A 57,063-nucleotide genomic window follows, 5' to 3' on the forward strand; every position below is an offset into this window, starting at 1 on the left:
GCGCGGCCAGGCCGGGCCGAAGGTGTTCTCCAGGGCCCGGCGGAGCTGGTAACCGTGCGCGGGGCCCATGGCGAGCAGTGCGAGCAGGGGTAGCCGCACGCGGGTGCCTCCTTGAACTTCAGGGGGGTGCGCCGGGCGGTCGGACCGTGTTCGGCCGCGCGCCGGGCGGCGCTCCTGGGCGTGCCCTACCCCCGAGCGCGCCCGGTTATTCGTCCGGAACCCGATCCGAAACGGCCCAAGTGGTGGCACCCTGTGGCGCAGAAGGTGACAGACGTCCCCCCAGTCTCCTGGACACACTCTTTGGCGTATACCTAACATGCAGGTATCCCCGAGGAACTGACGGCCTGTCAGCCGGTTCCCACGCCTGCCAGCGCGACCTCCCTCGCGCGCTCCCGTGAAGGTGACGCATGATCACGCCCGTCGTCCCCGGCGATCCGCCGCGCCCCGCCCAGCTCCCCGGCCAGTCCGCCGAAGCCCCCGCGGAACGCCGACTCCCGGCCGAACAGACGGCTCCGGGCGCGCCCGACGAGCTCTGGTGGCGGTCCGCGGTGATCTACCAGGTGTACGTCCGCAGCTTCCAGGACTCCAACGGCGACGGCATCGGCGACCTGCCGGGCGTGCGGGCCCAGCTGCCCTACCTGAAGCGCCTGGGCGTGGACGGCGTCTGGCTGAACCCGTTCTACCCGTCACCGCAGCACGACCACGGCTACGACGTCGCCGACTACAAGGGCGTCGACCCGATGTTCGGCACCCTGGAGGACTTCGACCTGCTGGTCGAGGACTGCCGCAAGCTCGGCCTGCGCCTCGTCCTCGACACCGTGCCCAACCACTGCTCCACCGAACACCCGTGGTTCCAGGATGCGTTGCTCGCCGCCCCCGACAGCCCCGAGCGGGCGCGCTTCCACTTCGCGGACGGCCGCGGCACGGACGGCGAACTGCCGCCCAACAACTGGCGGGCCATGTTCGGCGGCCCCGCGTGGAGCCGGATCACCGAACCGGACGGCACCGCCGGCCAGTGGTACCTGCACATGTTCACCCCCGAACAGCCGGACCTGAACTGGCGCAACCCCGAGGTGCCGGCCGAGTTCGAGAAGGTCCTGCGCTTCTGGCTGGACCGCGGCGTGGACGGCTTCCGCATCGACGTCGCCGCCGGCCTCTTCAAGCACCCCGAACTCCCCGACTCCCCCGACCCGGAGGCCGACGAGCGCACCCGCGACTCCGTCAATCCGCTGGCCTGGAACCAGCCCGAGGTGCACGACATCTGGCGCGCCTGGCGGGCGATCTGCGAGGAGTACACCGCGCTCGACGGACGGCAGCGGCTGCTGGTCGGCGAGGCCTCCGTGCCGACCCCCGCCGAACAGGCCATGTACGTCCGGGCGGACGAGCTCCACCAGGCGTTCTTCTTCCACCTGCTGCACGCGCCGTGGGACAGCGAGCACTTCCACCAGGTCATCGACGCCGCCGTGCGCGACATCACCGCCACCGGATCCACCGTCACCTGGGTGCTCAACAACCACGACCAGGTCCGCACCACCACCCGCTTCGGCAGCCCCGAACGGGCGCGCGCCGCCGCCCTGTTGATGCTGGCACTGCCCGGCGCGGCCTATCTGTACCAGGGCGAGGAACTCGGCCTGCCCGAGGTCGACGACCTGCCGGACGATGTGATCACCGACCCGATCTTCCACCGCACCGGCAGCCGCAAGGGCATCCGCGACGGCTGCCGCGTCCCGCTCCCCTGGGCCGGCACCGAGGCCCCGTTCGGCTTCAGCCCCGACGGCTCCGCCCCCACCTGGCTGCCGCAGCCCCCGTCCTTCGCCGCCCACACCGCCGAGCGCGCCCTCACCGACCACACCTCCCCCTACCACCTCTACCGCGAGGCCCTCCACCTGCGCCGTCTGCTCCCGCAACTCGGCGAAGGCACCCTCCGCTGGCTGGAGACCCCGCCCAACGTCCTCGCCTTCACCCGCGGCGACGGCATCCTGGTCGCCACCAACTTCGGCACCACCCCCGCCCCCGCCCCCGTCACCGGCACCCCCCTCCTCTCCTCCGCCCCCTGCCCCCCGGGCATCCTCCCCCCGGCCACCACCGCCTGGTGGCTCCAGCCCCGCATGTGACGGGCCCCGCCAGGTACCCTGCCCCGAACACGACGAAGGGGGCAGGGACTTGGCGGGTCACAGCATCGGCGGGGAACTGATCGGCGACGAGCACGACGACTCCTGGGGACACGTCCAGGAGTTCGCCGGCCTGTTCGCGGGGTACGACTACTCAACCCCGGAGGAGGACCAGTACCTCTGGGACGTGCAGTTGCTCGGCTGCACACCCGCGGGTTCGCTGCTCGCCGCCCTCGACCGCATCGGTACCCGCAGGGCCGCGCTCGAAGGCTGGGCCGACCTGTATCTGCACGACGCGAAGGACCGCCGCATGGGCCGGCTGTCGGTCTACGGGGTCACCGTGCTGGCCGCGCAGCCGTCCGAGCGCGGCGCGGGGCTGTGGGACATCACCGTCGAACTGTGCGGAGACAGTCTCTCCCCGGCCTGCGAACTGCCCTGGCGCCTGCGCCAATCGGGAACCCTCGACCGCCCCGGCCTCTGGCACGGCCTGGACCGGGCGGGCCGGAAGGCATGGGCGGGGGCCGCACTGTTCTCCCACCGGCCGCCCGCACCCGAGAAGCAGTGGCCGCCGCACGGCCATTACCGGCTCGACGGGCGGCACATCGTGGACGAGTACGCGTTCTACTGCGCACTGGGCGAGGCCGTGAACGGCCCCGGCGGCTACTTCGGCTGGAACCTCGACGCCCTGAACGACTGCCTCTGCCTGCCCAGTTGGGGCGGCGCGGCCTCCGTCACGCTGGAGTGGGAGCACTCCGGCCCGAGCCGGGCGGCGCTCGACGCGGAGCTGCTGGATCCGGCCGAGCCCGGGCGCGGATCCGTGCTCCGCATCATCGACGAGATCTTCGAGAGAAACGGCGTCGCAGTCCTCCTGCGCTGAGCACCGAAACGTCACCGGATCCGCACGATTCTTTGAGTTTGGGCATTGAGGGGGGCCGAGCGGCCGAATTCACCCGATCGGGTGTTCACATGCTGGACACGCTGTCGATGAATACAGGTCAGCACTGTGACAATGGTGTGGACCATAGGTCCCACCCCGTCGCGCGGCGCGTGTCAGGCATGCCGGCGGCGATCCTCAACGGCGAGGAGGACCAAGGGCGGCCCCCTCGCGGGGCGCCCTCGTGCACCATCCGATTCACGGAAGGTTGTGCCTTGATGCCGGCCACCCACAGCTCTGCCGCGTCCACCGACGCCGGCGCCCGCCTGATCGAGCCGCTGTACCAGGAAGTCCTGCGGCGGAACCAGGGCGAGAACGAGTTCCACCAGGCGGTCCGTGAGGTCCTCGAAACGCTCGGCCCGGTCCTGCTGCAGCGCCCCGAACTCGTCGACGCGCGGATCATCGAGCGGGTCTGCGAGCCCGAGCGGCAGCTGATCTTCCGCGTGCCGTGGTCCGACGACAAGGGCGGTATCCACGTCAACCGGGGCTTCCGGGTGGAGTTCTCCAGCGCACTTGGCCCGTACAAGGGCGGACTGCGCTTCCACCCCTCCGTCAACCTCGGAATCGTCAAGTTCCTCGGCTTCGAGCAGATCTTCAAGAACGCCCTGACCGGCATGCCGATCGGCGGCGGCAAGGGCGGCTCCGACTTCGACCCCAAGGGCCGTTCGGACGCCGAGATCATGCGGTTCTGCCAGTCGTTCATGACCGAACTCCACCGCCACCTGGGCGAGTACACCGACGTCCCGGCCGGTGACATCGGCGTCGGCGGCCGCGAGATCGGCTACCTGTTCGGCCAGTACAAGCGCATCACCAACCGCTACGAGTCGGGCGTCCTGACCGGGAAGGGCCTGGGCTGGGGCGGCGCGCAGGCGCGCACCGAGGCCACCGGCTACGGCTGCGTGATGTTCACCGAGGAGATGCTGCGGGTCCGCGGCGAGAGCCTGGCCGGGCAGCGCGTGGTGGTCTCCGGCTCCGGCAACGTGGCGATCTACGCGATCGAGAAGGCCCAGCAGCTGGGCGCGACCGTGCTGACCTGCTCCGACTCGACCGGCTACGTGGTCGACGAGAAGGGCATCGACCTGGCGCTGCTCAAGGAGGTCAAGGAGACCCGTCGCGGCCGGGTCTCCGACTACGCCGAGGCGCGCGGCGAGCACGTCAAGTACGTGCCGGGCACCGGCGTCTGGAACGTCCCCTGCGACGTGGCGCTGCCCTGCGCCACCCAGAACGAGCTGCACGAGGCGGACGCGCTCGCGCTGGTCCGCGGCGGCGTGAAGGCCGTCGCCGAGGGCGCCAACATGCCGACCACCCCGGAGGCGGTGCGGGTGTTCCAGGAGGCGGGCGTGGCGTTCGCGCCCGGCAAGGCCGCCAACGCGGGCGGTGTCGCCACCTCCGCGCTGGAGATGCAGCAGAACGCCTCCCGCGACTCGTGGACCTTCGAGCACACCGAGCACCGGCTCGGCGAGATCATGAAGCACATCCACGACTCCTGCTTCACCACGGCGGAGAAGTACGGCAGCCCGGGCAACTACGTGGTCGGCGCGAACATCGCCGGCTTCGAGCTGGTCGCCGACGCGATGCTCGCCCAGGGCCTGATCTGACGCCCTGCCACTGAGGAGGCCCGGACCGCGGCGGCGGTCCGGGCCTTCCTCATCCGCGCAGCAGCGTGCGCAGCGCCCGCCGGAACACCACCCGGCCGCACCACGCCGTCGGCCGGTCGAACAGGCCGGGCAGCACCCCGATCCGCAGCTCCTCCCGCCACCGGACGGCGCTGCCGCCCCGGTACGGCCGCACCTCGATCTCGGCCCACCCCGTCACCACCGGCCCACGCTTGACCAGCCGGCACCGCCCGGCCCCGAAACTCCCCTGCGGCGGCTCCCACCGTTCGACGTCCATCACGTCCGCGAACCCGAACCGCCCGATCCCGGTCCGCCCCACCACCGTCCGGCCGTCACCGGTGACCACGGTGAACGGCACCGCCTCCCCGTGCCGGGGCCAGTCGGTGACGCGCCGCCAGGTCTCCTCGGGCGACAGCGCCACTGCTTCCACGATGCGGAACTCGGTCATTCGATGATCCTATCCGCGACCCGCTCACGGGAGTAACTTGTGCGCCCCGCGGCCTCGTACGACAAGGAACAGGTGAGGGCCCGTCATGGCCACCAAGAAGCACCACAAGAAGCGCAACCGGACGAAGCACGGGCTCACCCCGAAACGCCGCGATCTGTCGCCGGCCCCCAAGCGGACGCCGCCGCCTGCGTGGCTGCTGCAACTGATCGGGGCGGTGATCGGACCCCTGTTTCTGTTCGGCGGCGCGCTGCAGACGCTGGCCCTCGCCGACGTGCACAGCAGGCCGGAGCTGCGGATGACTGTCGGAGCGTGCGAGACCCACCACGGGAGCAAGGACTCCGTCACCAGCTGCTACGGCACCGGCGACCCTGGCGCACCCGTCACCGGCGCAGGCTTGCTGTTGCGCCAAGCGCCGGAGGAATACCCGGCCGGCACCGTGGTGAAGGTCCGCTGCGCCCAGGACGGCATCTGTGACGTCATCACCGCGGGCAGGCTCTTCATCACGCTCCTCACCACCGTCGCCGGACTCCTGATCGTGGGCGCCACCCTGGTCGCCCTCACCCTCCGCGCCGTCGACCGGTTCGCCCCGCACCGCTCCGAACTCCTGCGCACCCGCCGAGTCCGCCGCGGCCTCGCCCGGACAGGCATCGGCACCGTCCTGCTCGCCGTCACCGGATCCCTGTTGTTCATATTCCTCTGACAACCACACCACAACGGTGCTGCGGCGCGAGTAACTTGTGGGCCGCACGGTCACGTGCACCAGGGGGCTGGGGGAACCGTCATGTCAAGACGCGGACAGGAAGCGCACGCCTACCGGGCTGCCGCGCGGCGCGAGCAGGAGAAGAAGCGGCCGCGGATGTGGAACGGCTCGGACCGGTTCGATCCCGACAGACCGGGCCTCGGCATCGCGATCAGCCTGATCGGGCTGGGCCTCGGCACCGTCGCGCTCGTCCTCGGAACGGGCAACCTCCGGGCCATGAACGACGCCGACTCCCTCCCCCAGCTGCGAATGACCGTCAGCTCCTGCGAGAGCGTCACGCCTCCCCCGAGCTCACGCAATCGCCAGCCGGAGATCACCTGCTACGGCCGGGGCACCGACGGACCGTCCGGCGTCACCACCGAGCAGTGGCACCTCGACGAGGCTCCGGACGTCCTGCGGAGCGGCCAAGTGGTGAACGTCCGCTGCACTCCGGGCGGCTCGTGCCGGACCGACCTCGACGATTGGGGCCTCCCCGGCGTCTTCCAGATCACCCTGGGCGTGCTGCTCCTCTCCGCCGGCGTCTACACCGGCAGCCGCGTCCTGACCCACCGCTACGCGCCCTGGCACGACGACTTCTTCCGCCGCCGATCCACCGTGGTGGCGACGCTCGCGTTCTTCGCGACGGTCCTCGTGCTCGGCATCGTCGCGGGCGTCCTCATCTGAACCGGCCTGCGCGGTTTCCTGGACCGACCCGGTACCGCGGCCATCGCCGCCGTACTGCTCAGCCTCGTCGGGTCCCTGGTCTACGTGTTCACCTGACGCCCCGTCGGCAGAAGGGCCCGGACCGCGTCGGCGGTCCGGGCCCGTTCTGTGCAGTGGCGCTTCACGCGGCCTTGACCAGGTTCTCCGGGGTGTGCCGGGCGGCTGCCACCGTCGTACTGGTGGTCTCCGGCCCGTCGTGGCGCGGCCACAGGACGAGGGCGCCGGTGGCTCCCGCCGCGGCGAGGCCCGCCAGAACGGTCCAGGTGACCGGGTAGCCGGCGGTCGTGCCGAGCCAGCCCGCGATCGGGTAGGTGATCAGCCAGGCCAGGTGCGAGAGCGAGAACTGGGCGGCGAACACCTCGGGGATCGCGCTGCGTCCGACGGAGGCGCGCAGGACCTTGCCGGTCGGGGTGATGATCAGCGCCATGCCGATCCCGGTCGCGATCCAGATGACGGCCGTACCGGCCCAGGTGGCGATCCCGGCCGCGATGACGGTCGCCGCGGCGGCGGTCGCGGCCACCAGGACGGCGGCGCCGGCCATCATCACGGTGCGGGCGGCGATCCGGTCGAGGACCCGGGGCAGCGCGAGCGCGGCCAGCAGCGTTCCGGTGCCGGAGGCGGCGAGCATCCAGGCGACGTCCGACTGCGAGCCCCCGAGCTCGTCACGCACGTAGTTGACGGTGTTCACCACGACGATCGAACCGGCCGCGGCGACCGTCAGGTTCAGCGCCATGATGCCGCGCAGCCGCGGTGTGGTGAGGAAGGTCCTGATCCCTGCCGCCGCCTTGTCCCAGGCCTTGCTGTGGGCGCTCGGGCGGGCGTTCGGGATGCGGGTCGACAGAACGAGGAGCGCGGAGAGCAGGAACCCGACGGAGGTGCCGAGGAACAGCCGGTCGAAACTCAGGAACGTCAGGGCCAGGCCGGCCAGCACGGGACTGAGCAGGCTCTCCATGGTGGAGGCCACCTGGGAGGCGGACAGCGCACGGGTGTAGGCGGCGTCGTCGGTGACGATGTCGGGGATGACGGCCTGGAACGTCGGCGTGAACGCCGCGGAACCGGCCTGGAGCAGCCCGATCAGGACGTAGACGTGCCAGATCTCGCTGACGAACGGCAGCAGCAGGACGACCGAGCCGCGGATCACGTCGAGCGCGACGAGCATGGCTCGTCTGGGGAGCCGGTCGATGTACGCGGCGGCCAGCGGCGCGATGACCACGTACATCACCATCTTGATGGTCAGTGCGGTGCCCAGCACCGTGCCGGCGCGGGGCCCGGCGAGGTCGTAGGCGAGGAGGCCGAGGGCCACGGTGGTCAGTCCGGTGCCGAAGAGGGCGATGACCTGGGCGGCGAAGAGGTGGCGGTAGTCACGGATCGCGAACAGTCGCATGACGGGTTCCTTCCGGGTCCATGCGGCCGGGCACGGCCCCCGGGGTGGCGGCCGTGCCCCGCACATACAGGCAGGGGTGTTGTCGCTACTCATCGGTGTCGCCCTCGTTTCCCGGCGTGAGGCCGGCCAGGAGGTTGAAGGCACCGGTGAGGATGTTCAGCGCGACGACGCCGACCACATCCGCGATCGCGCGGTCGCTGTAGCCGTGCGCGCGCAGCGCGGTGACCTGTTCGTCGGTGATCGACGTCGGTTCGCGGTAGACCTGGAGGGCGAGGGCGATGATCGCCGCGATCGCGGGATCGGCCGAGGTGCCCTTGCGGGCCCGCTCGATCTCGTCCTCGTCCACTCCGAGCGCGCGGGCGGCGCCGACGTGGGCGTCGAGACAGCGGCCGCACCCCTGTTGCACCTGGATGGCGACGGAGATCCGTTCGCTGATCCTGCGGTCGAGCTTGGCGCGGCCCATGGCCCGGCTGAGCTGGAGGTATCCGCCCAGGACGGCCGGTGAGTGGGCCATGGTGGAGACCATGTCGCCGATGGTGCCGTGCCGGGAGACCAGGTCGGCGAGGAGGTCGCGCGAGGCGCCCACTGCCGTGTCGGGCGTGAGGGCGGTGAGGCGGGGCATGTGCGTACTCCTTTCTTCGGAGCGGACGGGGGTCGCGCTTTCAGTGGTGACCGTGGTGCCCGTGGTGGGCGTGGTGCTCGTGCTCCGGCGCGGCGGTGGCGGTGGCGGTCTTCGTGGTGGTGCGCACCGTGAACTCGGCGGTCCGCACGGTGCCCTCGTGCTGGAAGTCCAGGAACAGGCGGTAAGTGCCGGCCGAGGGCGCGACGGCCATGAAGGAGATCTCCGGGCCGGGCGCGGTGACGCCGTCGCCGGGGGCGCCCTCCGGGTGGACGTGGAGGTAGCCGAGGTCGCCGACGCGCAGCGCCACCAGGTGTCCGTAGGCGGCCAGGTAGGGCTCGAGGTCGGTCACGGGGTGTCCGTCGCGGCTGACGGTGAGGGTCAGCTCGCTCGCCTCGCCGGCCAGCAGCTCGCCGTCGAGCGTGACCGCGTAGTCGCCGATCCGGGCGATCCCGGTGGTCTCCGGGAGCGGGCGCGGGTCGTAGGCACCGGCGACGGCGACGTCGGCGCCGAGCGTCAGGGTTCCGGTGTGCGCGGCCGGGTGGATGTCGGTGAAGAACTTCCAGTCGCCCGGCGTCAGGGTCAGCTCGGTGGTCCAGACGCCCTTGCCGTCCCGCACCGGGTGCACGTGCTGGAAGCCGGTGGTGTCGCGCCGCACGGCGATGAAGTGCAGCTCCTTCTCGTGCTCGGGGACGTACTCGGTCACCGGTTGCCCGTCGGGGCCGGCCACCCGGAAGGTGATCGTCTGCGGACCGGCGCCGAGGATCGTCGCATCGAGCTCCAGGGTGTAGCCGCTCTCCGACACCGAAAGTCCCCCGGCCTGGGCGCCGCCGTGGCCCGCGTGACTGTGTGCGGCGTGCTCGTGTCCGGCGTGGCTGTTCATGGCATCTCCTCGAGTGAGTACTGCGTCTCCGGGGGGCTCGTCGCCCTCTCGATGACTGGAAGATATACCCCCCAGGGGTATCAGGGGAAGCCCTCCCGGCCTCAGGCTTGCCTCCGGAATCCGGATTCGCACGGAGTCGTCCGACACCGCGGCTCGCACCCGGCGCACCCGAACGAAAAGAAGGTGATGGCCCGTCATGGCCCAGGAACGGAACCCGAATACCGGCGGGCGCCTCTCGGTCCGGGCGAACGCGGTCGGCCTGCTGATGACGCTGCTGCTCACCGCCGTCGGCGTCGGCATCCTGGTGACCGGCGCGGCCCGGCTCACGGAGCTGTCGGACGCCCGCCGCCGGCCCGTGGTGCCGATGACCGTCTCCTCGTGCAGCACCGTCCGCACCCTCCGCCTCGCCACCACCACCTGCCACGGCACCGTCCCCGCCGGTCCCGCGCAACTGACCGACGCGCCAAGGAGATTCGCGGAGGGCGCCGTGGTGAACGTGCACTGCGCGGACGACGGCACCTGCACCACCGCCGCCTTCCGCGACTGGGCGGGGCGCGCCGCGCTGGTCGGCCTCGGCCTGCTGGCCTGCGGCGCCGGCCTCACCGGCCTGCTGCGTCGCGGCATCCGCCTGTTCGCGCCCACCCACGACGCGTTCCTCCTCCGCGACCCCCGGCTGACCCGCTTCGCCCAGGTGTACTGCCTCGTCACCGGGCTGATCGCCGCCGGTGGCTACCTCGGCCATCTGCTGGCCTGACGGCGGGTCACCTCACGCCGCCGCCGGGCCGCCGCCGATAGTGGGCGGATGAGCACACCTGGTCTCCCCCGCCGGGCCGCCCTGCTGGCCGGACTCGGCTGCGCCGCGCTGACGGCCTGTTCCGCCTCCCACCCGATCGCCCGGTCCTTTGGCTCGCCGTCCCCGTCCCCGGCCGGGTCCGCGTTCCCCTCCCCCGCCGCCTGGCAGCCCGGGCCGGGCGAACTCCAGCCGGACGTCAAACTCCGGGCGGTGCAGGTGGTGGAGGCGATCGGCAGCTGGCCGCCGGGCGGGCAGGGCGCGGCGGCGGCCGGGCAGCGGGTGGCGGCGCTCGGGCTGCCGGCCGGGCTCGCCCAACAGGGCGGAGCGCTGCTGGCGGACGCCCCGCAGGCCGCGGTGGAGGTGATCGACGCCCAGTACGGCGGGCTGCTGAGCGACTCGGCGAGCGTCCTGGTGGTATGCCGCCAGTGGCTGGCCGGGCCGAACGGCGCCCCGCAGTCCGCGGGCACCACGGTCGACGTGCGGCTGTCCCGGGCCGACCCCCGGTGGGACGTCACCGCCCTACACCCCGCCGACCCCGGCCCGCCGGCGGCCACCCTCTCCGACCCGGCGACCCGGGTGCTCGCCCAGCCCCGGATCGTGCTGCCGCCCGCCGCCGCGGCCGACGTGCGCAGCGGGCAGGTCCACGACTCGGTGCTGAGCGCGATGCTGACGCTGGCCGGTCCGTACAGTTTCCAGGTCAGCGTGGTGCGTTCCGGCCATCCGCTGCTGGTGTTCGGCACCGACCGGCCGAGCGACCACCCGCTGGGGAAGGCCTTCGACACCTGGCAGATCGACGGCCACCCGGTGGTGGACCCGGCCACCCCCACCGACCTGGTCGACTCCTTCATGCGCGCCGCCGCGGCCGCCGGCTCGTACAACGTGGGCGGCCCGCGCCTGCTGTCCGGCGGACAGGCGGCGAGCCAGTTCTTCAGCGACCCGACCCACCACGACCACGTTCACGCCGGTTTCACCTCCTGAGAACTTTCTCGATCCACCGGCCGAAATCCCTTGCGCTCCACCCCTGACCTGCGACAACGTGTCGGCCGCTGATCAAGTCGAGGGTTGCGGTGGGGGTTGGGGTCCGTGGTGACGCACAGGGGCGGCGTGGCGGTCACGGTGGCCGCAGGGGTGCTGGCGGCAGCGCTGACGGGGTGTTCGGGGGGCGTGTCCGCGCCGAGGCCGCTGCCCGCGCCGTCCGGCGCACGGGCCGTACCCGCGTCGGCCGGCGCGGCGTGGCCGGTCAGCCCCGACCAGGAGTTGGCCGAGCTCCGGGCGGCTCTCGCGCTACCCGCGCAGCCGTTCTCCGCGGTGCTCAACGTCGAAGTCACGGACGGCACGCGCACCGTGCGGCGGCAGGGCGTGGTCAACGTGTCGGACGACCAGCAGACCGGGGCACTCAGCGTGATATCGGCTTCTGCGGAGCAACAGGCCCGAAGCCAGGCATATCTGACGATCACCCGGGAAGCCGCGTACACCCGCTCCGACGACGCCGCGTGGGTGCGGTCGCCGCGCCCGCCGGAGCCGCTGCTCACCGACCACCGCGTGCTGGCCCGGGAACTGCTGCGGAACGACCCGGGGTCCTTCCGCGGGCGGGCGAGGATCCGGACACTCCGCGGCGGCATGGGCTTCCACCTGGTCGGGCGACTCCCACTCGCGACGGTCGCCGGGGCGTTCGACGCCGCCTCCCGTTCGCAGCTGGCCCAGCATCACGCCTCGGACTGCGTCGCCGACCTGCTGGTCGACGCCGACGGCCGGCTGTCCGTACTGACGCTGACCTGCGAGGCCGATGGCTACCGTCTCCGGTCCACCACCGGCCTCGCCGAGTACGGCCCGGTCGCCGAGACCTCGCCGCCCGCCGACCTCTGACGCCGGATCAGCAGTTGATGCTGCCCTTGCGCAGTGCGTGGCTGCCGGTGTTGCTGTCGTCGGACCAGTAGACGGGCTTGCTGCCGCCCACGCACTCGTCGGCGCCGGCCAGGGTGAAGCCCTCGTTGTTGATGTTCGGCATACCGGCGGGGCGGTTGTGGACGGCGGTGACGGCGAAGGACCCGGCGGTGTTCACCTGGAAGGTCCGGTGCTGGCCGGAGCAGGTGTCGTCGCAGACCACCCAGAGCCGGTTGGCCTGCGGCTCCCACTGGAGTTCCATCACGCCGGCCATGCCGCTGCTGAGGGTGGCGACCTTGGTGAACCCGCCGGCCTCCAGCAGCACGTAGCCGTAGACGGTGCCGGAGCCCTCGACGCCCACGAAGAACACGCCGCCGGTGTGTGCGGCGTAGCGGCTCGGGTCGTAGGCGGCGCCGGTGGCGGCGTCCTTGAAGCCCGCGCCGGTCAGGTAGCTGTCGGGCACCCAGGTGATGCCCTCCAGGCCGAGGTTGGCGCCGGTGGCGGGCAGGTCGGGGGTGAGGTTCCACTCCCGGGTGGCGGTCAGCGTGCTGCCGGTGCCGGACACGTCGTAGCGCAGCACGGACAGCCGGCTGGTGGACGAGGCGTCGGCGTTGCGCTCGCTGGAGACGTACACGCCGCCGGCCGAGCCCGCGCCGGTCAGGGTGACGCCCTCGTCGTCGGGGGTGCCGGTGCCGCCGGGGAAGCGCAGCGCCTTGCCGGAGCCCCAGCCGCTGGCGGTGTCGGGCGTCCAGCCGCCGGAGCCGTTCGGGACCAGCCGCCACAGCTTGCCGGAGTTCTGCGCGCCCCACATCACGCCGCCCTCCTGGTAGAGGCCGGACAGGTCGGTGCCGAACACGTTGGCGGCGTCGGCGGTGGCGACCGTCGAACCGCCGGGCCAGGCCACCGGGGTCGTGGAACCGCCGCCGCCGGAGCCGCAGTTGTTGGCGGCGCCGAGGGTCAGGGTGGCGGCCTGGGTCCAGTCGCCGGTGCCGTCGGCGCAGCGCGACCAGGAGGGGCTGGAGTGCGAGCTCCAGCTGAACGAGTCGACCAGGGTGGTGCCGTCGGCCAGGTACAGCCGGGCGCTGTCGGCGGAGCCGAGGCCGAAACTGCCGTGCACATCGAAGGCCTTGAAGCCGCCCGGGGCCAGGCTGGTGCCGGAGGCGATCTTGTACTTGTTGCTGTCGTTGTCGTCCTTGAGGATCCACCCCGACAGGTCGATCGTCGCGGTGCCCTTGTTGTACAGCTCGATCGAGTCGTTCACCGACCCGGTCGTCACCACCTCGTTCAGGCGGATGTCGTCGGTCGGCGCGGCGGCGGCGGGCCCGGCGGTCAAGACTCCCACGCCGACGGCCGGCAACGCGACGGCGGCCAGCAGCAGCGAGAGGCGACGGCGCCACTTCGGGGCGCGCGGTTCGATCACGGTTTCCGTCCCTCGGTTCGGTGTGAACACGGCGCCGACCAACCTCCCGACCCCGCCCCAACGAAGCCCCACCGCGACCTGGTCCCTGCATGAACGCCCGGCGAACCCCGCCCCGGCCCCGGTGCTTGCGGGAACTGTGCCCGGACCGATCGCGTTGTCGGGCGGGGAGGCGATGACATGAAGACCCGACGGAAGGACGGTCCCGACCTGCCGGGGCCGCCCGAGGAGCCGTGGAACGAGGTCGCACCCGGCCTGTGGATGGGCGGCCACTACTGGCACGACCCCACCGGTGAGCTCCAATTCGTTTGCGTCGGCGCCGAGTTCGACCTGGTGGTCAGCCTGTTCACGGCACCCGGCCACGGGCCCGACCCGGGCGTCGAACACCTGGTCGCCGAGGTGCCGGACGACCCGCTGGACGCCGGGCAGCTGGCCGCCGTCCAGGCCGCGGCCGAGTACACGGCGGCGGCGGTCGCGGCCGGACGCCGGGTGCTGGTGCGCTGCCACTCCGGCTACAACCGGTCCGGGCTGGTGGTGGCCCAGGCGCTGGTCGAACTGGGTGCGGACACCGCCGGGGCGATCCGCCGGGTACGGGCACGGCGCTCGCCCTGGGCGTTGAACAACGAACTCTTCGTCGCCTACCTGGAGACCGGTCTCGACACGGCGCGCCTGCTCAGCTCGCTGACCGCGCCCGGAAGCTGACGAGGCATCGGGCGGGCGCGCGCGGGGCCGCCGGGCGGGGCCCTGGGTGGGCCGCCGGGCGGGGCTTCGGCGGACCTTTGGCGGGTTGGCTGCGGGTTATCGGTGGCTTATGACCTCCTTATCCGCCGGAGCCGTCGCACACCGCGCGCGGAGGGTGGAGGTAGCCGCGCGGGCGGGTGGACGTAGCCCGGCGGGTACGGCGGCGGTAGGTTCCGGGCCTGGTCCGAGGCCGATTCCGCTGGTGCTTTTCGCCGAGCGCGCGGTCGGCGGATTCTGATGCAACGCCAGGTCGGCTGCTCGCCAACGGTGTTGCTTGTGGCCGGATGCCGCCATCGGGGCACCGGCCGAATGTGGCAGACACTTGTCAATTGGTATAGGCCAATCGTAGCCTTCGGTCCGTTCGCGGTGTGCCGGGTCCACACCGCGCCGCCCACGGGTCGCTCCCTGGGCGTCGGGCGGACGTACGTCCGCCCCTTCCCCCACCATCGGCCCGGCACTTTTCCGAGGAGAACCATGTCCTGGTCCCGTCGTCTGCTCACCGCGTCCGCGGTGGGCGCGGGCGCCCTGGTCGCCACCACCTTCGCCGCCGGCACCGCCGGCGCCCACGGGGCGATGTTCGGCCCCGCCAGCCGCGTCGCCGCCTGCTACGCGGAGGGCCCCGAGGCCCCCAAGTCCCAGGTCTGCAAGGACCTCGTCGCGGACAGCGGCACCCAGCCGCTGTACGACTGGAACGAGGTCAACATCGCCAGCGCCAACGGGCAGGCCCAGCAGATCATCCCCGACGGCCACCTGTGCTCCGCCAACCGCGACAAGTACCGCGCCCTGGACTGGGCCCGCACCGACTGGCCGGCCACCTCGGTGGCGGCCGGCGCGAAGACCTTCAACTTCCGCGTCACCGCGCCCCACCAGGGCGTCATGACGCTGTACATCACCAACAGCAGCTACAACCCGACCCAGCCGCTGAAGTGGTCCAACCTGGACCTGGCGAACCCGATCGCCACCTTCGCCAGCCCGCGCACCTCGGACAACGGCTACTACAACGTCAACGTCAACCTGCCGCAGCGCACCGGTCGTCAGATCGTCTACATGGTGTGGCAGCGCACCGACAGCCCGGAGGCGTTCTTCGGCTGCTCGGACGTCGAATTCGGCTCGGGCACCGCGGCCGCGGCCGGCGCGCTCGCCGCCCAGACGCCGTCCGCGCCCACCGAGGCGCAGATCGCCGCGGGCGCCGACCATTCCTCCGTCTCCCACACCGGCCACGGCGGCGACGCCCTGACCGCCCAGGAGGCCGCCGCCGGCACCGCCGCGACCAGCACCGCCGCATCGACCCACACCAACAGCAGCAACGCCCTGCTCGGCCTGGCCGGCGCCGGCCTGCTGTCGGCCACCGCCTCGGGCGTGTACCTGGCCCGCCGGATGCGCAACGCCGCCGTCACCGCCTGACGGCCCATGAACGCCTGACGCGAGTCAGGCGGGTGGCGCGGCCCCATCCCCCACAGCTCCGGGGCCGCGCCCTCCGTCACCATGACCTGCCGGAGCCATCGCTCTCCCTCTGCCGCACCCTCCCCACACCATGGCCTGCCGGAGCGCCCCAGAACCGGCCCGGAGCCGACCCCCGCGGAGCCCGGCGTTGCCCCGACGCCGGCTCGACGCCGCCCCGACGCAGCCTGCCCGTCCCGTCCCGCCCGCGCCTCGACGAACCGTCAACTCTCTGCAAAACCGCAGGCTTTCACCTTGACGGCCCCAATTGGTCTGGACCATCTTGAGTCCGCCCCCAGCACCGCGCACCGCACCGCACCGCAGCCGGTGCACCCCATGCACCCGTTGCACCACCCCACTCCCCCACACCGTCGAGGAGAACCCGCCCATGAGGCGCGTCACCCTGTCTCTCGCCGCCACCGCGGCCCTGCTCGTCGCGCCGCTGGCCGCCACCTCGGCCGGCACGGCCAACGCCGCCGGGGTCTCCGGACTGGTCGCCGACTACGCCGTGACCCAGAGCTGGTCGAACGGCTTCCAGGCCAGCTACACCGTCACCAACCACACCAACACGACCGTCAACACCTGGTCGCTCTCCTTCGACCTGCCGACCGGTGAGACCGTCTCCAGCCTGTGGAACGGCACCCTCACCTCCACCAGCACCTCCACCGGCACCCACTACACGGTGACCTCGCCGACCTGGGCCTCGCCGCTCGCCCCCGGCGCCAGCGCCCCCGCTGTCGGCTTCGGCGTGACCAGCGGTGCCACCCAGACCGCGCCCGCCAACTGCACCATCAACAACCTGCCGTGCGCCGGTGCGCCCGCCGACGGCACCCCGCCGACCGTCCCCGGCAACCTGCGCAGCACGGGCACCGGGCCCGGCAGCATCACCCTCGGTTGGAACGCCGCCACCGACAACGTCGGCGTGGCCGGCTACCACCTGCGCGAGGGCAGCACCGTCGTCGCCACCGCCACCGGCACCAGCGCGACCGTCCGCGGACTGCTCCAGGGCAGCAGCCACACCTTCACCGTCAGCGCCTTCGACGCCGCCGGCAACGAGTCCGCCGCCTCCGCCGCCGTGACCGCCACCGCCGACACCGGCACCGCACCCGGCACCGCCGCGCCCTACGTGGACCTCGGCGCCTACCCGACGCCCAGCCTCCCTGCGCTCTCCGCCGCCAGCGGACTCAAGGAGTTCTCGCTGGCCTTCATCATCAACGGCAGCCAGCCCTGCACCGCCAGCTGGTTCGGCGCGTACGACCCCGCCACCGGCTGGGACAAGGACGACATGGACGCCATCCGGGCCGCCGGCGGCGACGTCCGCCCGTCGTTCGGCGGCGCGAACGGTACCGAACTGGCGCAGTCCTGCACCACCGTGGCCTCGCTCGCCGCCCAGTACCAGAAGGTGGTGGACGTCTACACGCTGGACCGGGTCGACTTCGACATCGAGGGCACCGCCGTCACCGACCACGCCTCCGTCGACCGCCGCTCCGCCGCCCTCGCCCAGGTGCAGGCCGCGCAGCGCGCCAAGGGCCGCGACCTGAAGGTCAGCCTGACCCTGCCGGTGCTGCCCAGCGGACTCACCGCCGACGGCGTCTACATCCTGCAGTCCGCCAAGAACGCCGGCCTGGCCGTCGACCTGGTCAACGTCATGGCGATGGACTTCGGCGACTGGGCCGCCCCGAGCCCCGCCGGCAAGATGGGCGCCTACGCGATCCAGTCCGCCCAGTCCACCCAGGCACAGATCCGCTCCGTGTGGACCAACCTGACAGACGCTCAGGCGTACGCCATGGTCGGCGTCACCCCGATGCTCGGCCAGAACGACACCAGCTCCGAGGTGTTCGGTATCTCCGACGCCCAGCAGCTGCTCACCTTCGCCCAGCAGAACCACCTCGGGGAGCTGGCCTTCTGGGAGATGACCCGGGACGCCAACGCCTGCACCGGCTCGCTGCCCAAGTGCACCAACATTCCGCAGACCCCCTACCAGTTCTCGAAGATGTTCGCCGCGTACAACGGCTGAACGTTGACGGCCGAGGGCCGATGATCGACGGCCGCCGGCGGACGGCGGACCCGATTGACCGTCGGCCGACGGCGGATCCGATCCGAGTGACCGGCCGGTCGGTCGCCCCTGGCGCTCGATGCCCGGGGCGGCCGATCGGCCGGACCGTCATTGACGAGACGTCACACCGCCTGGTGCTCCCCTTCCTTGCGGGGTTCGGCCGGTGCGTCCGCACCCTCGGCGCTCTCCCCGTGCGCGCCCTCGGCACCCTCGGGGCGGGCGTGCTTGGGGAGCAGGAAGATGGCGGCGAACACCACGGCCATCATGCCGATCTCGAACCAGAGGGTGAGCTGCTCGGCGTTGGCGAAGTCGGCGGTCTTCAGCCGCTCGAAGAACACCGTGCCGAGGATGGCACTGCCGAGCGCGCCGCCCAGCTGCTGAACGGCCGTCAACGTGCCCGAGGCCGAGCCGGTCTCGTGCGTGTCCACCGAGGCGAGCACCATGCCGAAGAACGGTGCCATCACCAGGCCCATGCCGAGGCCCGTCACCAGCAGCGCCGGCACCGTCTGCCACGGGGTGACGCCCGCGCCCTGGCTGTGCAGCGTGTACATCAGGCCGAGCACGCCGGCCAGCATCACCAGCAGGCCCGCGTGCATCACCTTGCGGCCGAAGCGCTGCAGCGCCTGCGAGGTGACGAACGCGATCACCATGCCGATCGAGGCGGGCACCCCTGCCAGGCCGGACTTCAGTGGGCTGTAGTGCAGACCCAGCTGGGTGTAGAGGCTGAACGTCAGCCAGAAGCCCGTCATGGCAGTGAAGAAGATCAGGCCGAGCACCATGCCGCCGCTGAAGCCGCGCTTGGCGAACAGGCTGGGCTCGACCAGCGGGTCCGCCCCGGTGGCCTTGCGCCGCGCCTCGTACCAGCCGAACACTCCGAACACCGCCACGCCGACCGCCAGCAGCGCGAACGCCCACAGCGGCCAGTCGTGCTCACGGCCCTGCACCAGCGGGTAGATGACGGTGGCCGCGCCGAGCGCCGCGAGCAGCGCGCCGACCAGGTCGAGCCGGACCGTGCGCCCCTCCGCCTGGGCCGGCAGGAACACCCGGCCGCCTATGAGGGCGAACAGGCCGAGCGGAATGTTGATCAGGAAGATCATCCGCCAGCCGGTGCCGGCGAAGTCGGCGTCGATCAGCCAGCCGGCCAGGATCGGGCCGCCGACCGTGGACAGGCCCATCACCGGACCGAACAGGCCGAAGGCCGTGCCCTGCTCGCTCGGCGAGAAGATCTCCTTCATGATGCCGAGGCCCTGCGGGAGCATCACGGCGCCGAGCAGACCCTGGGCGATCCGGGCGGCGATCAGCTGCCACGGCTCCTGGGCCACGCCGCAGGCGAGCGAGCCGAGCGTGAACCCGGCCGCGCCGAGCATGAACATCCGCCGACGACCGAAGATGTCGCCGAGCCGGCCGCCGGTGATCAGGCCGATCGCCATCGCCAGCGTGTAGGCCGCGCCGAGCCACTGGATGGTGGACTCGCCGCCGCCGATGTCCTGCCGTATCGCGGGCGCGGCGATGTTCGTCACCAGCGAGTCGAGCAGGTCCATCACCTCGGCGGCGAGGATGACGAACAGCGCGACCCAGCGCCAACGGTAGGGCTCGGCCGCGCCGGGCGGCTTCGCCAAGGTGGTAAGTCCGACCGCATCGGTCATTGCTAACTCCTGCTGAATGCCAGGGCGCGGTGGACGGTGGGCCGCGCAGTGAACGGTGTTTCTTCTAACGAACACTGTTCTACGAGTCGAGCAGCGTTCCCGTCAAACGATTTAACCCCGACTTCTCCCGGAGGGCGCCCCGGACCCACCCCTGACCCGCCCCCGACCTGCCCCAGACCCGCTCCCGACCTGCCCCAGACCCGCCCCGAGGCTCCCACGATCGGCTCTCGAGCCGGGTGCTTCGCCCACCGGTCGAACGGCGTTCGTCCCGAGTACGATGATCGACATTGGACGTTCAGCGAAAGCAGGTGGCCCGATGTCCGCGCAGATGCCCTCGATCCCGTGGCACAAGCCACGCAAGGCCGACCCGCGCCAGCCGCTCAGCCGCTCGCTGATCGTCGAGACCGCCGTCCGGGTGCTGGACGCCGAGGGCCTGGCCGGGGTGACGATGCGCCGGATCGCCCAGGAGCTCGGCACCGGCCCGGCCTCGCTGTACGCGCACGTGGCCAACAAGGAGGAGCTGTTCGACCTGATGCTGGAGCGGGTTGTGTCGGAGATCCGGCTGCCGCTCCGGCCGGAGCCCGAGCGCTGGAAGGAGCAGATCACCGAGATCTGCTTCGAGGCGCAGCGGGTGCTGACGGCCCATCGGGACGTGTCGCTGGTGTCGCTGGGCAGCATCCCGGTGGGTGAGAGCCAGTTGCGGATCACCGAGTTCCTGCTCGACCTGCTGCTCCAGGTCGGTCTGCCGCCGCAGGTGGCGGCCTGGGCGCTGGACGCGCTCGGCCAGATCATCGACACCGACGCGTACGAGGCCTCGGTGTACACCGACCGGATGGCCCGGGGAACCGACCTCGGCGCCTACTTCGACCAGCTGCGCGGCTACCTGGACGATCTGCCGACCGACCGTTTCCCGACCATTCAGCGTCTGGCGGGCACCATGATGACGGGCGACGGCGACCAGCGGTACGCGTTCAAGATCGAGGTGTTCCTGCGCGGCGTGGAGTCCTACCTCCCGGCGAACGCACCGGCCCCCGCCGTCGCCACAGAGCCCGGCCCCGACCCGGCGTCCGACGGGCCCGCCTGGCACGGCCCGTCGGGCGGGGCGGACGGCACAGGAAGCTGACGGGGCACCGAAACCCTCCGGGCGCCCGGCATTCGACGTCGCGCGCGCCGGGCACCGGGCGCCGGGCGTCAGGCGTCAGGCGTCAGGCGTCAGGCGTCAGGCGTCAGGCGTCAGGCGTCAGGCGTCAGGCGTCAGGCGTCAGCAAGGGTTGACGACCATCCGGCGCAGGTCTATACCAGTGGGCAGTCACGTCAACCTCGGCTCGGTACCCGACCGTTGACCCGGCCGCGCGCCCCCACTTCGCGCCCCCGGGCCGCCGTCCTCGCCGCCTCCTGGAGAGGTCTTCGATGGAACGCGCACTCCCCCCACACCCCCCTGCCGTCGCCCCGGCGCGCCACCGCCCGCGCCGCGCCCTCGCGGTCGCGCTGTCCGTGTTCGCCTGCTGGCCGGCGGGGTGGCCGCCGTCACCGCGTCCGGGTCGGCGAACGCCGCCACCACAGACGGGCTCGGTTCCAACTGGTACGCCTCCGCGCCGTATCTGATGCCGGAGGACAACAGCCCGCCGAACGCCGCCGCGGTGATGGACGCCACCGGCCAGAAGGCCTTCCAGTTGGCGTTCATCCTGGCCCAGGGCAGCAGTTGCAGCCCGTCCTGGGGCGGAACCTCCTCGATCGACTCGGACACCACCATGCCTGCGGTGATCCAGACCATCCGCGCCAAGGGCGGCGACGTCTCGGTCTCGGTGGGCGGTTACGGCGGCACCAAGCTCGGCCAGACCTGCGGCACTCCGGAGGCGACCGCCGCCGCCTACCAGAAGGTGGTCACCAAGTACAACCTCAAGGCGATCGACTTCGACCTGGAGGAGCCGGAGTACGAGAACACCGCCGCGATCCACAACGAGATCGGCGCGGCCCGGATCCTCCAGCAGAACAACCCGGGCATCTACATCTCCGTCACCACCGCCGGCACCAACGCCGGCACCGGCTGGTTCGGCACCCAGATGCTGCTGGAGGCCAAGTCGCAGGGCTTCACCCCGAACAACTACTCGATCATGCCGTTCGACGGCGGCTTCAACGGGGCCGCGGCGCAGACCGACGCGCTGGTGAAGTTCAATCAGATCCTGCAGAGCACCTTCGGCTGGAACGAGGCCACCGCGTACGCCCACGAGGGCGTGTCGATGATGAACGGCCGCACCGACGCCGCCGAGTACTTCAGGCAGGCCGACTTCCAGACCGTGCTGGACTTCGCGACCGCGCACCGGCTGGCCCGCTATACCTACTGGTCGGTCAACCGGGACCGGCAGTGCCCCGGCACGGTGGACCCGGGCCTGTCCGGGTCGTGCTCCAGCGTGGCGCAGAACGACTGGGACTTCACCAAGTTCACCGTGCGGTTCGCCGGTGCGACCCCGCCCACCGGCTCGTCCTCGCCTTCGCCCAGCGGCAGTTCCAGCTCCTCGCCCGGCACCACCACGTGCAGCCCGGTCTGGCAGCCGACCGCCACCTACGTGGGCGGCGACAAGGCCAGCTACAACGGCCACAACTACCACGCCAAGTGGTGGACCCTGAACGAGAACCCGGCCGCCAGCGGCCAGTGGGGCGTGTGGGCCGACGACGGCCCGTGCACCTGAGCCCCTGCGCCCCTCGGAACGCCGAACGGGCCGCCCACTCCCAGGACTTCTGGGGGCGGACGGCCCGTCGGTGTCTGTCGGCAGTCGGTGTGACGGCGCGTCAGACGGTGGCGCGGTTGCGGTACTCCTCCACGACGGCGCGGGTCGAGGGCAGGTCGGCCAGCGGTTCGCCGACCACCCGGGAGGCCAGCTCGGTCGCCACCTTGATGACGTCCTCGCGCAGCTCGGCCTCGGCCAGCACCTTGTCGGCAGCAAGCTGCACGTGCGCCTCGGCCACCAACTGCTCGCGCTGCTGGAGGCCCTCGGCGCGCAGGGCGGCGACCAGGGCCGCGCCCTCCTCGGCGGCGGTCTGCCGGATCGCGGCGGCCTCGTGCCGGGCGGCGGACAGCTCCGCCTGGAACTCGTCACGTATGCGTTCGGCCTCGGCGCGGGCGGCCTCGGCGCGGGCCAGACCACCGTCGGTCTTGTCGTGGCGTTCGGCGAGCGTCCGTTCGATGCGCGGCAGCACCACCTTGCCGAGCACCACGGACAGGAAGAAGAAGAGAATCAGGCCGAGGATCAGCTCGGGCACATTCGGTTCGAGAGGTCCCATACTCAGTATGTTATCCGGTCACCTGACGCGCCGTTCGATCGGGCCCGCCCCATCCCCCTTGCCCCGCACGGCATTTCGGCATCTCTCAGGCGCCGGCCACCCCGTCGAGGTGCTCACGCAGCAGGTCCGCGTGACCGTTGTGACGGGCGTACTCGGTCGTGAAGTGCAGGAACGTTATCCCCAGCGACTGCTCCTCCAGCAACTGCCGGTACTCCTGCTCGGCACGGGCCGGGTCCAGCAGGTCGAAGTCGGCGTCCTTGTGGCCCTCAACGGTCAAGGTCATGCGCACGATCGTGCCGAACGCCCGCACGGGCGCACGGGCGCACGGGCGCACGGGCGCACGGGCGCACGGGCGCACGGGCGCACGGGCGCACGGGCGCACGGGCGCACGGGCGCACGGGCGCACCAGGGAGTTTCCGCCGCCGGGCGGGGATGTGCCCTGGCCGGGGCTGGTCCGGACCGGGCGTGGGTGGTTGGTAGAGTCGCGGTGAGCCGTGACTGGCGCGCTGGGATGGATTTCACCATCGGGGAGCGGCTCCGCACGGAACCCGCGGGTTCCGACGTGCTGTAGCCGAGCGCCTGGGCCGTCCGAATCGTCGCCATTCCGAACGAGGAGACCGCCTTGGCCGAGTCCCTGACCCCGCACACCTTCGGCAGCCCCGCCGCCGACACCGCCTTCCGCAGCGCACTGGACGTGGTGCGCGCCGTCGAGCCGCGGATCGCGGCGGCGATCGGCGGAGAGATCGAGGACCAGCGCGCCTCGCTGAAGCTGATCGCCAGCGAGAACTACGCCTCGCCCGCCGTGCTGCTGGCGATGGGCAACTGGCTGAGCGACAAGTACGCGGAGGGCACCCCGGGCCGCCGGTTCTACGCGGGCTGCCGGAACGTCGACACCGTGGAGTCGCTGGCCGCCGAGCACGCCCGGGAACTGTTCGGCGCGGAACACGCCTACGTGCAGCCGCACTCCGGTATCGACGCCAACCTGGTGGCGTTCTGGGCGGTGCTCTCGCAGCGGGTGGAGAGCCCGGCGCTCCGGCGGGCCGGGGTGCGCAACGTCAACGACCTGAGCGAGCAGGACTGGGCGGAGCTCCGCCGCGAACTGGGCAACCAGCGGATGCTCGGCATGTCGCTGGACACGGGCGGCCACCTGACGCACGGCTTCCGACCGAACATCTCCGGCAAGATGTTCGACCAGCGCAGCTACGGGACGGACCCCGTGACCGGGCTGGTCGACTACGACGAGGTCCGGCGGATCGCCCTCGACTTCAAGCCGCTGATCCTGGTCGCCGGGTACTCGGCCTACCCGCGGCTGTTGAACTTCCGGAAGATGCGGGAGATCGCGGACGAGGTCGGCGCGACCCTGATGGTCGACATGGCGCACTTCGCGGGCCTGGTCGCGGGCAAGGTGCTGACCGGCGACTTCGACCCGATCGCACACGCGCAGATCGTCACCACCACCACCCACAAGTCGCTGCGCGGCCCGCGCGGCGGCATGGTGCTGTGCACCTCCGAGCTGGCCGAGCACGTCGACCGGGGCTGCCCGCTGGTGCTCGGCGGCCCGCTGTCGCACGTGATGGCCGCGAAGGCCGTCGCGTTCGCGGAGGCCCGGCGTCCCGAGTTCCAGGTGTACGCCCGCCAGGTGGTGGACAACGCGCACGCACTGGCCGAGGGCCTGCTGAAGCGCGGCGCCCGGCTGGTGACCGGCGGCACCGACAACCACCTGGTGCTGGCGGACGTCTCCTCCTACGGCCTGACCGGCCGCCAGGCCGAGGCGGCGCTGCTGGACTCGGGCATCGTCACCAACCGCAACTCCGTTCCGCAGGACCCGAACGGCGCCTGGTACACCTCCGGCATCCGCCTCGGCACCCCCGCCCTCACCACCCGCGGCCTCGGCACCGCGGAGCTGGACGAGGTGGCGGACCTGATCCACACCGTCCTGGCCGCGACCTCCGCCGCCGGCTCTTCCAAGGCCCAGTACGTCCTCGACCCCGCCATCCGCGACGCGGTCGCCAAGCGCGCCGTCGACCTGCTGGCCGAGCACCCCCTCTACCCCGGCATCACCCTCGGCTGACCCGACCGTCCCTCCCCTGCATCCCTGCATGTCCCCGACGCCCGCAAGCCGGCCCCGCGGCCAATTCCGTTGCCCGATAAGGCCGACGGCGACGCGGCGGCTCTGCTAGCGTCGCGCGGACCGCGTGCGTGGGCATGCAGGGGGCGGGGGGCGAAGGTGTCGGAGACCGGGGAACGCGCAGTGCGATGGGCGATCGGCCTCACACTGCTGACCGTCTTTACCCTGATGTGTCTGTGGGTGGCACGCCTGTTCACCGCCGAAGGGCTGCCGGCCGGCGACCGGCGCGCCTGCAAGGGCACCGTGCTGTCGCTGAACCAGGCGCTGGCCACCTACGAACTCGACCTGCCCGCCGGGGCGACGGACCTGCACCACCTCGCCCGGGTCGATCCGGAGAGCGGCCGGCTGCAGGTCGCGGTGGCGCTTCGCAGCACCCGCGCCGCAATGACCGACTACTTGCAGCAACATGGCCTGACGGCCGATCAGCTGGCGCACCTGGACGACAGCGCCTACCCGCACGGCGACGTCGCGGACTACGCCGGCCTGTGCGGCAACACCGCGAAGGTTCCTGCGGTCTCGGTCCCGCTGAAGCCCGTCACCAGCACCGAATCGGCCCGGGTGGCGGTCGAGCTGGACGGCCGGGCCATCCGCGAGAACACCGCGGTGGTCCTGGCCGTCGTCCCCACCTAGGAGTGCCGTGGGCCGGCGCCCCGGGGCCGCCTAGGATGGCCGGCGTGATCGCGGACGAACCGATGGCAGCGGAAGCGGACGGGACCGCCCTTCCCGGGGTGCGCAACTTCCGGGACGCGGGCGGGCTCGGGGCACTGCCCCAGGGCATCCTTTACCGCTCCGGTGCGCTGGACCAGTTGACGCCCGACGGCGCCCGGACGCTGCTCGGCCTCGGTGTGCGCACCGTCCTCGACCTGCGCAGCACGCCGGAGGTCACCGCCCGCCCGGATGCGCTCGGCGACAGCGGCATCCGGCACCTGCACGTCCCCGTCTTCGCCGAGCAGCGCTGGCCCGAGGAGCAGGCCGAGCTGTACCCACTGATGGCCGAGCTCGCCGGACGCCCGGCCGTCGCGCTCGTCCGGACCTTGCTGGCCGCCGAGCGCCGGGCCGTCCTGGTGCACTGCGCGTCCGGCAAGGACCGCACCGGCGTGGTGGTCGCGCTGGTGCAGTCGCTGCTGGGCGCCGGGGAGCCGGAGATCCTCTCCGACTTCCTGCGTTCCAACGCGGCACTGGGACTCACCGCCCACGACCCCGACGTCCCCGGCCATGCCGGCCGCCCGGTCGCGGCCGTCCACCTGCGACGCGCCCTGATCTCCGTCCGTTCCCACCACGGCACGCTCGAGGAGCACCTGCGCGCCCACGGCGCTCGAACCTCCGAACTCGCCTCCCTGCGCGCCGAGTTCCACCCCACGGCCTGCCCGTAGGGCCTTCCCCGCACCGTCGCACCGGCCTGCCGCGACGCACCCGCCGCAGCATCCTGTTCCGCCTAGACCTCCTCCGTTCCCCGCGCTGCCCGACACCCGCACGGCATCGCATCGCTCGTCCTCTGACTGCGACCCCGGGGCCATGACCCCGGAGTTGCCGCCCCTCGCCACCGCCGGCGACAACCGCCGGCGGCTGATCAGTTGCGCGGGCTGATCAGTTGCGCGGGTGCGTCTCGTACATCCGCACCGCCACGGTGACGCCGGCCACTGCGGTCAGCGCGGCAACCGCCCAGATCGCGGTGGTCACGCCGTAGGCGTCGGCGAGGATGCCCGCCACCAGCGCTCCGACCGCGAAGCCGCCATCACGCCACAGCCGGTAGACGCCGACGGCGCGCGCCCGCCATGCGGGGTGGGCGACGTCGCCGATGACGGCCAGCAGCGTCGGGTAGACCAGGGCGGTGCCCGCACCCAGCAGTGCCTGGGCGGCGGCCCACACCGGGAAGGTCGTCCCGACCGCGACCAGGCCGAGGGCTGCGGCCTGCAGCAGCATGCCCGCGGTGATCAGGTGCTTGCGGCCGATCCGGTCGGACCACCAGCCGGTGAGCATCTGCCCCGCGCCCCAGACCGCCGGGTAGAGCGCGGCCAGGATGCCGATCCGGCCGATCTCCAGACCGTGCGCGGCGTACAGCAGCGGAAAGATGCCCCAGGCGAGGGCGTCGTTGAGGTTGTTGACCATGCCGGCCCAGCTGGCGCTGGACAGCGCCCGGTCTCCGAGGCTGGTGGTGCGCGCTATTCGGGCGGTGCTGAGCGCCGCCTGGTCGTCACCACCGGCGTTCGCGCGGGCAGTGGCCGCATCCTCCGGCGTGGCAGCGACCGTACCCTCCGGCGAGGCCCCGGCCGCCGCTCGCTCCAGCGCCGCGCTTGTGGTGACCGCATGGGCGGCGGCCTCCGCCCGGGCGTGCTCGCGCGTCTCCCGGACGGCGGCGACCGTCAGGCCCAGGCCGAGCGCGACGTAGGCCGCGCCGAGCAGGAACGGCTGTGGGCGCAGGCCCCAGTGGGCGGCAATGGCGCCGGTGCCGGTCGCGGTGACGGCCACCGCGAGGTAGCCCGCCGCCTCGTTCAGGCCCATCGCAAGGCCACGCCGGGCCGGGCCGACCAGGTCGATCTTCATGATCACCGTGGTGGACCAGGTGAGGCCCTGGTTGACGCCCAGCAGCACGTTCGCCGCGACGATCCAGCCCCAGGTCGGGCCCCAGGCCAGCATCGCCGGTATCGGCAGGGCCACCAGCCAGCCCGCGATCAGCACCGGCCTGCGCCCGTACCGGTCGGAGAGGGTGCCGGCGAAGAAGTTGGTGACCGCCTTGGTCGCGCCGAACGCCAGGATGTACGTCAGCGCACCCGTGTAGGCGGACAGGTGGAAGACCTTGTCGGCGAGCAGCGGCAGAACCGTCCGCTCCTGCCCGAGCATGCCGCCGACCAGGGCGTTGACCGCCACCAGCAGGCCGAACTGCGCGAGGTTGGCGCGCAGCCCGAGCCGGATCGGGCGGCCACCCGGCCCGCCGGCCGGGGTGGCGGGCGGAGCAGTGGTCGGCGCGGCTGCCCGGTGTGGCAGCGGGCGCTGGGCCTCGACGGACATGGGCGGCTCCCGGGTGGTGCGTATTGCGTCGAACGTGGTGCGTGGTGCGGTGCTCCGCCGGCGGTGACCGAGCGGCGTGCACGACGAGCATATTCCACTCTTTCATGGATTACTGGATAGGTGCGTCCACCTGTGGTCGTGCGGGCAGCTTCCGGACGGCCGGCAGCGCGAGCAGGAGGAGGGCGGCGGGCACTCCCAGCGCGGTCATGCCGAACAGCGTTCGGTGCACGCCGATCCCGTCCGCGAGCGGGCCTGCGAGCACCAGGCCGAGTGGCATCAGCGCCACCGAGATCAGGTGGTCGTAGGAGCTGACCCGGGACAGCACCTGCTCGGGTATGTGCACCTGGAGTGAGGTCTCCCACAGCACGAAGCACAGCGAGACGCCGACTCCGGTGCAGGCCTCCAGCAGGGCGATCACCGCGACCGGAGCGCCGGATCCGATGATCAGCGCCTGGCAGGAGGCAATCGCCATCCCGACGGCCGCCACCGCCATCGGCCGGGCCGGTTTCAGGCGGTAGGCGCAGACGTCGCCGACGATCGAGCCGAGGCCGAAGGCGGTGACCACCACGGCCCAGGCGCCGGCCCCGCCCCACTCGCGATCCGCCAGGACCGGGCCGAGCACGAACACCGAGGGCAGCACCACCACGTGGTACACCGCGATCGCGAGCATGCCCGACCACACCCAGGCCCGTTCTCGCACTTGCCGCCAGCCGACCCGGAGTTCGGCCAGGAACCCGAGTCGCTCGGCCTGCTCCGCACTGGCCCGCCCGCCCACCGCACCGAGTCTCACCAGCACGGCGGCGCTGGCCGCGAAGCTCGCGGCATCCACCATCAGGGCACCGCCGGGCCCGGCAAGGGCCACCAGCGCGCCGGCCAGCACCGGGCCGATCACCAACCCCACCGAGTGGACGAGCCCGCGCAAGGCATTGGCCTCGCTCAGCCGTTCACCGGACACCAGCAGCGGGATCAGCCCGGTGGAGGCGGGCAGGAAGAACGCGTCCGCCACCCCGAACACCACCATCAGCAGTGCCAGCACCCCGACCCGGGCCGTCCCGGTGAGCAGCAACACCGCGACGGCCGCCTGGACCACGCACCGCACCAGATCGGAGGCCAGCATGATCCGCTGTCTTGGCATCCGGTCCGCCCACACGCCGCCGATCAGCATGAACACCAGCGTCGGCAGCAGGCCCGCCGAAGCCACCAGGCCGACATCGGCGGCCGACCCGCCGATCGACAGCACGGCGAACGGCAGCGCGACGAACGACACCCTGTCGCCCAGGACGGACAGCGACTGGCCGACGAACAGACGGGCGAACTGGCGCTCCACCCGGAGTACTTCGGGAATCAGCACAGCCACGGGCACCTCCACAGCGGGTCGGGGAACAGCGATCACCGCGATGGTAGGAAGCTCCCGAAGCAGCTGTCGCGCGATTTATCCGCAACGCCTGCAATGCCCAGATCTCGCTCAACTCGCTTTAATGTCACGGTATTTGATGACCACTCGGCTTCCAAGCGCCCAAGCGGGACCGTCCGCCTTCCCTCCCCACGCTCCCCCAATCCCACCGATCGGCCAGACTTTCGCACCCGACCATCGGACCGCCGGATCACCCGACCGCCCGACCGCCCGGGCGGCGCAACTCGGCCGTAATACGGTCGCGATGAGCTTGTGATTGCTCCGTTCGAGTGATTAGGCTCGGTCCGGCCCGCACCGTCGGGCCCCGCACGCGGCAACGCCGAACCCTGTCCGCCGCGTTGCCGGGTCGACCACCACAACCCTTGGACAGGGACGGGGGAACCAGGTACGTCGCCGCCCCCACGGCTAGGGGTGAAGCCGCCGCACCGGCTCCCGCCGGCACACGGCGGCCGGGCCTCCCTCCGGTCCGAACCCGACAGCTCACCTCGCAGGCGTGCGGAGAGGATCTGGCATGCTCTTCACGGGTTCCGGGCGCCACCGTCGGCAGAGCCAGGCGGAGAAAGCCGCCGAGCGGGCGATCGCCGCAGCCGGCGTCGCCGGCGTCGGCCTCGCCCTGCCGCTGCTCGCCGTGACGGGTGCGCAGGCCGCGCCCAGCACGGTCTGGGACCGGGTCGCCGACTGCGAGAGCGGCGGCAACTGGAGTTCCGACTCGGGCAACGGCCTTTACGGCGGCCTCCAGATCACCGCCCAGCGCTGGATCGACTACGGCGGTACCCGGTACGCCGAGCTGCCCAGCGGAGCCACCCGCAGCCAGCAGATCGCGGTCGCCGAACGGATCCTGGCCACCGAAGGCCCGCAGCCGTGGGTGTCCTGCGCCGACACGGCGGGCCTGCGCACGGTCAGCGCCGCCGGCGTGGTGGACAACAACGACTCGGCGGACGAATCGGGTGCGCTGCGCGGCGCCCGCGGCATCGCCGCCGTCAACACCGCCTCGGACGGCACCGTCGCCCCGCAGAACGCCACTCCGGTGTTCTCCGGCCTGCCCGGCTACGACCCCGTGTACCACGTGTACTGGTACGAGAAGAACGGCGGTTGGTTCTGGACCAGCCACCAGAGCCTGTACGAGCGCTACATACAGCTGACGCACCCCCAGCCGCCTGCGGCCACGCCGTCCCCGGCACCCACCCCGGAGAGCCCGGCCACCCCGACCGCTCCGACTACGCCGACTGCGCCGTCGACCGACCCGAGCACCAACCCGAGCCCGAACCCGACCACACCGTCCGACAACCAGAACGGCAACGGAAACGGGAACGGCGCCGAGAACGGCAACGGCACAGGCCACGGCAACGACCAGGGCCAGGGTCAGGGTCAGGGTCAGGGTCAGGACGGCCACGGCAACGGCGGCACCCAGCAGCCCACCACCCCCGACCCGGCCACCACCACGCCGCCCCCGAGCGCCTCCACGCCCGGCAGCGCACCCGCGCCCGCCGAATCCCCGTCCGCTGCGACCCCGTCCCCGCAGCCGTACACCGTCGGCCCGGGCGACACGCTGGCGAAGATCGCCCGCAGCCACGAGCTGAACGGCGGCTGGAGCGGTCTCTACCAGAGCAACCAGCAGGTGGTGGGCGAGAACCCGGACCTGATCCACCCGGGCCAGGTACTGAACCTGGGCTGACGGCCGCCCGGTCGAGCCGCCGTCACTTCGGGACGGCGGCCAGTCCGGTGCAGCCGCGCAGGCCGTCGCGGCGCTGCTGGGCGGCCTTCGCCGCGCTGCCGGTCTGCGGGACGGGCACGCCCCGGCCGTCGATGTGGGCGGGGGTGAACGCTTCTCCGGTGACGCGCCCGTCGGTGCTGATGGTGAGTGTGGTGACGCCGGTCTCGTCGGAGGCGGTGTAGTTCGAGGTGCCGTACCAGAGGAAGTTGCCGAAGCCGTACGCCACGTAGGTGTTTCCGAGCATGCCCGCGCCGAGCATGGTGTGGGCGTGGGTGCCGACCACGGCGGTGGCGCCGGCGGTGGCGAGCTTCTTGGCGAGTGCGGTCTGCGCGGCGGTCGGGCAGGCCACGCCTTCCTCGCCCCAGTGCAGGTAGACCAGCACCACGGGCGCCTGCGCCTTGGCCTCGGTGACGGCGCGCAGCAGGGCCTTCTCGTCGAACGCGGAGGCGATGCCGGCCTTGTGCTCGCCGGCCCGCCACTTCTGGTTGGTGATTTCGTCGACCTGGCTCGCCGCCAGGACGGCGACCTTTGTTCCGCGCACGTCGGCGATGTGGGGCGCGAAGGCTTCGGCCGTGTCCTTGCCGATGCCGATCAGCGGAATCGGGGAGTTGGCTTTGGCGGCGAGGGTGTCGGCGAGGCCGTCGGCGCCGAAGTCGACGGCGTGGTTGTTGGCCTGGGAGAGCACGTCTATCCCGGCGTCCTTGAGCGCGGTGAGCGCCTTGGGGCTGGTGCGGAACGTGTAGGTCTTGGGCTCGGGCTTGCCGCGGCCGGTGATCGCGGTCTCCAGGTTGAGCACCGCCAGGTCGGCGGCGGACAGGGTCTTGGCGATCGGCCCGAGCGCGGTCTCGCTGGCGGGGGCGGTCAGCCGGGAGCCGGTCCGGCCTTCGAAGTGGACGTCGCCCGCGAAGGCCACGGTGATGCTGCCGGCGGCGCCGCTCGGCGCGTTGTCGCCCGAACCCGTGCTCGGATCGCCCGTCGTTCCCGGGCTGCCGGACGACGCGCCTCCGGCGGAGTCCCCGGCGGGGGCGGTGGCCGTCGTCCCGCCGCCCCCGGATGGCGTCGATCCGCCGCATCCGGCGACGGCGGTGAGCAGCAGGACGGCGGCAGCCGTGGTGAGTGGTGCGCGGCGCATGGTGATTCCCCCGGATCGTTCGCTGCGTCGCACTGTATCCGCGCCACTCGATCACCGGAAGCCCATCTCGCCACCAAATGATCACAACTGTGCGACCTGATCCGCCGTCGAACCGCTCAGGCGATCACTCCGGCCGCGCGCAGCAGCCAGCGGTTGGCGCGGCCGACCAGTCCGGCCCGGTCCAGCACGCCGATCACCTTCTGCGCCATTTCGATCTTGGTGGTGCGCCAGTGCGGGTTGGCCCGGGCAACGGCCTTGCCGATCTTCGGGTCGATGCCGACGGCGGCGTAGAGCCGGGGGTGGATCAGCGCGGTGGTGGCGTAGTAGATGACCACGCCGAGGAACAGCTGTTCCCACCGCCGTCGCAGCGGCCCGAGCCGCTTGCGGACGAGTTCCTCGCGGGCGTAGGTGATGTGCCGGGACTCTTCGATGACGTGGATCCGGGAGACCTGCCGGGTGAGCGGCTGGACGGTGTCGTCGTTCATCATTTCGCGCTGGAAGGCGTCCAGGATCTCTTCGACGTACATGGTGCCGCCGAAGGTCTGGCTGTGGGTGGAGATCGCCTTGAACAGCCGGCCGAGGTTGTGGGCGACGAATCCCGCACCGTACGCGGGGACACCCATTTTGGCGATCATTCGGGCGAACATGATCGAGTGCCGGCATTCGTCCGCGATCTCGGTGAGCGCGTACTGGACGTGGTTGCTGGTGGGGTCCCGGTCGAAGGCGTGGCGCAGCAGCATCTGCATGAGGATCTCCTCGAACCAGATGCCGACGCTGGCTATCGAGGCGACCTCGTGCTTGGAGAGTTCGACGCGCTCGTCCTCGGTCAGGCGCTCCCACAGGTCGGTGCCGTAGAGGGAGAGGTGGCGGGGCGGGCAGTAGTAGGCGCCGGGGACGGGGTCGGCGTCCCAGTCGACGTCGTTGAGCGGGTTGAACGAGAGCTTCGCGGAGGAGGCGAGCAGGCGTTCGGCGGTGCGTTCCCGGTCGGGGGCGGTGCGCTCGCGGTCGGGGGCGCCGGGGGTGGCGGCGGGGTGGGGCGGCATGCCGGCTCCTTCGCGGTGGGGCGGAGTCGAGGGTGGTCGGGGTGGAACGGTGCCACTGCCGCGAAGGTAGAAGTTATTAGACTGGCCGTCAATACACTGCGCACAAGGAGGCGTTCGCCGTCGGCCCGAGGGTCCGTCAGCCGTGCCAGTCGGCCGGATCGGCCCACGCCGCCAGCACCCGTCCGCTGACGAAGCGCCGCCGGGTGCCGTCCACGGGGTCGGTGAACTCCAGCGACCGTGCCAGCAGTTGGAGCGGACGCCGGTAGTCCTCGGGGTCCTGTTCGGGCAGCAGTTCAGGGTAGATCGGGTCGCCGAGGATCGGCAGGCCGAGGCCGTTCATGTGCACCCGCAGCTGGTGGGTGCGGCCGGTGCGCGGGGCGAGCCGGTAGCGTCCCAGACCGTCGCGGGTCTCCAGCAGCTCGACCCGGCTCTCCGCATTGGGCTCCCCCGGCACCTGGTAGGCGTCCAGCCGGCCGTGGTCCTTGACCAGCCGGTTGCGCACGGTGGTCGGCAGGGCCACTGCGGGGTCATGCCGGGCGATCGCCTCGTACGTCTTGACGGCCTCCCGCCGTTCGAACAGTCCCTGGTAGGCGCCCCGGCGGGCGGGGTCGGCGACGAACAGCACCACGCCCGCGGTGAGGCGGTCCAGGCGGTGTGCGGGGCTGAGCTGGGGCAGGCCGAGGTCGCGGCGCAGCCGGGCGAGCGCGGTCTCGGTGGCGTGGCTGCCGCGCGGCGTGGTGGCGAGGAAGTGCGGCTTGTCGGCGACCACGATCCGCTCGTCGCGGTACAGCACCTCGACGGGGAACGGCACCACGGGTTCGGGCGGCCCGGGTTCACGGTGGAACCACACGTGGCCGCCGGGCCGGTAGGAGGTGTCGGGGGCGATCGGCCCGTCGGTGCCGACGAATTCACCGGCGTCGAGCATCGCCACTATCCGTCCGGTCCCGGCGGCGGCGCCGTAGCGCTCCTCCAGGTAGGCGCGGACGGTCGGCCAGGGGCCTTCGAGGGGCAGCCGCACGTGGACCGCGTCAATGCCGTCGCGCTGCGGCAGCGGGCTCACGGGAGCGGGGGGCCTACGCGCCACCGGGCGCCACCTGGGGATCTGTCCGACGGGTGTCCATCCGGCCCACGATAGCGGTCGCTCACCCGTCTGGGCGCGGGCGGCCCGGCATGCGACGATGGCAGGGCGGTACCCGCCCCCGGAACGGCAGGTGGCCAGATGGACACCGACAAGCAGGGTAGTCACCGGATCCGCGCCACCTCTCCGCTGGCGGAGGGCGGTGCGCAGCTGCCCGACGGCCTGCTGGCCATTCCGGTGGCGACGGCGCTGGTCGCGTCCGACGGCCGGATCCTGCACTGGAGCCCGGACGCGGAGACGCTGCTCGGTTTTCCCGCCGCGGCGGCGGTGGGCGCCCGCGCCGCGGACCTGCTGGTGGGGGCGGACCGGCGTCCGGAGGTGCTGGAGCTGTTCTCCCGGATCCTCGAGGGCCGCCCGTTCTCGGGGGTCTTCCCGGTGCGGCACCGGGACGGGCATCTGGTGCGGCTGGAGTTCCGCGCTTTCCCGATCCTCGGCCCGGACGGCACCCCGATGGTGCTGGCGGTGGCCTCCGACGTCAGCGCGGTGCGCCGGCTGGCCTCCGACCTGGCGGTGCTGGACGGTTTCTTCACCCAGTCCCCGCTCGGCATGGCGGTGTTCGACACCGAGCTGCGCTTCGTCCGCCTGAACGAGGCGCTGGCCCGGATCAACGGAGTGCCCCGGCAGAAGAGCGTGCGGCGGCGCCTGACCGAGGTGCTGCCCGCCATCGACGGCCAGCAGGTCGAGGCGATGATGATGAAGGTGCTGGCCGACGGCCGGGCGGTGCTGGACGCCCGCACCCACGGCTGGACGCCGGCCGACCCGGAGCGCGAACACGCCTGGTCGGTGGCGTGTTTCCGGCTGGACGAGCCGGACGGCACGGTGCTCGGGGTGTGCGTGACGGTCGTGGACATCACCGACCGCTTCGAGGCGGAGATCGCCGTCGACGCCGCCCAGCAGCGGCTCGCGCTGCTGAACGACGCGTCCGCACGGATCGGCACCACACTGGACCTGGCCACCACCGCCCGGGAGCTGGCCGAGACGGCGACGCCGCGGCTGGCCGACGCCGTGGTGGTCGAGGTGCTGGAGTCCATGGTGCGCGGCGAGGCCGTGGTGCTGCCGGACCGCTCCGACCGGTCCGCGGTGCTGCGCCGGCTGGCGTTCCACACCGTCCCCGACAGCGGAATGTGGCCGATCGCCCCGGTCGGCACGGTGCGGCGTTTCCATCCGAGCACCCCGGACGCGTGGGCGCTGGCGCACAGCCGGCCGGTGCTGGTGCCGCAGACCGACGCCCCCGCGATGAAGTGGTTCACCGACGATCCGGTGCGCGGCGCCGCGATCCGGGAGCAGGGGGTGCGGTCGTTCATGGTGGTGCCGCTGATCGCCCGCGGCTCGGCGCTCGGCACCGCGACGTTCCTGCGCGCGCACACCGCGGCCCCGTACGACGAGGCGGACGTGGCGCTGGCGGCGGAGCTGTCGGGCAGGGCGGCGGTGTCGATCGACAACGCGCTGCTGTACACCCGGGAGCGGGACGCCGCCGAGCAGCGCCAGCGCGCGCTGGAGGCCGCCGAGACCGCCCAGCAGCGGCTGGCCCTGCTGAACGAGGCGTCCACCCGGATCGGCACCACGCTGGATCTGCACCTGACCGCGCAAGAACTGGTGGACGTGGTGATCCCCCGCTTCGCGGACTTCGTCACCGTCGACATCCGTGAGGCGGTGATGGCGGACGAGGACCCGGAGCCGGTGCCCGAGTCGGGTTCGGTGCTGCTGCGCGCGGTCGCGGTCGGTGAGCGGGCCGACGACAGCGAGGGTGCCCGCGCCAAGCTCGTGCACGCGGCCGACGAGGTCGGTGGGGCGTCGCGTTCCGCGCACCTGTACGCGCAGGCGATGCGTACCGGCCGGTCGGTGCTGGTGCCGCACGTGGACGAGTTCGCGCTGCGGCGGATCGTCACCTACCCGGAGCGGGTCCAGCCCAGTCTGGACGCGGGCCTGCACTCGTATTTGATGGTGCCGCTGCTGGCGCGCGGGCAGGTGCTGGGCGGGGTGGAGTTCGCGCGGATGGCCAATCCGGAGGCGTTCACGGCGGCCGACCTGGCGCTCGGCGAGGAGTTGGCGGCGCGGGCGGCGGTGTGCATCGACAACGCCCGGCTGTACCGGCGCGAGCGGGACACCGCGCTCACCCTGCAGCGCAGCCTGCTGCCGCAGGACGTGCACCTCACACCGGGGTTGGAGATCGCGCACCGCTATCTGCCCTCGACGGTGGGCGACGAGATCGGCGGCGACTGGTTCGACGTGGTGCCGCTGACCGGCGGCCGGGTGGCGCTGATCGTCGGCGACGTGATGGGCCACGGCATCCGGGCGGCCGCCACCATGGGCCAACTGCGCACGGTGGCGCGCACGCTGGTGACGCTGGACCTGGATCCGGCGCGGGTGCTGCGCCGGCTGGACGATGCGACGGCGCAGCTCGGCGAGGGCCAGTTCGCGACCTGTGTGTGCGCGGTGTTCGACCCGGTGGACGAGGAGTGCATCCTCGCCTCGGCCGGGCATCTGCCGCCGGTGGTGTCCGAGCGCGACGGGCAGGCGCGGCTGGTGCAGCCGCCGCCGGGGGCGCCGTTGGGCGTGGGCGGGGTGCCGTTCGAGTCGATCCGGTTCCCGCTGCGCAAGGACGGGCTGCTGGTGCTGTACACGGACGGTCTGGTGGAGCGGCGTGGCCAGGACCTGGACGAGGGCCTGGAGTTGCTGCGCTCGACCGTTACTCACCGTCAGGGCACCTTGGAGCGGGGCTGCGATGTGGTGCTGGACGCGCTCGGCGCGACGCTGGGGCAGGACGACGTGGCGGTCATCATGGCGCACGCGGGTCCGGTCGGCGAGGACCGGCTGGCGACGCTGCCGCTGTCCGGCGACCCGGCGCTGCTGCGGCACGCCCGGGAGTTCACTCGGCGGACGCTGACGGGCTGGGGTCTGACCTCGCTGGTGGAGCCGGTGGTGCTGCTGACCGGCGAGTTGTTGACGAACGCCCTGGTTCATGCCGGTTCGCCGCTGCAACTGCGGGTGTTCCGTGGTGCGTTGCTGACGGTGGAGGTGTCGGACGCGGACAGCCGGGAGCCGCGGCTGCGGCCGTCGGGTCCGCACGAGGAGGGCGGCCGGGGCATGCAGCTGATCAACGAGTTGGCGCTCCGCTGGGGCAGCCGGGCGACCCGGGACGGCAAGGTGGTCTGGTTCGAGATGGAGCTCCCGGCCCGCTGATCCGATCGTCATACCGATTGGTACTTCAACTGCCTTGTCCGACAAGCGAATCGACGGACCGTCAGCCCGGTACGGCATCCGGCGGTACCTCACTCACCCGTCACGGCAGTGGCGTTGCCCCGGACGGGTGACGACACGGCCGGAGGCCCACGCCACGGGTCGGCCCTCCTCCAGGATCGGTCGCGATCGGTCGCGATCGGCGCCAACCATGGAGGACTTGATGCGTTCCAGCATTGCCAAGCTCACCACCGCCACCATCCTCACCGGGCTCGCCCTGTTCGGTGCCGCGGGCACCGCGTCCGCGCACGAGCACCACCCGCACGGACACCACCACCACCCGCACGGAGCGATCGCCTTCGGCGGCGACGCGCTGGCGATCGACGGCGACGCGGTGGCGGTCGAAGGCGACGCCTGGGCCGTCCGCGGCAACGCGCTGGCCATCGACGGCGACGCCGCCGCACTGGGCGGCAACGCCGCCGCGCTCGGGGGCGACGCCTTCGCCGCGGGCGGCGACGCGCTGGGCGTCGAGGGCGATGCGGCCTCCCTGGGCGGCAGCGCCGCCGCGATCGGCGGGGACGCCTTCTCCGCGGAGTGAACAGTGCCGGTGCCGCCCTGCCGGGCCGGAACGGCTCGTGGCAGAACGACTCAGGCTTGAACCAGGGTCGAACGGCTCAGCGTTGAACGGCCGGGCGGTGTCCTCGCGACCCGCCCGGCCGTCCCGTTGAGCCCGCGCCGGCTAGAGCGGGGTGACGTAGGCGCCGGAGATGCCGCCGTCCACCAGGAAGGTGTTCGCGGTCATGAAGGAAGAATCGTCGCTGGCCAGGAAGGCGACGGCGGCGGCGATCTCCTCGGGCTCGGCGAACCGGCCGAGCGGGATGTGCACCAGGCGGCGGGCGGCCCGCTCCGGGTCCTTGGCGAACAACTCCTGCAGCAGCGGGGTGTTGACCGGCCCCGGGCACAGCGCGTTGACCCGGATCCCCTCGCGTGCGAACTCGACGCCCAGCTCGCGGCTCATCGACAGCACCCCGCCCTTGGAGGCGCTGTAGGAGATCTGCGAGGTGGCGGCGCCCATGACCGCCACGAAGGACGCGGTGTTGATGATCGAGCCCTTGCCCTGGCGCCGCATGTGCCCGATCGCGTACTTGCAGCACAGGTATACGGAGGTCAGGTTGACGTCCTGGACGCGCTTCCACGCCTCCAGCCCGGTGACCAGGATCGAGTCGTCGTCGGGCGGCGAGATTCCGGCGTTGTTGAACGCCACGTCCAGGCTGCCGTAGTGCTCGACGGCGGTGTCGAACAGCACCCGGACCTGCTCCTCGTCGCTCACGTCGGTGCGCACGAACAGGCCGCCGACCTCGTTGGCGGCCTTGGCGCCGGTTTCCTCGTCGATGTCGGCGCACACCACCTTCGCCCCTTCGGCGGCGAACCTGCGCACGGTGGCCAGGCCGATGCCGCTGCCCGCGCCGGTGACGACGGCCACCCGGCCGTCGAGTCGCTTGGTCATGGGGTTCATTCCTCCGTCGCGATGAAGACATTCTTGGTCTCGGTGAAGGCGTGCAGGGCGTCGGGGCCGAGCTCTCGGCCCAGGCCGGACTGTTTGAAACCGCCGAACGGCGTCCAGTACCGCACCGAGGAGTGCGAGTTGACGGACAGGTTGCCCGCCTCGACGGCGCGGGCGACGCGCAGTGCCCGGCCCACGTCGCGGGTCCAGATCGAGCCGGACAGGCCGTACTCGGTGGTGTTGGCGATCCGTACCGCGTCGCTCTCGCCGCGGAACGGCACCACCGCGACCACCGGCCCGAACACCTCCTCGGTGAACGCCCGGTGGTCGGGCGCGATCGGGGCGAGCACCGTCGGCGGGTACCAGAATCCGGGCCCCTCCGGGGCGCTGCCGCGGAACGCCACCTCGGTGTCGCCGTCCACGTACGAGGCGACCCGCTGCCGGTGCGCGGCCGAGATCAGCGGGCCCATCTCGGTCTTCTCGTCGCCCGGGTCACCGACCCGCACCGCCCGCACCGCGGTCTCCAGCCGGGCCATGAACGCCTCGTACACGCTCGCCTCGACCAGGATCCGGGAGCGGGCGCAGCAGTCCTGCCCCGCGTTGTCGAACACCGCGTACGGGGCGGTGGCGGCGGCCTTGTCCAGATCGGCGTCGGCGAACACGATGTTGGCGCTCTTGCCGCCGAGCTCCAGCGTCACGGGTTTGACCTGCGCGGCGCAGCCGGCCATCACGGACCTGCCGACGGCCGTGGAGCCGGTGAACACCACCTTGCGGACATCCGGGTGGGTGACGAACCGCTGCCCGACCACCGGCCCGCGGCCGGGCAGGATCTGCAGCACGCCCTCCGGCAGCCCCGCGCGCAGGGCGAGTTCGCCGAGGCGCAGCGCGGTCAGCGGGGTCGCCTCGGCGGGTTTGACGATCACCGTGTTGCCGGCGGCGAGGGCGGGCGCGAGTGCCCAGGCGGCGATCGGCATCGGGAAGTTCCACGGGACGATCACGCCGACCACGCCGAGCGGCTCGTGGAAGGTGACATCGAGGCCGCCCGCGACCGGGATCTGCCGACCGAACAGCCGCTCCGGCGCGCCCGCGTAGTACTCGATAACGTCGCGGGCGTTGCCGGCCTCCCACCGGGCATTGCCGATGGTGTGCCCCGCGTTGGCGACCTCCAGCGCGGCCAGGTGCTCACGGTCGGCGTCCACTTCGGCGGCGAAGCGGCGCAGCAGCCGGGCCCGGTCGCCCGGGGCGACTGCCCGCCAGCTCTCGAACGCGACCTTGGCGCGGGCGATCGCGGCGTCGGTGGCCTCGATGCCGGCCAGCTCGACGGTGGCGATCACCTCCTCGGTGGCGGGGTTGACCACCTGGTACGGATCGGGCTGGTCGATCACGGCGCTCTCCTGTGGTGTGGTGTCCGGGTGGCCGGGCCCACGCGGTGGTGTCCGGTGGTGGCGGCCACGAGTCCGCGTCCTACAGCCGCTCGAAGCCGCGGCGGCGTTCCCAGTCGGTCACCGCGGCGTCGTAGGCGGCGAGTTCGACCCGGCCCGCGTGGGCGTAGTGCCCGACCATGTCCTTGCCGAACGCCACGGTGGCGGCCTCGCTGCGGTCGAACAGCTCGATCGCCTCCCGGAGCGTGGCCGGCACGCGTGGGGCGTCGGAGGCGTAGGCGTTGCCGGTGAATTCCGGCTCCAGCGGCAGTTGGTGCTCCACCCCGTGTAGTCCGGCGGCGATCAGTGCGGCCACCGCCAGGTACGGGTTGACGTCCCCGCCGGGCACCCGGTTCTCGAACCGCAGGGAGCTGCCGTGCCCGACCACCCGCAGCGCGCACGTCCGGTTGTCGCGGCCCCAGGCGATCGCGGTCGGGGCGAAGCTGCCTGCCACGTAGCGCTTGTAGGAGTTGACGGTCGGCGCGAGCAGCAGCGCGAACTCGCCGAGGCAGGCGAGCTGCCCCGCCAGGAAGTGCTCCATCGTCCGGGAGAACCCTCCCAGCTGCCCGTGCCCGCCCTCGATCCCCGTCTCCGTGTCCGTCTCCTGCGTGCCGTTCCCGGGGAACACTGGGCGGCCCTGCTGGTCCCGCAGGCTCAGGTGGATGTGGCAGGAATTTCCCTCCCGCTGGTCGTACTTGGCCATGAAGGTGAGACTGACGCCCTCCTGTGCGGCGATCTCCTTCGCTCCGGTCTTGTACACGGCGTGGTCGTCGCAGCAGCGCAGCGCGTCGGTGTAGCGGAAGGCGATCTCGTGCTGCCCGAGGTTGCACTCGCCCTTCGCCGACTCCACCACCAGCCCGGCGCCCGCCATCCCCGTACGCAGTCTGCGCAGTAGCGGCTCGATCCGTCCGGTGCCGAGGATCGAGTAGTCCACGTTGTACTGGTTGACGGGCGTCAGGTCCTGGTAGTGCTTCTCCCAGGCCCGCTCGTAGCTGTCGCGGAAGACCATGAACTCCAGCTCGGTACCCACGAACGCCCGCCATCCGTACCCGGCGAGCCGCTCCAGCTGACGGCGCAGCACTTGGCGGGGCGACACCGCGACCGGGCTGCCGTCCTGGTGGGCGAGGTCGCACTGCACCATCGCGGTGGCCGGGTGCCACGGCACCATCCGCAGGGTCGTCAGGTCGGGCCGGAACACCAGGTCGCCATAGCCGTTCTCCCAGGAGGACACCGCGTAGCCGTCCACGGTGTTCATCTCCACGTCCACCGCCAGCAGGTAGCCGCAGCCCTCGGCGCCTCCGGCCAGCACCTCGTTCAGGAAGTACTCCGCCGCCAATCGCTTGCCCTGCAACCGCCCCTGCATGTCGGTGACGGCCAGCACCACGGTCTCCACGGCGCCTTCGGCCACCAGAGTGCGCAGGCGCTCCACCGTGAGTCGCGCGTCGGTCATCCGCCCTCCACCTCCGCCGCCCCGGGTGCGTCCCGGCAGCCCTGTCCGGCTGCCGCGACGCCGACCACCACAGCGACGATGATCCCGCCCTGGACCTGCCCGCACCAGTGGCCGCGCGCGTGTCGATCCGAACTGATTCATCGTCAGCTCATCACGTTTCCAAGCAATATGACGCAGCATCAGTCACCAACTCCTTTCACTCGGCCCTCCTTTGATCCGCCGCGATATCCCCCGTACCAACCGCCCACAGGCCACAGCTGCCACAGCCCCGCGCCCGGTTCGACAACCAGCAGCGGACCGGAAATCGCTTGCACCGGCCGGATTCACCTGCTTCGGTGCCGCATGCACGCCCATTGCTCGCCCGCCCTCCCTCTGGAGTCCACCACTCGTGACATTCCGTCTGACCGCCCTCACCGATTCCGTCCCACCGCCGCTCACCCGTCGTCTCACCTGGCTGGCGTCCGCCCCTGACGGCACCCCGCTCGGAACCGCCGTTCTGGGACTGTTCACCTCCCCCGCCCAGGCCCACCTGTGCTCCCTGACACTGAACGTCCACCCCGCCGAACGCCGGCGCGGCGTCGGCTCCGCGCTGCTGTCCGCTGCCGCCGCGGCGGCCCGCGAGGACGGCCGCCGGGCGATGCTCGTCCAGGCGGTTGAGGGATCCCCGGGCGATGCCTTCCTCACCGCACGGGGCTTCGGACGGGCGCTGGCCCTCGACTACGCCCGGCTCGACCTGACCTCACCCACCTCTGCGCCGGCCGCCACCGAGGTGCCGCTCCACCCCGGATACCGGCTGATCTCGTGGCTCGGCAGCTGCCCGGACGAGTGGCTGGCCACCTTCACCGTTTCGCGCACCGCCATGGACGACACGCCGATGGGTGACACCGATTTCGGCGTGGTCGTCTGGGACGAAGCCCGGGTCCTCGCGGCCGAGAAGGCCGTTGAGGACCGAGGTGAACTCCTGCACACCGTCGCCGTGGTCGAGGAGGCCACCGGCAGCATCGTCGGTTTCACCGAACTCGTCCTCCCCGCCGACCGCTCCGGCAACGGCCAGCACTACGGCACCGGTGTGATGCCCGCCCATCGCCGACGGGGTCTCGCCCGGGCCATGAAGGCCGAGGCCATCCGCTGGGCGCGCACCGAGCAGCCGGAGATCACCGGCCTCCTCACCGACACCGCCGACCACAACGCCGGCATGATTGCCGTGAACCAGGCCCTCGGTTACCGCACTACGCACCGCTCCATCGAGTTCCGCCTCTCGCTCGAGTCCTGACGTCGATCAACTCCCGGCCCGCGCAGCCATATCCGTCGTCTCCGCCGCTGCCCGCCGGGTGGCGGCAGCGCCGACCAGTGCCGCCCCGGCGCCGAAGGCCAGCGCTGTCGGCCAGTCCGGCGACCCGCCCCAGGCAAGGCCCTGCACGGCCCAGTGCGCCAGCGCCCAGACGGTGGCGGCCAGGCCGACGGTCAGCAGGAGCGTCCGCCACGCCCCGGTGATCGCGGCCTGTGGCCGGGCCCGCCGGGCCAGGCGTATCAGCAGGCCGTCCACCGGCCGCAGGGCCAGCAGCAGTAGGCAGAACAGTGCGGCCAGCACCAGGATCCAGCCCGGCCGCCAGGCCCACCAGGCTCCCGAGCCCACCTCCGGCTCGGGGGCCAGGTCGGTCAGGTAGAACGCGGCGCCGGCACCGAGGACCGGCACCATGTGCCACAGGTAGAGCGTCATGCTGACCCGGCCGAGCGGTTCGACGAACCGCCTGCGGCGCGCCGACCGCAACGCCCGCTCCGCGCGCGGAGCCAGCAGCAGACAGAGCCCGCACTGGGCGACCAGCCACGCCAGCATGGCGAGCGAGGGCGGGTTGGTGTTGGACACCTCCTCCCCGGTGACCAGCACCAGGCTGACCGGGAACGGTCCGAACTCCACCAGCGCCGCGTAGCCTGCCGCGCCGCCCACGGCCAGAACGGCACCGAACCACGGCCGAGTTGTCACCCCGCCGTCCTTCCAGTCGAATCCGAGTTGGTACGAGACCGTCCACACCAGCAGGTAGTTCAGCAGACCGGCCCGCCCCGCCCACTCCATGTCCACCCCGAGAACCACCAGATCGACGCCGACAGCCGCGACGGCCGTCACCGCGACGGCGCTCAGACCCCACCGCCGGTGCAGCGCGTACAACCACGGTGTCAGGGCGCTGATCATCAAGTAGACCGGCAGGAACCAGAACTGCATGGCCAGCGCCCAGCCGATCATCCTCAGCAGCACCGGATCGGCTCTGAACGCTGCCGCGATCAACAGCCCGCCCAGCGCCAGGACCAGGTACGGACCGGTCGGCATCAGCAACCTCAAGGCCCGCCCGCGGATCCACCCGGCCGCAGTACCGCCCTCGGCGCGGCAGGCGCTCCAGGAACCGGCCGCCGCGTAGCCACCGGCCAGGAAGAACACCGGCATGATCTGGAAGACCAGCGTCAGCCACTGGGTCCATGGCACGACGGCCATCAACTCGGGTGCCGCCAACGATCCGTCGGACGCCCGTTCCAGTGCGGTGATCAGCCAATGCCCGACCACCACCAGGACGATCGCCGCCGCCCGCAATAGGTCGACGTACCCGTTGCGCACCGACGTTTCCTTCACGTCGATCCCCCTCTCCCCCATGTCGGTCATCATCTCCGGTCAACATTGACGCCTGTCCCACGCGGCGCATTGCGGTTCAGCCACAACCCCCGCCCATCCGGCCACCTCCACCGCCCCCGTGCGCGCCCCGAGTTCTCCCTTCGGCCGGTCGGCCCGTGTCCGCCATTTCCCCAGGTCCGACCACGTTGGGGTCAAACCCTGGTCAAGCATGGGGTTGCGGGGGTGGCAGTGGCCCTATCCTGGTCGCACAGGACAGACACCTCGTTCGGTGAGGCGTCTTCACGGACACAGGCCACTGATCCCACCCGTCGAGAGACGCTCCGGATCAGGACAGGTCTCCCCGGCCCAAGGGGTGATCCCAAGTGGCTTCCCCTGACCTGGGGACACGCCGTGGAGTGCCAAAGCTCTGACGAGTTGGGGTGCGCCGGGCCGTCGTGGCCTGGTCGCCTGCCGCGCGGCCGCGAGTGGGACTCGCTGGTCAGAATCGGGAGGAGGCGAGATGGACTGCAGTAGTCCGGGGCACAGTCAGCCCCTTCCCGATTCGTCCTCGCCGTTTTTCTGCGGTTTGAGACAGTTCCTCCTTCACTGATTCCGTGACCCTGCTCGGTCGAGCGCCGCTGGTACCCGGCCGCGGTCTGCCGTCCTCCGGCATGCCCGGTCCGTGGCTGCGCCTGGCTGCGGTCCGGCCCGGTCGGGTCCGGCCTCGCCATGGGCTCCGCCACGGCTTCGTGCCGCCTGCTGTGGGGCGCTCGGCGGTCCGCTGCCGTCGGCCCGCTCGGTGAACCGCCCGCGACCGGGCCACCCCGGAGCCCACCGCACCCGGCCGAGCCGTTTCCGCCAGGCCGAACTGGGACCTGGTCGCGGAAGTTGACCGGCACTCATGAGGAGCTGTCTCGAATCGCCCGTCGGCCCCGCCTCGCCGGGGCAGAGGGGTGTTCGCCATGGCCACCAACACACTTTTCAATTCGACTTCTTCCAGGCTCCGCGATCGCCGGACCGGTCTGGGCCACCGCGCCACCGCCGGCCGTGCGGTGCGTTCCTCCCTTGTCTCCTTGGCCGGGCTGATCGGAGCGTCCGTCACCAATCAGGCGGGCGCGGAGGTCGGACGGCTCACCGATGTGGTCGCCCGGCTGTACGGCCCGGAGCCGTATCCACCGATGACCGGTCTGATCCTGCGGATCGGACGTCGCCGGGCCTTCCTCCCGGCGAATGCGATCGGACGTCTCACGGCCGGACAGGTCCGGTTGCGCGCCTCCCGGGTCGACCTGCGGGACTTCCAGCGCCGTCCCGGTGAGGTGCTGCTGGCCCGCGACGTGCTGGACCACCAACTCGTCGATGTGGACGGCGTCCAGGTGACCAGGGCCGCCGATCTGTACCTGGCCCCGCTGGTGGGCCGGGTGGTCCTGGTCGGGGTGGACGTCTCGCTGCCGACGCTGCTGCGCCGACTCGGCCCGCGCCGTTGGCAGGTCCGACCGACGCCGGAGCGCGTCCTGGACTGGCAGTCTGTCGCTCCGTTCGGCGAGCAGGCCACCGACGGCCCCACGGAAGTCCGGTTGCGTGCCTCACGCTCCGCCTTGCACCGGCTCCGCCCCGCCGATCTGGCCGACATCCTGGAGGACCTCGGCCGCAGCGAACGCCAGGAACTCCTGGGCTGGTTGGAGCCGGAGCAGGCCGCGGACGCTCTGGAGGAAATGGTGCCGGCCGAGCTCGAGAACCTGCTCCGCGAGGCCCAGCCGGAGCATGCCGCACGGCTGGTCGATGCGATGGAGCCCGACGAAGCCGCCGACGCGCTGCGCGATCTGGCGCCCCGTGAACGGGAGAGTCTGCTGGAGCGGATGCCCAGCGAGGAGGCCGCCGAGCTCCGAGACCTCCTCTCCCACCGCGAGGGCACCGCCGGTGGCGCCATGACGACCCGGCTGGTCACGGTCCGGCTGGAACAGACCGTTTCGGAAGTCCGGGCCGACCTTGCCGCCCAGGCAGAGCACCGCGCCGAGATCGACGCCGTGGTGGTGCTCGACGCCGCCGGACGGCTGGTAGCCGACGTGCCGCTGTTCGAGCTGGCGGTGGCCGAGGACTCCACCCGGATCTCCGAGCTGGCGGACTGGCTGGCCCAGTTCGGTGCGCCGGTGACGCTCACCCCGGACACCCGGCTCGCCCAGGCCGCCGACCAGCTGATGGCCGCTCGCAAGTCCTCCCTCCTGGTGGTCGGCGAGGACGGACGCCCTCTGGGCCGCATCCTCGCCGACGACATCCTCGACGCCCTGCTGCCCGAACGCGGGCGCCTGCACTTCCGGAGGTTCCGCCAGTGAACGCCCACCTCGACCCCATCGCTACCGATTCCACTGCGCCGCAGGCCGCTTCGGCCCCGGTCGGCGTTGCAGCGACCGAACTCGGCGTCACCGCAACCCTCTCCGGGCCGGCCGCCGCCCCTGCACCGCCACGCGGCCGCAGGCGCGGGTTGCGCCGGATCGCCGCCGTGGCGATGATCGCCGGGCCCGGACTGGTCGCCGCCAACGCGGGCAACGACGCCGCGGGCATCGCCACCTATGCCTCGGCCGGATCCCAGTTCACCTACGGCACGCTGTTCTTCATGGTGCTGGTCACCGTCGCCCTGGTGATGGTCCAGGAGATGGCCGTCCGTCTCGGGGCGTACACCGGAAAGGGTCTCGGCGCCCTGATCCGCGAGCAGTTCAGTCTCCGGCTGACTGCCCTGGCGGTCGGCTGCCTGCTGCTGGCCAACACCGGCCTGGTGGTCAGTGAATTCGCCGGAATCGGCGCGGCGTTCGAACTGCTCGGCGTACCGAAGTGGGCGGTCGTTCCGCCGGCCGCCGTGCTGCTGTGGGCGCTGGTGCTGTTCGGCTCGTACCGGTGGGCCGAGCGAATCTTCCTGGTGATGTCGCTGGCGTTCTTCGCCTACCCGATCGCCATGATCCTCGGCCACCCGCACTGGGGCGACGTCGGCAAGCACCTGGTGACTCCGCACCTCGAGCCGTCCAGCGACTTCATTCTCCTCGCGGTGGCCCTGATCGGAACAACCGTCAGCCCGTACATGCAGTTCTACGCCGCGGCCGGGGTGGTGGACCGCGGAGCGAAGCCGGAGGACTACAAGCTGATCAGGGCGGACGCCGTACTCGGAGCGGTGTTCGCATGCGTCATCAGCCTGACCATCATTGTGGCCACCGCGTCTGCGATCGGCGGGACCGGTCCCTTGCAGTCCGCGGCCGAGGCGGCCCGGGCTCTGGAGCCGGTGGCCGGACCGGGCGCGGAACTGCTGTTCGCTTTCGGACTGTTGGGTGCCTCCGCCCTGGCCGGCGCCGTGGTCCCGCTGTCCGCCGGCTACGCGATCGGCGAGGCCGTCGGGGTGGAGCGCTCGGTCTCCAGGCGGTTCCGCGACGCACCGTTGTTCCTCGGTGTGTTCACTGCACAGCTCGCCCTGGGCGCGATCGTGGCGTTGACGCCCGTGGACGTCATTCAGTTGTTGATCGGTACTCAGGTGCTCCAGGGGCTGATCAGCCCGATCGTGCTGGTGTACCTGCTGGTACTCACCAACCGCCGTTCGCTGCTCGGCGATGCCGCGAACGGCCGCCGGTACCGGATCGCCGCGACCACGGTGGTGGTCGGGGTGGCCCTGATGTCCACCATCCTGCTGGTGCAGACCGTCCTCAGCTGGTTCGGCCTGGCCTGAGCTGATGCCCCGTCGGCACCGCAGCAGCAATACCAGCACAGCGGCCCACCGTACGTTCGTCATACGCATGCATGTTCTCCTCTGTCGGTGACGCCGGCCCTCGGGCCGGCGTCCCGCGTCGAAATCCGGTTGTCCGCCCAGCAGCCGCCCTGCAAGGCTTCATGTCATGTCCGCCAACGCAACGCCGACCGTCCTTGCCGCTTTCTTCAGCGAGGGCCGTCTGACGTCGATCCCTCGCAAGCCGGCCCGTCGCACCGCCCTGCTCTCCCACCTCGCACAGTCCCTGTTCGAGCCCGACCGCTCGTACAGCGAGCGCGAGGTCAATGACGTGCTACTCACCGTCCATTCCGACACCTCCATGCTTCGTCGCTATCTGATCGAGGCCCAACTGCTGACCCGCACCCGGGACGGATCCAGCTACCGCCGCTCCGACGCCGCCGCCTCGCCGGATACTCAGCCGCCCGCCGCGTAGCGCCAGAACTCCCGCATCAGCGGTGGCGGGGTGGGGCCAGTCATCTCCTGCTGGGTGAGCAGGATTGTCACCAGCCCGGTCGTCGGGACGAGGTGGGCCGCCGTCCCGGTGCCGCCCACCCAGCCGTACCGGCCTCGTGCGTTCCACGGCTCGCGACGTGTCACGTCCACCGATCCGCCGAAGCCCCATCCCTGACCCTCCAGGAACAGCTCGCTGTCCGCACGCTGTTGTTCCGTCAGGTAGTTGGTGGTCATCTGCCAGACTGCGCGCTCGGACATGACGTGCCGTCCGTCTTCGGCCCGGCCGCCGGACAGCAACATTCGCTGGAACGTGAGTACGTCGTCCAGGCTCGACACCAGACCACCGGCCCCCGAGGGAAATGCCGGGAGAATGCTCCACTGCCCGCCCGGCGGGTCCACCACGGTCGGTGCCCCGTCCGGGTTCGGCCGGTACAGCGGGCTGAGTCGGTCGGCCTCGCCAGATGGTGCGGAGAAGCCGGTGTCGGCCATCCCCAACGGCTCGAACAACCGCTCTGCCAGCGCCTCGTCGAGCAACTGCCCGCTTGCACGGGACACCAATACGCCCTGGATGTCCGAGCAGATGTTGTACAGCCATGCCTCCCCCGGCTGATGGAGCATCGGGATGCGGGCCAGCGCCGCCAACCACTCGTCCGGTGGCATCACCTTCTGTGGCTGGGGTGGCCCCTGCAGCAGTTCGCCGACCAATGGCGCCAGGGCCGGCAGCGAGAAATCCGCCGGAAATCCGTACCCCGCCCGGGATTCGAGAAGGTCCCGCACCGTGATCGGCCTGTCGGCAGCCACGGTGTCCGTGACCGGCGACTGCGGTGTTCGCACCACCCGGCGATCGGCGAGCTCCGGCAGCCAGTGCTCCACCGGATCGTCCAGGCCGAAGGCGCCGTCGTCGACCAGTTGCAGTACTGCGGCGGCCATCATCGGCTTCCCGATCGACGCGATCCGCACCAGGGACTCCCTGGTCAGATCGCCTGCCGTCGCGACTTCCACCGCCCCTCCTCGGGCCACCAGTGCCACCGCACCCGGCACCGTGCCGTCCGCGACCCGGCTGTCCAGCATGCTCTGCAGTTCACGCATGTTGATCCCCTTTCAACTGGGGTGCCACCTTCGCACCTTCTGTTCCGTGTTGTCTGGAGTGTGCCCGGCCGCCGCGACGCCTTCTCAAGCCGATCGGATATCCCTTCCCTGTCGATCAGTTGATGGACCATCAACCGATCAGTTGACCCCGGTGTCCACCGAAGGGAGATTTCGCGATCGTGGGCTCCGATGGCCGTTATGACGGCCAATCGCCCGGGTACGTTGCCGAACACCACATTGATTGCCATATGTATCAGGAGGCACTGATGTCCCAGCTTGTCCTGATGATGTCGGTGTCACTCGACGGCTACTTCGAGGGCCCCGAAGGCGATCTCGGCTGGCAGTTGATCGACGACCAGTTGCACAAGCACTTCAACCGACGGCTGGCAGCGATGAGCGGCTTCCTCGATGGCCGTGTCACCTACCAGCTGATGGCGGGCTACTGGCCGACCGCCGACCAGGACCCGGCCGCCACCCCGCCCATGGTGGAGTTCTCCCGCATCTGGCGCGACATGCCGAAGACCGTCTTTTCCCGCACCCTCACCCACGCCGACTGGAACACCACGATCGCCCGAGCCGTCGACCCGCAGGCGATTGCCTCTCTCAAGGCCGCCTCCGCGTCCGACCTCGCGGTCGGCGGCGCCGTCCTCGCCACCGAATTCCGACGGCTCGACCTGATCGACGAGTACAGCCTGTATGTCCACCCTGTGGTGCTCGGCCGTGGCCGACCACTGTTTCCACCGTCCGACACGCGAACCGACCTGGTCCTCGCCGAGACACACACCTTCGAAAGCGGTGTCACCATGCTCCGATACCTGCGCCACTGACACCTGGCGCTGCTCCACGGCATACCCGGACCCGCCGCCGTCCCACCTGCCGGAGCGCCACCGATCGATCCCAGCTGTACCCGTATTCGCCTATCCCGATGTCCCGGCACCGGCGTATGGCGAAGTAGGTTCAGAACCCGGCCCAGCCCCTGAAGAATTGTTCCCCGATGATCCCGAAGCTCCTGACGGCATCCCCGACTGCCCGCCAGGGGACGAAGGACCGAACGGCGACGCACTGCCGGGCTGGCTTGTGTACGGTCCTGAGCCGGATTCGCCGGGCGTGGCCGAACTGTCCGAATTGCCAGTCCCGCCGACCGGCCAGTCGAACTGGCTGCCCCTGGCCTGGTTAACCAACACCATCTGCGTCACCGGTGCCGCCGCTGGCTGGACCGTCACCACATCGTTCGCCTGAAAGGAGGCCCAAGCCATGCCGGTATAAGTATCACCCGTGCCGTTCGGCGGGAGCAGCGGATTGCCGCACTCGCACCGCACCCGGGGCACACCCTGGTTGTCAACCAGAACGGCGGCTTCGGCACGTCACAGCTGGCGACCTCCCGCGTACCTCCGCACAGACCGGGTTCGTCACCTTTCACGGTGCCGCGGGTGACGGCCGGGGTGGCCGTCCCTGCCCCACCGGTCGGGTACCCGCTTGAGCCGCCGGCACCAGTCCCAGCGGCGTAGGCAACGGAGTCGGTGAACGGCTCCTGGCCGACCGCCCCGGCGGGCTGGAGGGCCACGTTCTGGGCGGACCCGCCACCGGAGGAGTCGCCGCTGAGCACCACGCCCAGCGCAACACCGAGACCGACGACGAGCACCGCGGCGGCCAGCGCCGGCCCCTACCGCCACCACGACCGCCTTCCACCCCCCCATCACCGTCCCCACCGTCCCCGACCAGCACTCGCCCACCACCACTCGGCGGTGGCGTCCCGTCGCCCGAGGCCATCAACCGGCCGCACCCCGTCCGACTGGCCCGCGCCACCTGCCGACAACGGACCGGACGGCGGCCCGGCCTCAGCCCCGGAGCCGCCACCGGTACCAGAACCTGACCTCAACCCGCCCGGTCCGTTACTCGACGGCCAGTCGCTCTCCGCACGCAGCCCGGCCCCCTGCGCATCCACCCGCCCAGGCGCCGACCCACCGTTCGCCCCTGAAGGAGGCTCGACTGTCCCGCCCACCGACTCGGTCGGAGGCTCCCCACCCGACGCGCCATCACTCCGCGGGCCCCGCCCGGACCGTGCGGATCCCGCAGAGCCCTCAGAGCCCCACTGATCCGACGCCGTCGCCCACCGACGCCCCTTCGCCACCAGCTACCAGCTACCAGCTACCAGCTACCGCTGCAGGAGGCCCCGATGTTCCGTCCACCAGCTCCGTCGGCGGGCCTGCGCCCGAGGCACCGTCACCCACGACGTCCGGCGCACCCGGTACGCGCCCGGTGCCTCCTTCCGAGGCCGCTGCGCATCCCCGACCAGGCGCCGGGCCTCCAACTGCCTCGGTCGGGGCCCCGGATGTGTCTGCCACCCCTTCCGTCGGCGGGTCGGTCGACTCGCCCACCACCTCGGTGGGGCGGTGAGGCGGCAGCGGTGCGTTGTTGTTCTCGTTGTCCGGTTCTTCGGGTTGCCGAGGTGTCGGCTGATCAGCCACGGAACTGCCTCTCAGTCGGACTCCCCCGAGGCCACGCTGCGCATCCACCATTGTCCGCCAGCACCGGCGAACTCGCTGCCTCGCGCCCGGGTCGAGCCGTAACTCGCCCTGCCTTGCGGGGTGTCCGAAGCTGGAAAGGTCGGCCGGTCCCGGTCGGCTGCCCGCGGGGGGCTCAGTTCGAAGGGCCGGTGAGACGCGTGCCCCCTGTTCCTGCTCCCCCGCAGCCGGGCCTCGGGCCCCGCTCGGCGCTGCCCGGCTGGGTCACCGTGCTGGTCTCCGCGCTGGTGGCCGCCGTGGGCTCGCTGGTGGCGATGGCGGCCGTGGCCGCACTCGGGCTGTGGCTGGCGCGCGCCGACGAACTGCCGGGTGACGGTTTCGGTGCGGTGCTGGCTGCAACGGTACTGATGTCGATGGGGGCGCCGGTCCAGCTCGAGGGCAGCGCCGCCTTCGTGGCGACCGCGCAGGGCGGGATCACCGCCATCCCGCTGTCGGTCACGCTGGCGGGGGCACTCGCTGCGGCGTTCCTGTTTCTGCGCCCGCTGCGCCGACACCCGGTGGTGGGCGGACGGGCTCTGCTCGCGCGAGTTCTCGCACTGGCAGGATGTTGGACGGTCGTGGTGCTGCTGCTCTCCTGGGCGGCGCGGCACAGTTTCATGGTGTCGACGGGCAATCCACTGATCGACCAGCTCGGCAGCGCGCTGGGCGCGGCCCCGGTCGTGGGGTTCCGGGCCGACCCCGGCCCGGCGGTCGGTTTCGGGTTGCTGTGGCTGGCGGTGGTCGTCCTGCTGGCGCTGGCCGCCTCTCGCCGCACGCCGTTGCCGACCCGCTGGGTGCGCTGGCACGGCACGCTGCGTCCGACGGTGCACGCGGTGCTGTCGTTGCTGCTGCTGTGCGTCGGGCTGGGCCTCATCAGCGGGCTGGTCGCGACGGCAACGGGCAGTGAGCCACGGGAGACGCTCGCGGTGCTGTGCCTGGGCCTTCCGAACCTGGCCTGGATGGCGCTGGGCATCGGAATGGGCGGGTCCTGGCACGGGCATGTGGACGACAGCCTGGGCCTGCCGTTCCCGCAGCCGCTGGCGGCGGTGCTGCACTCCGGAAAGAACGTGACGCTGGACCTCGGGTCGCTGGCGGAGCAGAACGGCTGGGCGTGGCTCCTGCTGCCGCTGGCATCAGTGCTGATCCTGGCGACCGGCGTGGCGGTGGCGGCCCGTTCGCGTCCGGCACTCCCGGCGTGGCGGTCGGCCGTACAACTCGCTGTGGTGCTGGCCCTGGCACTGCTCACGATCGGCCTGCTGACCCGGGTGTCGGCCGTGTACGGGCTGTCGCTGCTTGGTCTGGGAGGAACGGGCTCGACGGTGCTGGACCCAAATCTGCTCACGCTGGTCCCGCTGGCCGCAGGCTGGGGCGCCCTTGCGGGCTTCGTCGGCGGAATCCTCGCGCCACGCCTTGCCGGGCGGAGTCCCGGCACGCAGGCCCACAGTCACCCGGCGTCACCCGAAGAAGGGGCACCGCACTGACCGAGAACCGATGCAGAAACAGAAGGAGAAGCGGCCAGCCCGGCCCGCCCGGCGGAGGTCCGGGACGGGCGGGCGGGGCCGATGGCGGGTGCTCAGCCTTCGATGCGGTGCTGGGTCCAGAACGAGGTCAGGTCCACGGTCGTCGCGGCCTGCGCGGCGGCCTTGAACTCGGCTGTGGTGGAAACCCCGTACCAGTGCGCTGCCGCGTAGTCGTGCAGCAGCTTGGTCATCGCGGTGTCACCGATGGTGCGGCGCAGGTCGTGCAGGGCGCACTTGCCGTAGTTGTAGATGACCGTCGAGTAGCGGGAGGAGTTGGCGTCCCAGTAGGCCATCGAGTTGGTGATCTTCTCGGCGGAGGATGCCCAGGAGACGCTGCTCCAGCAGTTGGTGCCGGTACCGCCGAGGGCGAGGTCGGTGGCGTAGTCGGTGAAGGCCTCGTCCAGCCAGGGGCTGTTGTACTCGTCGTCGCCGACGATGCCGTACCACCACTGGTGGCCGATCTCGTGGGTGAGGGCGGTGGTGGAGACCAGGTCGAGCACGAAGCCGGGGTATTCCATGCCGCCGAACCAGAAGTTGTTGTCGATCACCGCGTCGAGTTCGCCGTAGGGGTAGGCACCGAAGCGCGCGGCGTGGGAGTCGACGGCGGACTTGGCGGTGGTCAGCATGGACTGCGCGCTGGACGAGCTGATGCTGCTGACGGAGTACACGCTGACGGCGACTCCGCCCGGCGAGGTGCCGGATATCTTGCTGAACGGCCCGGCCGCCCAGGCGAATTCGCGGACGCTCTTGGCGGTGGCGGTGGTGACGGTCCGTCCGCTGCTGCCGGGGGTGTCCACCGAGGTGCCGGTCGCGGGGACGAGCAGGCTGCTCGGGTGGTCGAGGGTGACCGTGTAATCGGATGCCAGCGTGTAGAAGGACTCGCCGTTGTTGGTGTACGGGTCGAGGTGCCATCCGGCCGCGTCGCGGACGGCGAGCACGGGCAGGGCGTTGCCGATGAAGTTGAACGCGCCGTCGCGTCCGAACCGGTCCGCGCCGGAGGGGACGGCGATGGACAGGTCGAAGCCGACGCTGCCGCTCGCGCCCTGGGCGAGCGGTGCGGGCAGGGTGACCTTGAGTGCGGTGCAGCCGACGGTGAGCGGCGCGGTGGTGCCGCCGGTCAGGTTGCTGACGGTGATCGGCGTCGTGGGGCAGCTGCCGTGGTAGTTGTCCCACAGCCGCAGGTACACCTCGGTCAGCGGGGTTGCCGAGGGGTTGGTGAAGCCGATGCTCTGGTGGCCGGACCAGTTGGCGCCGCTGGTGTCACTCGTCAGGTTGACGGTGTATCCGGTGGGTGCGGGGGTGCGGGTGCCGTCGGTGGTCGGCGGCGGGGTGGTCCCGCCCGCGGAGACGTCGAGCGCCACGTCGTCCAGCACGAAGCTGGTCTGCTGTCCGGAGTCCTCGACGCCGCTGAACGAGACGCTGACGGTCTGTCCGGCGTAGGCGGATACGTCGAAGGTCTTCTTCACGTAGCCGGCCGCCGCGTCCAGGTTGGAGTAGGTGGCGAGGGTGGTGGTGCCGATCTTGGCGGTGAGTTTGTCGTATGCCGTGGTCGTGGTGGTCTCGGCCGTGTCCACGTGCAGCCAGAAGCTGAGGCTGGCGCTGGTGCAGCCTGCGGGAAGGGTGACGGTCTGCGCCAGCGTGTCGGTGTGGGCCGAGCCGTAGCCGTTCAGCCAGGCGAAGGACGTTCCGCCATGGGCGCTCTGGCCTCCCCCGCTGGTGATCACGCCGCTGGACGAGGTCCACGGCGAGGTGCCGGACTCGAATCCGCCGTTCGCCACCACCTGGGTAGCTGTGCAACTCGCGGCCGCGGTGCCACTGTTGCCCTGGACGGCCTGGGCGGTGGGGGCGGCCAGGGCCGCGGTGCCGGCGGCCACCAGCACAGTGGTGCTCAGCAGCGCTGCGGCGCGGGTGGCGAGGGCGCGGAGTCTGTCGCTCATCGGTGCTCCTCTCGGTTGCCAGGGTCTGTGGGGGCCCTGGCCGAGGGGCAGATTGCCAGCAAACTCTCAGGATTGATAGGTGCATGCCATCAATCGTTACGACACCCACCCTCACCGGCACGCCGCGCGCACCCGTCAGCGCGTCCCGTCCGGGTCGAACACCGGCCGCGCCCACGCCGGGGGCAACGACGGTGCCTGGTGCGGCCGTTCGGGCCGGACGTCGGACGCGGCCCGCAGCGCCGCGACAAACTCCAGACAGCCGGCGTACCGGCTCTCCGGCCGTTTCGCCATCGCCCGCCGCAGGACAGCGCCCACCTCACCGGGAAGGTCCGCCCGCTGCTGCAGCGCGTCGGGTGGCCGGTCGTTGAGGTGCGCCCACAGCAGCGCCAGGTCGTCGTCACGGCGGAACGGCGGACTGCCCGTGAGCATTTCGTGCACCACGCAGCCCAGGCTGTACACGTCGCAGCGCCCGTCCACCGGCTTGCCGGAGATCTGCTCGGGGGCCACGTAGTCCAGCGTGCCGACGAACTGTCCGACGCTGGTCAGGCCGGTGAGCGACAGCGACTTCTTGGTCAGCCCGAAATCAGTGAGGTAGGCATGTTCCGGATGGTCGGGGTCGGTGCCCTCGGCGATCAGCACGCTACCGGGCTTGACGTCGCGGTGGACGAGGTCATGGGCGTGCACCGCGTCCAGGGCGCTGGCCACCCGCACGGCGATCCGTACGGTCTGGCGCACCGTCAACGGGCCCTGCCGGTCGAGCAGGCTGCGCAGGTCCCGGCCTCGGACGTACCGCATGGCGATGTACAGCACGCCATCGACCTCCCCGGCCTCGTACACCGGGACGATGTTCGGATGATCGGGGGACGCCGCCACCCTGGACTCCCGGACGAAGCGCTGCCGGAAGGTCTCGTTGCGGGCCAGTTCGGGTGCCAGCAGCTTCACCGCCAGGGTGCGGCCCAGCCGGCGGTCCTCGGCCCGGTAGACCACTGCCATCCCGCCCCGCCCGATCACGTGCTCCAGCCGGTATCCGGCGAGCGTCCGGCCGCCGAGTTCGTCCTGCCCGGCGGCGGCGAGCGGCTCTTCCCCTGTCATCGTCAACTTCCTCCGCGCTCGGCGCTGTCCCGCACTGCGGCGCCCCGTTCAGCCACGGCTGCCACCCCCACCGTCATCGCGCTCGCCCTGGCTGCCGGTGTCGCCACCTTCGCGAGCGCCGTCGGCCACCGCGTAGCCCTGTACCTGCGCGGCGGCGCAGTAGAGCCAGCGGTCCCGTTCGAGATCGAGCAGCCAGGCTGAGACTCCGTCGATCACGGCGCCCAGCCGCAGGTCGCGGGTGCCGTCGCGGAAGGTCTCCAGGTCGGTCCGGC

At 71.6% G+C, this 57,063-nt stretch carries 48 protein-coding genes and 3 riboswitches (2 of these 51 only partly in view); of the genes, 25 read left to right on the forward strand and 23 right to left on the reverse strand.

All coding sequences use genetic code 11. The annotated features are described in order from the left end of the window. Window positions 1–99, reverse strand: partial view of a helix-turn-helix transcriptional regulator gene (locus ACFYS8_RS32360; RefSeq protein ID WP_387647948.1) — the beginning only. 405 nt of this gene lie to the left of the window's left edge; only the first 99 of its 504 coding nucleotides appear in the window; the start codon lies at window positions 97–99; its stop codon lies beyond the left edge, outside the window. 308 nt (window positions 100–407) lie between these two features. Here ACFYS8_RS32360 and ACFYS8_RS32365 point away from each other — a divergent pair, with 308 nt between their 5' ends. The 3 genes from ACFYS8_RS32365 to gdhA all read left to right on the forward strand — a co-directional run bounded on the left by ACFYS8_RS32365 (window position 408) and on the right by gdhA (window position 4,643). Beyond that, on the forward strand, window positions 408–2,114 hold the full coding sequence (locus tag ACFYS8_RS32365; RefSeq protein WP_387647951.1) for a glycoside hydrolase family 13 protein: 1,707 nt from the start codon (window positions 408–410) through the stop codon (window positions 2,112–2,114). 49 nt (window positions 2,115–2,163) lie between these two features. Further along, a complete protein-coding gene (locus ACFYS8_RS32370; RefSeq protein WP_387647954.1) occupies window positions 2,164–2,988 on the forward strand; it encodes a barstar family protein in 825 nt (274 codons plus the stop codon). Between the two features lie 275 nt (window positions 2,989–3,263). Next, the gene (gene gdhA / locus ACFYS8_RS32375; RefSeq protein WP_387647957.1) at window positions 3,264–4,643 is read left to right on the forward strand and encodes an NADP-specific glutamate dehydrogenase; all 1,380 of its coding nucleotides are present in this window, start codon (window positions 3,264–3,266) and stop codon (window positions 4,641–4,643) included. Between the two features lie 49 nt (window positions 4,644–4,692). Here gdhA and ACFYS8_RS32380 read toward each other — a convergent pair whose 3' ends face one another. After that, window positions 4,693–5,109, reverse strand: a complete 417-nt coding sequence (locus ACFYS8_RS32380) for an SRPBCC family protein (protein WP_387647958.1) — start codon at window positions 5,107–5,109, stop codon at window positions 4,693–4,695. Window positions 5,110–5,194: 85 nt separating this feature from the next. On the opposite strand from ACFYS8_RS32380, the gene ACFYS8_RS32385 reads away from it, so the two are divergent. Beyond that, the gene (locus ACFYS8_RS32385; RefSeq protein ID WP_387647961.1) at window positions 5,195–5,809 is read left to right on the forward strand and encodes a hypothetical protein; all 615 of its coding nucleotides are present in this window, start codon (window positions 5,195–5,197) and stop codon (window positions 5,807–5,809) included. An 81-nt stretch (window positions 5,810–5,890) separates the two neighbouring features. After that, on the forward strand, window positions 5,891–6,532 hold the full coding sequence (locus ACFYS8_RS32390) for a hypothetical protein (protein WP_387647964.1): 642 nt from the start codon (window positions 5,891–5,893) through the stop codon (window positions 6,530–6,532). 160 nt (window positions 6,533–6,692) lie between these two features. Here the strand turns inward: ACFYS8_RS32390 and ACFYS8_RS32395 are convergent, their stop codons facing one another. From ACFYS8_RS32395 to ACFYS8_RS32405, 3 genes are all read right to left on the reverse strand, one after another. Then, a complete protein-coding gene (locus ACFYS8_RS32395) occupies window positions 6,693–7,955 on the reverse strand; it encodes an MFS transporter (RefSeq protein WP_387647967.1) in 1,263 nt (420 codons plus the stop codon). Window positions 7,956–8,040: 85 nt separating this feature from the next. After that, window positions 8,041–8,577, reverse strand: coding sequence for a carboxymuconolactone decarboxylase family protein (locus ACFYS8_RS32400; protein WP_387647970.1), 537 nt, complete (start codon window positions 8,575–8,577; stop codon window positions 8,041–8,043). A 40-nt stretch (window positions 8,578–8,617) separates the two neighbouring features. Then, window positions 8,618–9,457, reverse strand: a complete 840-nt coding sequence (locus ACFYS8_RS32405; protein ID WP_387647973.1) for a hypothetical protein — start codon at window positions 9,455–9,457, stop codon at window positions 8,618–8,620. A 196-nt stretch (window positions 9,458–9,653) separates the two neighbouring features. Here ACFYS8_RS32405 and ACFYS8_RS32410 point away from each other — a divergent pair, with 196 nt between their 5' ends. From ACFYS8_RS32410 to ACFYS8_RS32420, 3 genes are all read left to right on the forward strand, one after another. Continuing rightward, the gene (locus ACFYS8_RS32410) at window positions 9,654–10,211 is read left to right on the forward strand and encodes a hypothetical protein (protein ID WP_387647976.1); all 558 of its coding nucleotides are present in this window, start codon (window positions 9,654–9,656) and stop codon (window positions 10,209–10,211) included. A 48-nt stretch (window positions 10,212–10,259) separates the two neighbouring features. Then, window positions 10,260–11,228, forward strand: a complete 969-nt coding sequence (locus ACFYS8_RS32415; protein ID WP_387647979.1) for a hypothetical protein — start codon at window positions 10,260–10,262, stop codon at window positions 11,226–11,228. A 105-nt stretch (window positions 11,229–11,333) separates the two neighbouring features. Then, window positions 11,334–12,116, forward strand: a complete 783-nt coding sequence (locus ACFYS8_RS32420; RefSeq protein WP_387647982.1) for a hypothetical protein — start codon at window positions 11,334–11,336, stop codon at window positions 12,114–12,116. Between the two features lie 7 nt (window positions 12,117–12,123). Here the strand turns inward: ACFYS8_RS32420 and ACFYS8_RS32425 are convergent, their stop codons facing one another. After that, the gene (locus ACFYS8_RS32425; RefSeq protein ID WP_387647985.1) at window positions 12,124–13,554 is read right to left on the reverse strand and encodes a lamin tail domain-containing protein; all 1,431 of its coding nucleotides are present in this window, start codon (window positions 13,552–13,554) and stop codon (window positions 12,124–12,126) included. A gap of 177 nt (window positions 13,555–13,731) precedes the next feature. Here ACFYS8_RS32425 and ACFYS8_RS32430 point away from each other — a divergent pair, with 177 nt between their 5' ends. The 3 genes from ACFYS8_RS32430 to ACFYS8_RS32440 all read left to right on the forward strand — a co-directional run bounded on the left by ACFYS8_RS32430 (window position 13,732) and on the right by ACFYS8_RS32440 (window position 17,749). After that, window positions 13,732–14,253, forward strand: a complete 522-nt coding sequence (locus tag ACFYS8_RS32430) for a protein phosphatase (protein ID WP_387647988.1) — start codon at window positions 13,732–13,734, stop codon at window positions 14,251–14,253. 513 nt (window positions 14,254–14,766) lie between these two features. Next, window positions 14,767–15,696 carry a lytic polysaccharide monooxygenase gene (locus tag ACFYS8_RS32435; protein ID WP_387647991.1) on the forward strand — a complete coding sequence of 310 codons (930 nt, stop codon included), beginning with the start codon at window positions 14,767–14,769 and terminating at the stop codon, window positions 15,694–15,696. A gap of 424 nt (window positions 15,697–16,120) precedes the next feature. Further along, the gene (locus tag ACFYS8_RS32440; protein ID WP_387647994.1) at window positions 16,121–17,749 is read left to right on the forward strand and encodes a cellulose binding domain-containing protein; all 1,629 of its coding nucleotides are present in this window, start codon (window positions 16,121–16,123) and stop codon (window positions 17,747–17,749) included. A gap of 161 nt (window positions 17,750–17,910) precedes the next feature. On the opposite strand, the gene ACFYS8_RS32445 is transcribed toward ACFYS8_RS32440, so the two are convergent. Next, window positions 17,911–19,434, reverse strand: a complete 1,524-nt coding sequence (locus ACFYS8_RS32445; protein ID WP_387647997.1) for an MFS transporter — start codon at window positions 19,432–19,434, stop codon at window positions 17,911–17,913. A gap of 316 nt (window positions 19,435–19,750) precedes the next feature. Between ACFYS8_RS32445 and ACFYS8_RS32450 the strand changes: the two genes are divergently transcribed. Beyond that, window positions 19,751–20,557, forward strand: a complete 807-nt coding sequence (locus ACFYS8_RS32450; RefSeq protein ID WP_387648000.1) for a TetR/AcrR family transcriptional regulator C-terminal domain-containing protein — start codon at window positions 19,751–19,753, stop codon at window positions 20,555–20,557. 394 nt (window positions 20,558–20,951) lie between these two features. Continuing rightward, window positions 20,952–22,124, forward strand: a complete 1,173-nt coding sequence (locus ACFYS8_RS32455) for a carbohydrate-binding protein (RefSeq protein WP_387648003.1) — start codon at window positions 20,952–20,954, stop codon at window positions 22,122–22,124. Window positions 22,125–22,224: 100 nt separating this feature from the next. Here ACFYS8_RS32455 and ACFYS8_RS32460 read toward each other — a convergent pair whose 3' ends face one another. Together ACFYS8_RS32460 and ACFYS8_RS32465 are read right to left on the reverse strand one after the other, a co-directional pair. Further along, a complete protein-coding gene (locus ACFYS8_RS32460) occupies window positions 22,225–22,716 on the reverse strand; it encodes a hypothetical protein (protein WP_387648005.1) in 492 nt (163 codons plus the stop codon). Between the two features lie 85 nt (window positions 22,717–22,801). Beyond that, window positions 22,802–22,999: a DUF664 domain-containing protein gene (locus tag ACFYS8_RS32465; protein WP_387648008.1), complete on the reverse strand. Its 198-nt coding sequence runs from the start codon at window positions 22,997–22,999 to the stop codon at window positions 22,802–22,804. Between the two features lie 201 nt (window positions 23,000–23,200). Further along, a riboswitch (ZMP/ZTP riboswitch) is annotated at window positions 23,201–23,308 on the forward strand. Between the two features lie 30 nt (window positions 23,309–23,338). Here ACFYS8_RS32465 and ACFYS8_RS32470 point away from each other — a divergent pair. The 3 genes from ACFYS8_RS32470 to ACFYS8_RS32480 all read left to right on the forward strand — a co-directional run bounded on the left by ACFYS8_RS32470 (window position 23,339) and on the right by ACFYS8_RS32480 (window position 26,217). Next, complete coding sequence (locus tag ACFYS8_RS32470; protein ID WP_387648011.1) at window positions 23,339–24,787, forward strand: glycine hydroxymethyltransferase; 1,449 nt, start codon at window positions 23,339–23,341, stop codon at window positions 24,785–24,787. A gap of 180 nt (window positions 24,788–24,967) precedes the next feature. Further along, window positions 24,968–25,474, forward strand: a complete 507-nt coding sequence (locus ACFYS8_RS32475) for a hypothetical protein (RefSeq protein ID WP_387648014.1) — start codon at window positions 24,968–24,970, stop codon at window positions 25,472–25,474. 35 nt (window positions 25,475–25,509) lie between these two features. Beyond that, window positions 25,510–26,217 (forward strand): tyrosine-protein phosphatase, encoded by a 708-nt coding sequence (locus tag ACFYS8_RS32480; protein WP_387648017.1) that lies wholly within the window; start codon window positions 25,510–25,512, stop codon window positions 26,215–26,217. A gap of 214 nt (window positions 26,218–26,431) precedes the next feature. Here the strand turns inward: ACFYS8_RS32480 and ACFYS8_RS32485 are convergent, their stop codons facing one another. Both ACFYS8_RS32485 and ACFYS8_RS32490 read right to left on the reverse strand, forming a co-directional pair. Then, window positions 26,432–27,853 (reverse strand): MFS transporter, encoded by a 1,422-nt coding sequence (locus tag ACFYS8_RS32485; protein WP_387648020.1) that lies wholly within the window; start codon window positions 27,851–27,853, stop codon window positions 26,432–26,434. Between the two features lie 109 nt (window positions 27,854–27,962). Next, on the reverse strand, window positions 27,963–29,210 hold the full coding sequence (locus tag ACFYS8_RS32490) for an MFS transporter (protein WP_387648023.1): 1,248 nt from the start codon (window positions 29,208–29,210) through the stop codon (window positions 27,963–27,965). 398 nt (window positions 29,211–29,608) lie between these two features. After that, window positions 29,609–29,775: riboswitch (cyclic di-AMP (ydaO/yuaA leader) on the forward strand. Window positions 29,776–29,778: 3 nt separating this feature from the next. Between ACFYS8_RS32490 and ACFYS8_RS32495 the strand changes: the two genes are divergently transcribed. Beyond that, window positions 29,779–30,942 (forward strand): transglycosylase family protein, encoded by a 1,164-nt coding sequence (locus ACFYS8_RS32495; RefSeq protein ID WP_387648026.1) that lies wholly within the window; start codon window positions 29,779–29,781, stop codon window positions 30,940–30,942. A gap of 22 nt (window positions 30,943–30,964) precedes the next feature. Here ACFYS8_RS32495 and ACFYS8_RS32500 read toward each other — a convergent pair whose 3' ends face one another. From ACFYS8_RS32500 to ACFYS8_RS32510, 3 genes are all read right to left on the reverse strand, one after another. Beyond that, the gene (locus tag ACFYS8_RS32500) at window positions 30,965–32,113 is read right to left on the reverse strand and encodes a CapA family protein (protein ID WP_387648029.1); all 1,149 of its coding nucleotides are present in this window, start codon (window positions 32,111–32,113) and stop codon (window positions 30,965–30,967) included. A 116-nt stretch (window positions 32,114–32,229) separates the two neighbouring features. Continuing rightward, window positions 32,230–33,156 carry a diiron oxygenase gene (locus ACFYS8_RS32505; RefSeq protein ID WP_387648032.1) on the reverse strand — a complete coding sequence of 309 codons (927 nt, stop codon included), beginning with the start codon at window positions 33,154–33,156 and terminating at the stop codon, window positions 32,230–32,232. Between the two features lie 136 nt (window positions 33,157–33,292). Beyond that, a complete protein-coding gene (locus ACFYS8_RS32510) occupies window positions 33,293–34,240 on the reverse strand; it encodes a pseudouridine synthase (protein WP_387648034.1) in 948 nt (315 codons plus the stop codon). Window positions 34,241–34,375: 135 nt separating this feature from the next. Between ACFYS8_RS32510 and ACFYS8_RS32515 the strand changes: the two genes are divergently transcribed. Further along, window positions 34,376–37,477 carry a SpoIIE family protein phosphatase gene (locus tag ACFYS8_RS32515; protein WP_387648037.1) on the forward strand — a complete coding sequence of 1,034 codons (3,102 nt, stop codon included), beginning with the start codon at window positions 34,376–34,378 and terminating at the stop codon, window positions 37,475–37,477. Between the two features lie 220 nt (window positions 37,478–37,697). Next, window positions 37,698–38,072, forward strand: a complete 375-nt coding sequence (locus ACFYS8_RS32520; protein WP_387648040.1) for a hypothetical protein — start codon at window positions 37,698–37,700, stop codon at window positions 38,070–38,072. Between the two features lie 141 nt (window positions 38,073–38,213). Here ACFYS8_RS32520 and ACFYS8_RS32525 read toward each other — a convergent pair whose 3' ends face one another. The 3 genes from ACFYS8_RS32525 to ACFYS8_RS32535 form a co-directional block, all read right to left on the reverse strand. Then, window positions 38,214–38,990 (reverse strand): 3-oxoacyl-ACP reductase, encoded by a 777-nt coding sequence (locus tag ACFYS8_RS32525; protein ID WP_387648043.1) that lies wholly within the window; start codon window positions 38,988–38,990, stop codon window positions 38,214–38,216. Continuing rightward, the gene (locus tag ACFYS8_RS32530) at window positions 38,987–40,363 is read right to left on the reverse strand and encodes an aldehyde dehydrogenase family protein (RefSeq protein WP_387648046.1); all 1,377 of its coding nucleotides are present in this window, start codon (window positions 40,361–40,363) and stop codon (window positions 38,987–38,989) included. The genes ACFYS8_RS32525 and ACFYS8_RS32530 overlap by 4 nt, the downstream gene beginning before the upstream one ends. Before the next feature lie 79 nt (window positions 40,364–40,442). After that, a complete protein-coding gene (locus tag ACFYS8_RS32535; protein ID WP_387648048.1) occupies window positions 40,443–41,849 on the reverse strand; it encodes a glutamine synthetase family protein in 1,407 nt (468 codons plus the stop codon). 388 nt (window positions 41,850–42,237) lie between these two features. Here ACFYS8_RS32535 and ACFYS8_RS32540 point away from each other — a divergent pair, with 388 nt between their 5' ends. Continuing rightward, the gene (locus ACFYS8_RS32540) at window positions 42,238–43,122 is read left to right on the forward strand and encodes a GNAT family N-acetyltransferase (protein ID WP_387648051.1); all 885 of its coding nucleotides are present in this window, start codon (window positions 42,238–42,240) and stop codon (window positions 43,120–43,122) included. Window positions 43,123–43,128: 6 nt separating this feature from the next. Here ACFYS8_RS32540 and ACFYS8_RS32545 read toward each other — a convergent pair whose 3' ends face one another. Next, window positions 43,129–44,493, reverse strand: a complete 1,365-nt coding sequence (locus ACFYS8_RS32545; protein ID WP_387648054.1) for an acyltransferase — start codon at window positions 44,491–44,493, stop codon at window positions 43,129–43,131. A gap of 232 nt (window positions 44,494–44,725) precedes the next feature. Next, window positions 44,726–44,898, forward strand: a riboswitch (M-box (ykoK) riboswitch). 626 nt (window positions 44,899–45,524) lie between these two features. On the opposite strand from ACFYS8_RS32545, the gene ACFYS8_RS32550 reads away from it, so the two are divergent. From ACFYS8_RS32550 to ACFYS8_RS32560, 3 genes are all read left to right on the forward strand, one after another. Then, a complete protein-coding gene (locus ACFYS8_RS32550) occupies window positions 45,525–46,781 on the forward strand; it encodes a magnesium transporter MgtE N-terminal domain-containing protein (RefSeq protein ID WP_387648057.1) in 1,257 nt (418 codons plus the stop codon). Window positions 46,782–46,954: 173 nt separating this feature from the next. Further along, window positions 46,955–48,157 carry an NRAMP family divalent metal transporter gene (locus ACFYS8_RS32555; RefSeq protein WP_387648239.1) on the forward strand — a complete coding sequence of 401 codons (1,203 nt, stop codon included), beginning with the start codon at window positions 46,955–46,957 and terminating at the stop codon, window positions 48,155–48,157. A gap of 166 nt (window positions 48,158–48,323) precedes the next feature. After that, window positions 48,324–48,629, forward strand: a complete 306-nt coding sequence (locus tag ACFYS8_RS32560) for a DUF2087 domain-containing protein (protein WP_387648060.1) — start codon at window positions 48,324–48,326, stop codon at window positions 48,627–48,629. Here ACFYS8_RS32560 and ACFYS8_RS32565 read toward each other — a convergent pair. Next, a complete protein-coding gene (locus ACFYS8_RS32565; protein ID WP_387648062.1) occupies window positions 48,611–49,738 on the reverse strand; it encodes a serine hydrolase domain-containing protein in 1,128 nt (375 codons plus the stop codon). The genes ACFYS8_RS32560 and ACFYS8_RS32565 overlap by 19 nt on opposite strands. 266 nt (window positions 49,739–50,004) lie before the next feature. Here ACFYS8_RS32565 and ACFYS8_RS32570 point away from each other — a divergent pair, with 266 nt between their 5' ends. Further along, the gene (locus ACFYS8_RS32570; RefSeq protein ID WP_387648065.1) at window positions 50,005–50,565 is read left to right on the forward strand and encodes a dihydrofolate reductase family protein; all 561 of its coding nucleotides are present in this window, start codon (window positions 50,005–50,007) and stop codon (window positions 50,563–50,565) included. A gap of 90 nt (window positions 50,566–50,655) precedes the next feature. Here the strand turns inward: ACFYS8_RS32570 and ACFYS8_RS32575 are convergent, their stop codons facing one another. Continuing rightward, on the reverse strand, window positions 50,656–51,066 hold the full coding sequence (locus ACFYS8_RS32575; protein WP_387648067.1) for a DUF6777 domain-containing protein: 411 nt from the start codon (window positions 51,064–51,066) through the stop codon (window positions 50,656–50,658). Between the two features lie 1,406 nt (window positions 51,067–52,472). On the opposite strand from ACFYS8_RS32575, the gene ACFYS8_RS32580 reads away from it, so the two are divergent. After that, window positions 52,473–53,723 (forward strand): streptophobe family protein, encoded by a 1,251-nt coding sequence (locus ACFYS8_RS32580; RefSeq protein WP_387648070.1) that lies wholly within the window; start codon window positions 52,473–52,475, stop codon window positions 53,721–53,723. Window positions 53,724–53,815: 92 nt separating this feature from the next. Here ACFYS8_RS32580 and ACFYS8_RS32585 read toward each other — a convergent pair whose 3' ends face one another. The 3 genes from ACFYS8_RS32585 to ACFYS8_RS32595 all read right to left on the reverse strand — a co-directional run. Next, complete coding sequence (locus ACFYS8_RS32585) at window positions 53,816–55,699, reverse strand: M1 family aminopeptidase (protein WP_387648073.1); 1,884 nt, start codon at window positions 55,697–55,699, stop codon at window positions 53,816–53,818. Between the two features lie 135 nt (window positions 55,700–55,834). Next, window positions 55,835–56,791, reverse strand: coding sequence for a serine/threonine-protein kinase (locus ACFYS8_RS32590; RefSeq protein WP_387648076.1), 957 nt, complete (start codon window positions 56,789–56,791; stop codon window positions 55,835–55,837). A 48-nt stretch (window positions 56,792–56,839) separates the two neighbouring features. Then, window positions 56,840–57,063 carry the 3' portion of a hypothetical protein gene (locus ACFYS8_RS32595; RefSeq protein ID WP_387648078.1) on the reverse strand. Its footprint extends 145 nt past the window's final position, so 224 of the gene's 369 nt are visible here — the last part of the coding sequence; the start codon falls outside the window, past its right edge — the gene reads right to left on this strand; it ends in the stop codon at window positions 56,840–56,842.

Source organism: Kitasatospora sp. NPDC004615 (genome assembly GCF_042873545.1).
Classification (GTDB): domain Bacteria; phylum Actinomycetota; class Actinomycetes; order Streptomycetales; family Streptomycetaceae; genus Kitasatospora.

Coding starts and splice junctions, on each gene's coding strand:
- ACFYS8_RS32460 (WP_387648005.1), bottom strand. CDS start 22,716: ATGGGACCTCTCGAACCGAATGTGCCCGAGCTGATCCTCGGCCTGATT.
- ACFYS8_RS32365 (WP_387647951.1), top strand. CDS start 408: ATGATCACGCCCGTCGTCCCCGGCGATCCGCCGCGCCCCGCCCAGCTC.
- ACFYS8_RS32505 (WP_387648032.1), bottom strand. CDS start 33,156: ATGCCGCCCCACCCCGCCGCCACCCCCGGCGCCCCCGACCGCGAGCGC.
- ACFYS8_RS32480 (WP_387648017.1), top strand. CDS start 25,510: ATGGCCGGCGTGATCGCGGACGAACCGATGGCAGCGGAAGCGGACGGG.
- ACFYS8_RS32415 (WP_387647979.1), top strand. CDS start 10,260: ATGAGCACACCTGGTCTCCCCCGCCGGGCCGCCCTGCTGGCCGGACTC.
- ACFYS8_RS32445 (WP_387647997.1), bottom strand. CDS start 19,434: ATGACCGATGCGGTCGGACTTACCACCTTGGCGAAGCCGCCCGGCGCG.
- ACFYS8_RS32450 (WP_387648000.1), top strand. CDS start 19,751: ATGTCCGCGCAGATGCCCTCGATCCCGTGGCACAAGCCACGCAAGGCC.
- ACFYS8_RS32405 (WP_387647973.1), bottom strand. CDS start 9,457: ATGAACAGCCACGCCGGACACGAGCACGCCGCACACAGTCACGCGGGC.
- ACFYS8_RS32525 (WP_387648043.1), bottom strand. CDS start 38,990: ATGAACCCCATGACCAAGCGACTCGACGGCCGGGTGGCCGTCGTCACC.
- ACFYS8_RS32380 (WP_387647958.1), bottom strand. CDS start 5,109: ATGACCGAGTTCCGCATCGTGGAAGCAGTGGCGCTGTCGCCCGAGGAG.
- ACFYS8_RS32520 (WP_387648040.1), top strand. CDS start 37,698: ATGCGTTCCAGCATTGCCAAGCTCACCACCGCCACCATCCTCACCGGG.
- ACFYS8_RS32515 (WP_387648037.1), top strand. CDS start 34,376: ATGGACACCGACAAGCAGGGTAGTCACCGGATCCGCGCCACCTCTCCG.
- ACFYS8_RS32430 (WP_387647988.1), top strand. CDS start 13,732: ATGAAGACCCGACGGAAGGACGGTCCCGACCTGCCGGGGCCGCCCGAG.
- ACFYS8_RS32410 (WP_387647976.1), top strand. CDS start 9,654: ATGGCCCAGGAACGGAACCCGAATACCGGCGGGCGCCTCTCGGTCCGG.
- ACFYS8_RS32435 (WP_387647991.1), top strand. CDS start 14,767: ATGTCCTGGTCCCGTCGTCTGCTCACCGCGTCCGCGGTGGGCGCGGGC.
- ACFYS8_RS32465 (WP_387648008.1), bottom strand. CDS start 22,999: ATGACCTTGACCGTTGAGGGCCACAAGGACGCCGACTTCGACCTGCTG.
- ACFYS8_RS32395 (WP_387647967.1), bottom strand. CDS start 7,955: ATGCGACTGTTCGCGATCCGTGACTACCGCCACCTCTTCGCCGCCCAG.
- ACFYS8_RS32400 (WP_387647970.1), bottom strand. CDS start 8,577: ATGCCCCGCCTCACCGCCCTCACGCCCGACACGGCAGTGGGCGCCTCG.
- ACFYS8_RS32590 (WP_387648076.1), bottom strand. CDS start 56,791: ATGACAGGGGAAGAGCCGCTCGCCGCCGCCGGGCAGGACGAACTCGGC.
- ACFYS8_RS32385 (WP_387647961.1), top strand. CDS start 5,195: ATGGCCACCAAGAAGCACCACAAGAAGCGCAACCGGACGAAGCACGGG.
- ACFYS8_RS32545 (WP_387648054.1), bottom strand. CDS start 44,493: ATGGGGGAGAGGGGGATCGACGTGAAGGAAACGTCGGTGCGCAACGGG.
- ACFYS8_RS32495 (WP_387648026.1), top strand. CDS start 29,779: ATGCTCTTCACGGGTTCCGGGCGCCACCGTCGGCAGAGCCAGGCGGAG.
- ACFYS8_RS32585 (WP_387648073.1), bottom strand. CDS start 55,699: ATGAGCGACAGACTCCGCGCCCTCGCCACCCGCGCCGCAGCGCTGCTG.
- ACFYS8_RS32555 (WP_387648239.1), top strand. CDS start 46,955: ATGATCGCCGGGCCCGGACTGGTCGCCGCCAACGCGGGCAACGACGCC.
- ACFYS8_RS32440 (WP_387647994.1), top strand. CDS start 16,121: ATGAGGCGCGTCACCCTGTCTCTCGCCGCCACCGCGGCCCTGCTCGTC.
- ACFYS8_RS32570 (WP_387648065.1), top strand. CDS start 50,005: ATGTCCCAGCTTGTCCTGATGATGTCGGTGTCACTCGACGGCTACTTC.
- gdhA (WP_387647957.1), top strand. CDS start 3,264: ATGCCGGCCACCCACAGCTCTGCCGCGTCCACCGACGCCGGCGCCCGC.
- ACFYS8_RS32565 (WP_387648062.1), bottom strand. CDS start 49,738: ATGCGTGAACTGCAGAGCATGCTGGACAGCCGGGTCGCGGACGGCACG.
- ACFYS8_RS32500 (WP_387648029.1), bottom strand. CDS start 32,113: ATGCGCCGCGCACCACTCACCACGGCTGCCGCCGTCCTGCTGCTCACC.
- ACFYS8_RS32535 (WP_387648048.1), bottom strand. CDS start 41,849: ATGACCGACGCGCGACTCACGGTGGAGCGCCTGCGCACTCTGGTGGCC.
- ACFYS8_RS32560 (WP_387648060.1), top strand. CDS start 48,324: ATGTCCGCCAACGCAACGCCGACCGTCCTTGCCGCTTTCTTCAGCGAG.
- ACFYS8_RS32390 (WP_387647964.1), top strand. CDS start 5,891: ATGTCAAGACGCGGACAGGAAGCGCACGCCTACCGGGCTGCCGCGCGG.
- ACFYS8_RS32485 (WP_387648020.1), bottom strand. CDS start 27,853: ATGTCCGTCGAGGCCCAGCGCCCGCTGCCACACCGGGCAGCCGCGCCG.